Annotated in this window: 49 protein-coding genes, 3 pseudogenes and 1 riboswitch (2 of these 53 running past the window's edge); of the genes and pseudogenes, 27 read left to right on the forward strand and 25 right to left on the reverse strand. The window is 52.1% G+C overall.

From position 1 onward, the window contains the following. From tssI (F384_RS11170) to F384_RS29865, 13 genes and pseudogenes are all read left to right on the forward strand, one after another. On the forward strand, positions 1-1,560 hold the 3' portion of the coding sequence (gene tssI / locus F384_RS11170) for a type VI secretion system tip protein VgrG (protein WP_080949927.1). The gene continues 645 nt to the left of window position 1, outside the view; only the last 1,560 of its 2,205 coding nucleotides appear in the window; its start codon lies off the left edge, out of view; it ends in the stop codon at positions 1,558-1,560. A 10-nt stretch (positions 1,561-1,570) separates the two neighbouring features. After that, positions 1,571-3,913, forward strand: a complete 2,343-nt coding sequence (locus F384_RS11175; RefSeq protein WP_046481532.1) for a glycoside hydrolase family 19 protein — start codon at positions 1,571-1,573, stop codon at positions 3,911-3,913. Beyond that, entirely contained in the window at positions 3,913-4,632 is a 720-nt protein-coding gene (locus tag F384_RS11180; protein ID WP_046481533.1) for a hypothetical protein, read from the forward strand. The genes F384_RS11175 and F384_RS11180 overlap by 1 nt, the downstream gene beginning before the upstream one ends. 768 nt (positions 4,633-5,400) lie before the next feature. Further along, positions 5,401-7,572 (forward strand): type VI secretion system tip protein VgrG, encoded by a 2,172-nt coding sequence (tssI, locus tag F384_RS11185; protein ID WP_046481535.1) that lies wholly within the window; start codon positions 5,401-5,403, stop codon positions 7,570-7,572. Positions 7,573-7,681: 109 nt separating this feature from the next. Beyond that, positions 7,682-8,479: a DUF4123 domain-containing protein gene (locus F384_RS11190; protein ID WP_226991645.1), complete on the forward strand. Its 798-nt coding sequence runs from the start codon at positions 7,682-7,684 to the stop codon at positions 8,477-8,479. Between the two features lie 54 nt (positions 8,480-8,533). Then, entirely contained in the window at positions 8,534-9,061 is a 528-nt protein-coding gene (locus F384_RS11195; RefSeq protein WP_046481538.1) for a DUF3304 domain-containing protein, read from the forward strand. Then, positions 9,058-10,926 carry a phospholipase effector Tle1 domain-containing protein gene (locus F384_RS11200; protein ID WP_046481540.1) on the forward strand — a complete coding sequence of 623 codons (1,869 nt, stop codon included), beginning with the start codon at positions 9,058-9,060 and terminating at the stop codon, positions 10,924-10,926. The genes F384_RS11195 and F384_RS11200 overlap by 4 nt, the downstream gene beginning before the upstream one ends. A 163-nt stretch (positions 10,927-11,089) precedes the next feature. Further along, a pseudogene (locus tag F384_RS30765) lies at positions 11,090-11,300 on the forward strand (transposase); the annotation flags it as partial. Then, a pseudogene (locus tag F384_RS30770) lies at positions 11,289-11,513 on the forward strand (transposase); the annotation flags it as partial. The pseudogenes F384_RS30765 and F384_RS30770, both read left to right, overlap by 12 nt. Positions 11,514-11,738: 225 nt before the next feature. Further along, positions 11,739-13,859: a type VI secretion system tip protein VgrG gene (tssI, locus tag F384_RS11210; protein ID WP_080949928.1), complete on the forward strand. Its 2,121-nt coding sequence runs from the start codon at positions 11,739-11,741 to the stop codon at positions 13,857-13,859. 53 nt (positions 13,860-13,912) lie between these two features. Further along, positions 13,913-16,273 carry a hypothetical protein gene (locus tag F384_RS11215; protein ID WP_162200242.1) on the forward strand — a complete coding sequence of 787 codons (2,361 nt, stop codon included), beginning with the start codon at positions 13,913-13,915 and terminating at the stop codon, positions 16,271-16,273. Between the two features lies 1 nt (position 16,274). Further along, a complete protein-coding gene (locus F384_RS11225) occupies positions 16,275-17,198 on the forward strand; it encodes a hypothetical protein (protein WP_046481542.1) in 924 nt (307 codons plus the stop codon). A 225-nt stretch (positions 17,199-17,423) separates the two neighbouring features. Then, a pseudogene (locus F384_RS29865) lies at positions 17,424-17,519 on the forward strand (lipid kinase YegS); the annotation flags it as partial. A 39-nt stretch (positions 17,520-17,558) separates the two neighbouring features. Here F384_RS29865 and fbaB read toward each other — a convergent pair. After that, the gene (gene fbaB / locus F384_RS11230; RefSeq protein WP_046498076.1) at positions 17,559-18,611 is read right to left on the reverse strand and encodes a class I fructose-bisphosphate aldolase; all 1,053 of its coding nucleotides are present in this window, start codon (positions 18,609-18,611) and stop codon (positions 17,559-17,561) included. Between the two features lie 250 nt (positions 18,612-18,861). On the opposite strand from fbaB, the gene F384_RS11235 reads away from it, so the two are divergent. The 3 genes from F384_RS11235 to F384_RS11245 are packed head-to-tail and all read left to right on the forward strand — an operon-like array spanning position 18,862 to position 22,096. After that, the gene (locus F384_RS11235) at positions 18,862-20,133 is read left to right on the forward strand and encodes a nucleoside permease (RefSeq protein WP_046481544.1); all 1,272 of its coding nucleotides are present in this window, start codon (positions 18,862-18,864) and stop codon (positions 20,131-20,133) included. Then, positions 20,130-21,134, forward strand: coding sequence for an ADP-ribosylglycohydrolase family protein (locus F384_RS11240; RefSeq protein WP_046481546.1), 1,005 nt, complete (start codon positions 20,130-20,132; stop codon positions 21,132-21,134). The genes F384_RS11235 and F384_RS11240 overlap by 4 nt, the downstream gene beginning before the upstream one ends. Further along, positions 21,131-22,096, forward strand: coding sequence for a PfkB family carbohydrate kinase (locus F384_RS11245; RefSeq protein ID WP_046481549.1), 966 nt, complete (start codon positions 21,131-21,133; stop codon positions 22,094-22,096). Before F384_RS11240 ends, F384_RS11245 begins: the two co-directional genes overlap by 4 nt. On the opposite strand, the gene F384_RS11250 is transcribed toward F384_RS11245, so the two are convergent. Genes F384_RS11250 through thiM form a run of 3 tightly spaced genes read right to left on the reverse strand, consistent with a single transcriptional unit; the run spans position 22,070 to position 24,443 of the window. Beyond that, on the reverse strand, positions 22,070-22,816 hold the full coding sequence (locus F384_RS11250; RefSeq protein ID WP_042318035.1) for a GntR family transcriptional regulator: 747 nt from the start codon (positions 22,814-22,816) through the stop codon (positions 22,070-22,072). The genes F384_RS11245 and F384_RS11250 overlap by 27 nt on opposite strands. Positions 22,817-22,857: 41 nt before the next feature. After that, positions 22,858-23,658, reverse strand: coding sequence for a bifunctional hydroxymethylpyrimidine kinase/phosphomethylpyrimidine kinase (thiD, locus tag F384_RS11255; protein WP_046481551.1), 801 nt, complete (start codon positions 23,656-23,658; stop codon positions 22,858-22,860). Then, positions 23,655-24,443: a hydroxyethylthiazole kinase gene (gene thiM, locus F384_RS11260; protein ID WP_046481552.1), complete on the reverse strand. Its 789-nt coding sequence runs from the start codon at positions 24,441-24,443 to the stop codon at positions 23,655-23,657. The genes thiD and thiM overlap by 4 nt, the downstream gene beginning before the upstream one ends. Positions 24,444-24,474: 31 nt before the next feature. Next, a riboswitch (TPP riboswitch) is annotated at positions 24,475-24,572 on the reverse strand. Between the two features lie 191 nt (positions 24,573-24,763). On the opposite strand from thiM, the gene F384_RS11265 reads away from it, so the two are divergent. Further along, a complete protein-coding gene (locus F384_RS11265) occupies positions 24,764-25,240 on the forward strand; it encodes a tyrosine-type recombinase/integrase (RefSeq protein WP_264371201.1) in 477 nt (158 codons plus the stop codon). A 10-nt stretch (positions 25,241-25,250) separates the two neighbouring features. Here F384_RS11265 and F384_RS11270 read toward each other — a convergent pair whose 3' ends face one another. Together F384_RS11270 and F384_RS11275 are read right to left on the reverse strand one after the other, a co-directional pair. Then, positions 25,251-25,700: a hypothetical protein gene (locus tag F384_RS11270; protein WP_046481554.1), complete on the reverse strand. Its 450-nt coding sequence runs from the start codon at positions 25,698-25,700 to the stop codon at positions 25,251-25,253. Beyond that, a complete protein-coding gene (locus F384_RS11275) occupies positions 25,697-25,957 on the reverse strand; it encodes a hypothetical protein (protein ID WP_046481558.1) in 261 nt (86 codons plus the stop codon). The genes F384_RS11270 and F384_RS11275 overlap by 4 nt, the downstream gene beginning before the upstream one ends. A 294-nt stretch (positions 25,958-26,251) precedes the next feature. Between F384_RS11275 and F384_RS11280 the strand changes: the two genes are divergently transcribed. After that, a protein-coding gene (locus F384_RS11280; protein ID WP_226991646.1) for an IS5-like element IS5 family transposase occupies positions 26,252-27,231 on the forward strand; the annotation gives its coding sequence in 2 pieces (ribosomal slippage) (positions 26,252-26,606 and positions 26,606-27,231; 981 coding nt in all). 160 nt (positions 27,232-27,391) lie between these two features. Further along, positions 27,392-28,129: a YadA C-terminal domain-containing protein gene (locus tag F384_RS11285; protein WP_046481559.1), complete on the forward strand. Its 738-nt coding sequence runs from the start codon at positions 27,392-27,394 to the stop codon at positions 28,127-28,129. Between the two features lie 168 nt (positions 28,130-28,297). Here the strand turns inward: F384_RS11285 and F384_RS11290 are convergent, their stop codons facing one another. Next, a complete protein-coding gene (locus F384_RS11290) occupies positions 28,298-28,732 on the reverse strand; it encodes a hypothetical protein (RefSeq protein WP_046481561.1) in 435 nt (144 codons plus the stop codon). A gap of 745 nt (positions 28,733-29,477) precedes the next feature. Between F384_RS11290 and rcnB the strand changes: the two genes are divergently transcribed. Further along, positions 29,478-29,804: a Ni(II)/Co(II) efflux transporter accessory subunit RcnB gene (gene rcnB, locus F384_RS11295; RefSeq protein WP_046481563.1), complete on the forward strand. Its 327-nt coding sequence runs from the start codon at positions 29,478-29,480 to the stop codon at positions 29,802-29,804. Positions 29,805-29,881: 77 nt separating this feature from the next. Here the strand turns inward: rcnB and F384_RS11300 are convergent, their stop codons facing one another. From F384_RS11300 to apbC, 6 genes are all read right to left on the reverse strand, one after another. Further along, positions 29,882-30,913, reverse strand: a complete 1,032-nt coding sequence (locus tag F384_RS11300) for a putative fimbrial-like adhesin protein (protein WP_046498078.1) — start codon at positions 30,911-30,913, stop codon at positions 29,882-29,884. Between the two features lie 14 nt (positions 30,914-30,927). Next, positions 30,928-33,417, reverse strand: coding sequence for a fimbrial biogenesis outer membrane usher protein (locus F384_RS11305; RefSeq protein ID WP_046481564.1), 2,490 nt, complete (start codon positions 33,415-33,417; stop codon positions 30,928-30,930). Between the two features lie 13 nt (positions 33,418-33,430). After that, on the reverse strand, positions 33,431-34,114 hold the full coding sequence (locus tag F384_RS11310) for a fimbria/pilus periplasmic chaperone (protein ID WP_046481566.1): 684 nt from the start codon (positions 34,112-34,114) through the stop codon (positions 33,431-33,433). 59 nt (positions 34,115-34,173) lie between these two features. Beyond that, positions 34,174-34,722, reverse strand: coding sequence for a fimbrial protein YehD (yehD, locus tag F384_RS11315; RefSeq protein ID WP_046481568.1), 549 nt, complete (start codon positions 34,720-34,722; stop codon positions 34,174-34,176). A 295-nt stretch (positions 34,723-35,017) separates the two neighbouring features. Beyond that, positions 35,018-35,302 carry a DUF2574 family protein gene (locus tag F384_RS11320; protein ID WP_046498080.1) on the reverse strand — a complete coding sequence of 95 codons (285 nt, stop codon included), beginning with the start codon at positions 35,300-35,302 and terminating at the stop codon, positions 35,018-35,020. Positions 35,303-35,576: 274 nt separating this feature from the next. Next, positions 35,577-36,686 (reverse strand): iron-sulfur cluster carrier protein ApbC, encoded by a 1,110-nt coding sequence (gene apbC, locus F384_RS11325; protein ID WP_046481569.1) that lies wholly within the window; start codon positions 36,684-36,686, stop codon positions 35,577-35,579. A gap of 165 nt (positions 36,687-36,851) precedes the next feature. On the opposite strand from apbC, the gene metG reads away from it, so the two are divergent. Together metG and F384_RS11335 are read left to right on the forward strand one after the other, a co-directional pair. After that, positions 36,852-38,885 carry a methionine--tRNA ligase gene (metG, locus tag F384_RS11330; protein ID WP_046481571.1) on the forward strand — a complete coding sequence of 678 codons (2,034 nt, stop codon included), beginning with the start codon at positions 36,852-36,854 and terminating at the stop codon, positions 38,883-38,885. A gap of 199 nt (positions 38,886-39,084) precedes the next feature. After that, a complete protein-coding gene (locus F384_RS11335) occupies positions 39,085-39,543 on the forward strand; it encodes a YehR family lipoprotein (protein WP_046481573.1) in 459 nt (152 codons plus the stop codon). 45 nt (positions 39,544-39,588) lie between these two features. Here F384_RS11335 and F384_RS11340 read toward each other — a convergent pair whose 3' ends face one another. The 3 genes from F384_RS11340 to F384_RS11350 are packed head-to-tail and all read right to left on the reverse strand — an operon-like array spanning position 39,589 to position 42,506. Next, positions 39,589-40,059, reverse strand: a complete 471-nt coding sequence (locus F384_RS11340) for a DUF1456 family protein (protein ID WP_046481574.1) — start codon at positions 40,057-40,059, stop codon at positions 39,589-39,591. A gap of 46 nt (positions 40,060-40,105) precedes the next feature. Continuing rightward, positions 40,106-40,825 (reverse strand): two-component system response regulator BtsR, encoded by a 720-nt coding sequence (gene btsR / locus F384_RS11345; protein ID WP_046481576.1) that lies wholly within the window; start codon positions 40,823-40,825, stop codon positions 40,106-40,108. Beyond that, positions 40,818-42,506: a sensor histidine kinase gene (locus F384_RS11350; RefSeq protein ID WP_046481577.1), complete on the reverse strand. Its 1,689-nt coding sequence runs from the start codon at positions 42,504-42,506 to the stop codon at positions 40,818-40,820. The genes btsR and F384_RS11350 overlap by 8 nt, the downstream gene beginning before the upstream one ends. 222 nt (positions 42,507-42,728) lie before the next feature. On the opposite strand from F384_RS11350, the gene mlrA reads away from it, so the two are divergent. Together mlrA and F384_RS28795 are read left to right on the forward strand one after the other, a co-directional pair. Further along, the gene (gene mlrA, locus F384_RS11355) at positions 42,729-43,460 is read left to right on the forward strand and encodes an HTH-type transcriptional regulator MlrA (protein WP_046481579.1); all 732 of its coding nucleotides are present in this window, start codon (positions 42,729-42,731) and stop codon (positions 43,458-43,460) included. Between the two features lie 59 nt (positions 43,461-43,519). Beyond that, the gene (locus F384_RS28795) at positions 43,520-43,627 is read left to right on the forward strand and encodes a protein YohO (RefSeq protein WP_042318015.1); all 108 of its coding nucleotides are present in this window, start codon (positions 43,520-43,522) and stop codon (positions 43,625-43,627) included. Here F384_RS28795 and F384_RS11360 read toward each other — a convergent pair. From F384_RS11360 to bglX, 5 genes are all read right to left on the reverse strand, one after another. Then, positions 43,608-44,339 (reverse strand): ABC transporter permease, encoded by a 732-nt coding sequence (locus F384_RS11360; RefSeq protein WP_046481580.1) that lies wholly within the window; start codon positions 44,337-44,339, stop codon positions 43,608-43,610. The genes F384_RS28795 and F384_RS11360 overlap by 20 nt on opposite strands. Then, on the reverse strand, positions 44,323-45,270 hold the full coding sequence (locus F384_RS11365; RefSeq protein ID WP_046481582.1) for an ABC transporter ATP-binding protein: 948 nt from the start codon (positions 45,268-45,270) through the stop codon (positions 44,323-44,325). Before F384_RS11365 ends, F384_RS11360 begins: the two co-directional genes overlap by 17 nt. Continuing rightward, on the reverse strand, positions 45,263-46,429 hold the full coding sequence (locus F384_RS11370; RefSeq protein ID WP_046481584.1) for an ABC transporter permease: 1,167 nt from the start codon (positions 46,427-46,429) through the stop codon (positions 45,263-45,265). Before F384_RS11370 ends, F384_RS11365 begins: the two co-directional genes overlap by 8 nt. A gap of 15 nt (positions 46,430-46,444) precedes the next feature. Beyond that, on the reverse strand, positions 46,445-47,362 hold the full coding sequence (locus F384_RS11375; protein ID WP_046481586.1) for an ABC transporter substrate-binding protein: 918 nt from the start codon (positions 47,360-47,362) through the stop codon (positions 46,445-46,447). A gap of 626 nt (positions 47,363-47,988) precedes the next feature. Beyond that, positions 47,989-50,286 (reverse strand): beta-glucosidase BglX, encoded by a 2,298-nt coding sequence (gene bglX, locus F384_RS11380; protein WP_046481588.1) that lies wholly within the window; start codon positions 50,284-50,286, stop codon positions 47,989-47,991. Positions 50,287-50,502: 216 nt separating this feature from the next. On the opposite strand from bglX, the gene dld reads away from it, so the two are divergent. Further along, the gene (gene dld, locus F384_RS11385) at positions 50,503-52,224 is read left to right on the forward strand and encodes a D-lactate dehydrogenase (RefSeq protein WP_046481590.1); all 1,722 of its coding nucleotides are present in this window, start codon (positions 50,503-50,505) and stop codon (positions 52,222-52,224) included. A 113-nt stretch (positions 52,225-52,337) separates the two neighbouring features. Then, positions 52,338-52,892, forward strand: coding sequence for a GNAT family N-acetyltransferase (locus tag F384_RS11390; RefSeq protein WP_046481591.1), 555 nt, complete (start codon positions 52,338-52,340; stop codon positions 52,890-52,892). Positions 52,893-53,158: 266 nt separating this feature from the next. Here F384_RS11390 and pbpG read toward each other — a convergent pair whose 3' ends face one another. Together pbpG and F384_RS11400 are read right to left on the reverse strand one after the other, a co-directional pair. After that, positions 53,159-54,106, reverse strand: coding sequence for a D-alanyl-D-alanine endopeptidase (gene pbpG / locus F384_RS11395; RefSeq protein WP_046481593.1), 948 nt, complete (start codon positions 54,104-54,106; stop codon positions 53,159-53,161). A 165-nt stretch (positions 54,107-54,271) separates the two neighbouring features. Continuing rightward, positions 54,272-54,859 carry a Yip1 family protein gene (locus tag F384_RS11400; RefSeq protein ID WP_046481595.1) on the reverse strand — a complete coding sequence of 196 codons (588 nt, stop codon included), beginning with the start codon at positions 54,857-54,859 and terminating at the stop codon, positions 54,272-54,274. 163 nt (positions 54,860-55,022) lie between these two features. On the opposite strand from F384_RS11400, the gene F384_RS11405 reads away from it, so the two are divergent. Next, positions 55,023-55,598 carry a DedA family protein gene (locus F384_RS11405; RefSeq protein WP_046481597.1) on the forward strand — a complete coding sequence of 192 codons (576 nt, stop codon included), beginning with the start codon at positions 55,023-55,025 and terminating at the stop codon, positions 55,596-55,598. Here F384_RS11405 and mdtQ read toward each other — a convergent pair. After that, positions 55,589-57,028, reverse strand: coding sequence for a multidrug resistance outer membrane protein MdtQ (gene mdtQ / locus F384_RS11410; RefSeq protein ID WP_046481598.1), 1,440 nt, complete (start codon positions 57,026-57,028; stop codon positions 55,589-55,591). The genes F384_RS11405 and mdtQ overlap by 10 nt on opposite strands. 145 nt (positions 57,029-57,173) lie before the next feature. Next, positions 57,174-57,671: the 3' portion of a tRNA dihydrouridine(16) synthase DusC gene (gene dusC, locus F384_RS11415; protein WP_046481600.1), read on the reverse strand. 441 nt of this gene lie beyond the right edge of the window; 498 of the gene's 939 nt are visible here — the last part of the coding sequence; its start codon lies beyond the right edge, outside the window — the gene reads right to left on this strand; its stop codon occupies positions 57,174-57,176.

The following is a 57,671-nucleotide window of genomic DNA, read 5'->3' on the forward strand; positions in this document are numbered from 1 at the left end:
TATCAGGCGCAGATACGACCGTCTTCCGTCGAGACTCAGGACTACACCTTCAAAACACCGGGCTGGCCCGGCTATTACAACCGCGACGGCGAAAACCTGAACGGCCAGCTCACGCAGTATGAAATCTTCGATTATCCGGGACGCTTCAAGGACGAGCAGCACGGGCAGGCTTTTGCCCGCTATCAGATGGATGGATGGCGGAATAATGCAGAGACCGCGACCGGTTGCAGCAACTCACCGAAGCTGTGGCCGGGAAAACGTTTCACCCTGACCACACATCCTTCTGACACGCTGAACCGGGAATGGCAGGTGGTGAACAGCGTCCTGACGGGTGAGCAACCGCAGGCACTGCACGGCAGTCAGGGCAAAGGCACCACGCTGTCTAACCACTTTAGCGTCATTCCGGCAGACAGAACCTGGCGCGTCCCTCCCCTGCCCAAACCCTGCGTGGACGGCCCGCAGAGCGCCATTGTCACCGGCCCGGCGGGCGAGGAAATCTTCTGCGACGAGCATGGCCGGGTGCGGGTACGCTTTCACTGGGACCGTTACTGTCCGGGCAACGAGGACAGCTCCTGCTGGGTGCGGGTGTCGCAGGCGTGGGCGGGAACCGGCTTCGGCAATCTCGCCATTCCGCGCGTCGGCCAGGAGGTGATAGTCGACTTCCTCAACGGCGACCCGGACCAGCCGATAGTCATGGGCCGCACCTACCACCAGGATAACCGCTCACCGGGAAGTCTGCCGGGCACGAAGACGCAGATGACCATCCGGTCGAAGACCTACAAGGGTAGCGGGTTTAATGAACTGCGTTTTGACGATGCGACCGGGAAAGAGCAGGTCTATATCCATGCGCAGAAGAACATGGATACGGAGGTACTGAACAACCGCACCACCGATGTGAAAGTGGACCATACCGAAACCATCGGCAACAACCAGACGATAACGGTGGGGCTGGGCCAGACGGTGACGGTGGGTAAGAAGAATGCCGGCGGGCATGACCAGACCATTACGGTGGCCCATGACCGGAGCATCACGGTGCGTAACGACCAGACGCTGAAGGTGACGAATGACCGGCGGGTGGACGTCAGCCACGATGACGGTCTGTACGTGGCGAATGACCGTAAGGTGACGGTGGACGGCAGGCAGGAGCACAAAACCACCGGCGACCATATCAGCCTGGTGGCGGGTAAACACAGCCTTGAGGTGAAGGGCGACCTGGCGAGGAAAATTACGGGGGAGCTGGGGATAAAAGCACGGGATACCGTCGTACTGGAGGGCGGCGGTAAAATCACCCTGAAAGTGGGCGCTTCATTTGTAGTGATACACGCGGGAGGCGTGGATATCACCGGCCCCAGAATCAACCTTAACGGCGGGGGAAGTCCGGGGACGCCGGTAGGGACGCTGCAACCGGCGGTGCTGAAAGCGCTGATGGATGAGGATAATGGTAGTTCTGGAACCGAAAGTACGGAGCCACCACGGAAAAACGTCCAGGACACCTTTAGTTCTCCTCCCCCCCGTAAAGACATGGTACCGCCACAACGGCGCGGAAGATTTTCACGATAAAGGACTGAACATGAAAATAAGTTACCCCATCAGGGATACAGACGGAAAAGACTTCGCCACACTGGATGAGCTAATGCGTCTGGTTGACGGAGAAGCACACGGAACCTGGCTGCTGGGCGTTAACGGACTGTGGCACGGTGCTATACATATCAGTGACGTCTCTAATCCTTTCTCCGCCCTGAACCCGGATGCTTCCAGTACCGGAGACCCGGTTCCCCTTCAGTTTATGGCCGACGGCACCATTGCCGCGTACCGGATAAACAATGATTACCTGGCAGCACCTTACAACGGGCAGTCGCTCCGCTACAGCAGCACGTTTATCCTGGTGAAATCGCAGTGTCAGCCTGACCCGCAAAAAGAAGAAAGCTGGCTGACATTTTACAACCTGTATATGCATCTCGCTCCGGTAAAAGATTACCCACTTTCCCCCTGTTATAAAATCAAAGCCGGACACAGCGGCATCGGGCTGCGCAAATACGTCAACGGGCAAAATGGTCTTCCCGACGGTCAGGAAAGCGGGGATCCTGTCACGTATCAGGCACCACCGAAAACCAGCAAAAGCCTTAACGCGGGAGATCGTTTTGTCTCATCACGCACCGGACGTTTTTATGTGACGAAAAACCATCAGACGACTCTGATGACGTTCGGGCTGGTTCATCTGCTTAAAGAGGACTCAGTGGAAAATGACCCATACTGGGTCACGCTGGACCTGGCACTGGTGGAGCAGGATGGCGATATACAGGCTCTGATGCCCGCGTGGATGCAGAAGGCGAAAGCAAAAGGCGTTTTTGACACGGTGGTGCCGGGTGGCGACACGGAAGAATGGAAGGTCAGCGCCGGAACGCCGGTCGGATTTATGGGATGTATGGAATCTCCCGGCGAGGGAAGCGGTCAGGTGGACCGTGAATGGTTTGTCCATCTTGAGGTACTGAGTGCCGACCCGAATATGCCGGTGTTTTTATCCAACCCGGGAGGGGTAAAGGGAGAAAAACGGACGGTTCTGGCATCCAAAGGCACAGCGCTGTACACCCGTCAGGCGTCACCGGAACATCCGACATTCACCGCCACGTCGGCCACGCTGAACGCCCGCTGTGCGCTTGCGCGGGAAACCACAACGCCGGTCGCGGATGAATCAGAACAGTGGTGGTATAACATCACTGCGGGCGGCTGGCTGCCACAACGTGACGTTGAAGAGGTGAACCAGTACGATTTACTGAAACTGGGATTTCAGCCGCTGGAGGAGAACAGCAGCGGCGATATGGTCTACAGCCCGTATGAGGGCTGGGTGCCGGAAGCCTTTGGTTCGATAAGCCGTTCTGCGGAGCAGGGAGATGACTGGCTGTATGAACAGGTTCCCCCCTTTTACCATGAGCTGATGGCCGCGATGGACAGCAACAATGACGGAAACGTGACAGAAGAAGAAATCCGGCAGGCACTGGTGGTGCGCGACCCGCTGGTAAGGGATGTGGTGAACCGGCTGACAGTGAAACATCACAGCGAGTGGTTCGGCGGTCGTTCTACAGGACGGTGGGAAGGATTTTACAAAGATATGGACCCGGAAGAAGTGAAATACTGCGAGAAATGGCAGGCAGATCTGGAGTGGATGAGTCAGGTGCCGCCGTTTGATAAGGATGAGGCCGTATGGCATTTTCATCCGGTGGTATTTTTGGATGCAATCAAAGAGGGTGGAGAGTATGAAATCACCGTTGAATTGATTGAAAAATTATTAGGGCATACCAATCCTTGGTTTACCGGAAAAAGAGGTGGGAGAGAATTTTCCGAACACTTTAAAAATAATTATCCAGACGTTTATGAGTTTGATAAAAATAATTTCGTGAGCCAGTTCAATGAGCAATTAATAGAATATGGCATTACTGGCGCCTACCACAAGGCTCATTTTCTTTCTCAATGTTTACATGAATCCGCTCATTTCGATACAACCTTAGAGTTTGGATCAGGCCATAACTATGATCCGGGACAGCATCCGGATGCAATTAAAAATGGAAACACGGTTATAGGCGATGGGCCTCGTTATAAAGGTCGAGGGTTAATTCAGTTGACATGGAAAAAGAATTATCAGCGTTTCTCTAACCATTCAGGCGTTGATTGTGTTAATAACTCTGACTTGGTGGCAACCATAATGAATAACGCAATTAAAGCATCTTGCTGGTTTTGGCGAAATAATGGTGGTATCCATAAGAAGTATGATGCCAAAGGAGATATCAATATTTTAATTGACAATGAAAATAATAATGTTGAATTGGTTACGCTAGCAGTCAATGGTGGGCAAAGAGGTTTGTCTGAAAGAAAAGTTTATTTTAATGCAATTAAAAAAGAATGGGGATTAGATTGATGGCACTTACAAAAGTCATGATACTAATCACACTTAGTGTGATTAGTATCAGTGTAAATAGCTATGCAGGTGAATGCACTATAAAGTCATGCAATGGTCTAATGTTGCCAGCATCCACTCAAAAATTTATATCGAAAGGTTATGAAGATATTGAAATTAAAGAAATCAACAATAATAGATATCTTTTTCTTAGCAGCAGAAATGATGTGAATAAATGTTCTGTAGTTTTTAAGATCGATGATAATAAAATAGAAAGCGCCCCCTCTGCTGGCGAGTCTGGGAGCGTATGCAATGTGTCTGAAATCAATGGTAATGTTGTAAGTTCCTATAGAGATCAAGGAATGTGGTTTGATGATGTTTACCTGGTTTCGTCAGGTAAACACTGGACATTACTGTTTTCTGATTCTTGTACGGATTGTCAGCAAATAAAAAGAAAATATTATAAAAATGGCATTGAAAATCACACAGAATTATTGTCAGGAGGTGATAACTACTCCTCAAGAAAACCTTTGAAAGGCGTGATTACAGTTCAAAAATCCTCTTTATATTCTCAATCAGATGAGCATAAAAAAATCAAGTCATATTTAATTAAAGGTGATACCTTTATACTTACAGATATGTCAGAAGATGGAGATTTTTATCAAATAAATTATACATCACAATCTGGCAAAAGTTCTTTATATTGGATTAAGCCTGATAGCTTTGACCTTAAAAAATAGACATAAGTATCTAATCTGTAGAATCTCCCGACGAGGGAAACGGTCAGATCGACCATGAATGGTTTGTCCATCTTGAGGTATTGAGTGCCGACTCGAATATGCCGGTGTTTTTATTCAACCCGGAAGGAGTGAAAGGTGAAAAACGGACCGTTCTGGTGCCAAAAAGGAAAACGAATGAGACGGTGAACCGCTCAGCGGTCAACAATGTCACATTAAGCTCCTGTCCAACGCGTTACGCTGCCGCCAAACTGCCCTTTATTTCGTTGAAGTCGTAATAGTCATTCCTCTTCCGCAGCGAGAGAGGAATGAATGACATCAGGCAATCGTCACTTTGCTATTGAGATAGACATCCTGCACGGCGTTGATCAGTTTCACGCCGCCCAGCGCAACAGCGTATGGCAGAGAAAGCAACCCTGCCCCTACCTGAAATAGATTTTAAAGTGATGGTGACGTGGTAAAAAAATAACAGAACATGAGATTTTAAAAATGCGGGATGTCGTTAAACTCAATCGCAAAGTGAATATCAAAAGCAAAAGCATCCAGACAGAAAATATATTGAACAATATGCAATCAGTGCTTAATAAATATTCTGCCTGTTGACTCGCCCCATTGATATCAGTCAAAAAAAATAATGCAAAAAGGGAGTATTTCGTTTCATGCAGTAATCATGCTTATCATTTTTCCGGAATTACGCGATCGGCCTGCTTTCTCCTCCGTCACATTACCGGTTCCCATAAGATAAGTTTTATCTGTACCAGGGAGGTACCCGTGTCTTTAAAAGGACTGCGTTTTACACTGGAAGTTGACGGACTGATGGAAATGACCACCGCGGTGGTGGGCTTCCGTCTGGCTCAGCACTACTCAGCCCCCTTCCTGCTTAAGGTGGATATCGCCAGCGGCCTTCCTGACCTGGTGGCGACCGACTTTCTCGAAAAAAATGCCGTACTGACCATCTGGCAGGGCTCCGTGGCACAGCGTTACGTCAGCGGTATCATCAGTGAAGTCACCCCCGGTGAAAATAACCACTGGCAGATGCGCTACCACCTCACCATTGTCCCTCCCCTCTGGCGCGGTGCCCTGCGGCAGAACTTCCGCATCTTCCAGCAGCAGGATATCCGCGCCATTTCTGCCACCCTGTTGAACGAAAATGGCGTCACTGAATGGGCTCCGGTGTTTTATGAGCCGCATCCGGCACGCGAGTTCTGCGTCCAGTACGGTGAAACCGACCTCGCATTTCTGACGCGATTATGGTCAGAGGAAGGTATCTTCTTCTTTGACTGGCACGCGCCGGAAGGGCCGGAGCAAAAACTCGTGCTGTGCGACGATGTCGCCGGAGTGTCTCCGGCAGGAGAGATGCCGTTCAACCCGAACACCACAACAGAGGTCTCCACAGAATGCATCAGCCAGTTCCGCTATCAGGCGCAGATACGACCGTCTTCTGTAGAGACTCAGGACTACACCTTCAAGACTCCGGGCTGGCCGGGCTATTACAACCGCGACGGTGAGAGCCTGAACGGTCAGCTCACGCAGTATGAAATCTTCGATTATCCGGGACGCTTCAAGGACGAGCAGCACGGGCAGGCTTTTGCCCGCTATCAGATGGATGGATGGCGGAATAATGCAGAGACCGCGACAGGTTGCAGCAACTCACCGAAGCTGTGGCCGGGAAAACGCTTCACCCTGACCGCGCATCCTTCTGACACGCTGAACCGGGAATGGCAGGTGGTGAGCAGTGTCCTGACGGGCGGGCAGCCGCAGGCGCTGCACGGCAGTCAGGGCAAAGGCACCACAATGGACAATAATTTTCAGGTGATACCGGCGGACAGAACCTGGCGCGTCCCTCCCCTGCCCAAACCCTGCGTGGATGGTCCCCAGAGCGCCATCGTCACCGGCCCGGCGGGCGAGGAAATCTTCTGCGACGAGCATGGCCGGGTGCGGGTACGTTTTCACTGGGACCGTTACTGTCCGGGAAACGAGGACAGTTCGTGCTGGGTGCGGGTGTCGCAGGCATGGGCGGGAACCGGCTTCGGTAACCTGGCGATACCGCGCGTGGGCCAGGAGGTCATCGTGGACTTCCTCAACGGCGACCCGGACCAGCCGATAGTGATGGGCCGCACCTACCACCAGGATAACCGTTCACCGGGAAGTCTGCCGGGTACGAAGACGCAGATGACCATCCGGTCAAAAACCTACAAGGGCAGCGGGTTTAATGAACTGAAATTTGACGATGCGACCGGGAAAGAGCAGGTTTATCTCCATGCACAGAAGAACATGGATACGGAGGTGCTAAACAACCGCACCACCGATGTGAAAGTGGACCACACGGAAACCATCAGCAACAACCAGACGATAACGGTGGGACATGACCAGACCAGTACGGTGGCCCATGACCGGAGCATCACGGTGCGTCACGACCAGACGCTGAAGGTGACAAATAACCGGCGGGTGAACGTCAGTCACGATGACGGGCTGTACGTGGCGAATGACCGTAAGGTGACGGTGGACGGCAGACAGGAGCACAAAACCACTGGCGACCATATCAGCCTGGTGCAGGGCAAACACAGCCTTGAGGTGAAGGGCGACCTGGCGAGAAAAATTACGGGGGCGCTGGGGATAAAAGCACGGGATACCGTGGTACTGGAGAGCGGCGATAAAATCACTCTGAAAGTGGGCGCTTCATTTGTGGTGATACACGCGGGAGGCGTGGATATCACCGGCCCCAGAATCAACCTTAACGGCGGGGGAAGTCCGGGGACGCCGGTAGGGACGCTGCAACCGGCGGTGCTGAAGGCGTTGGTGGATGATGGCGATAGCGATGGTGGTAAGCCTGAACAGAATGATACGACGGGTGGGGAGCAGGAAAATCCGCTCGGGAAAATCTGTGTTGAGTGCTTACTGAATGCCATAAGCGCTGACGATGCTGTAGTAGAGGAAGTTTAACTAATGGGCATAGCAATATTACTTCAGATGGTTTCTGAAATAGCCGGGCATCCTGTCTGTGTATTGGTCGGAGATGAGGGGGTGCTGCGCTATGTCGTCAGAACTACAGTTGGTTAAACACTGGTTAAATCGCAATAAAAAACACAACGTTTTTGTTTTGTTTGAATCCGGCGCGCTCACTGACGAAATGCGCCAGTTGGTGATGAAGCATTATGAAGACAGATGTACTCCCTTGTATCACTTGCCGGAACTGAAGGCGGTGGCACCTTATGGCCCGTGGCTGGCGTGTATTGAAGAAGAAAAAGAACTGACCGACATACTCATCAAAAAGTTACCTGTGGCAGGCATTATTTTTTCTGAACTGCCGCTGTTGCATCTGGCTCCCCGACTTGCTATCGGATGCACGGCGAAAACACCGGACAAGCGTAAAGTCCTGCTGCGTTTTTATACCCCTCGCGTACTGAAAAAGCTGGCTGCCCGGTCTGACATGGGGTGGCACTCGTTGCTGTTCTCGCCGATTGAATCATGGTGGGTGCAGGAGGATTCACAATGGCAACGGTTGACTATACCGTTTTCAGAGGTAAGAGACTTTGTCGGCAGAGCGCTTACCCTTGACGAACCGTTGTGGCGAGAAATAGCGGGGAGAGAGGATGTATCGGTACTTTTAAGGGAGTGGCGGACGATGAAAGTCAGCAATCACTTTCCACCCTGCGCACAGCGGCACATGGTGGAAAAAGCATTGAGTAAGGCGCGGCAGGTTGGGCTGACGAATCCGCTGGACCAGAAAATTTATGCAATAAGCTATCTGAACGGCAAGAAAGACTATCTTGGGTCGGCAGAGTTTCAGACGGTGCTGGAAAGGGTAAAAAGAAATGAAATATCGCTGTCTGACCTCGGTTCGGAGTGATGTTCCTCGCTGATGTGTCTTTATCAACGAACTGGCAATAGGGAACTACGAATAATGGGATTTTTTAGCCGACTGGAACAGTTTGATCAAAAGCTCACGCGCGGGTACGCCCGCTGGGGCCGCTGGGTGTGGGGCGGTGTGATAGCGCTGCCGGTGCTCTGGTTTCTGTGGAGTGTGGGGATGTCGCTCTGGGGGCCGCCGTCAGGCGGAGTGATACTGGAGATCCACAGCGAGATTGACCGGCCTATTCGCGGATTTAGCGTTAACGGGATGGCGGGGGCGAATGCGTTTGCGCACGGCGGCGGGAAAACAACCTGCTGCGGTGATATCCGGGGTGAGGAAGCGGAGGTTATCTGGACGGTCGATTATACGCGAGCACAGTATGAAGCAGGCATCAGAACTGAAATACATCGTACCGTGATGCCTCTGCCAAAAAGAGAGCGCGGGCAGGACTTTCTGCATGTGCATTTTCTGCCTGGCGATAAGGTCCTGTTGGGCTGGAGTGAGGGGGCAGGGTCGCCGTATGAGGAACGTAAAGACTATTCGAAAAACAATGAGACTGGGCAGGAGGCGCAGCCATGATCGATGAATCGGCCATTTCGGCGGCCACGCGGGCGCAGCAGGCAGAAGACCATCATGTTGGTAACTGTGGACGGGTCTGGCATGTTGCTTTCTTTTTTGACGGCGTTGGACGCAATATTGATCAGGATGCGCCGGATCACCGCCTGAGCAATATCGCCCGTCTGTTCCGGGCATACCCGGATAAAGATAAAAACACATCTACAGTTTGTTTTAATGCTTTTTATTTCTCAGGAATGGGCACGCCTTATCATGATGATGCTGCTGAGAAAATTTATTCAGTAATGGATATCAGCCTGGGTAACCTTCTGGAGGATGTCAAAAAACTGCCAAAAGATACCGTATCGGATGCGGGAATGGATATTGCCAGAGGGAAAAAGTGGACGGATGTTTTGGGCAATGCCCTTGAATATCTCAATAATCCGCTGGAGTGGGCCAGGGGGGTGGGCAAGATGGCGCTTAGCGCGCTGGGGAAAGCCGGCATTGAATCCACGCCCTGGCTGCGGGATAACGAAGTCATGAGCGCCCATTTTATGACCGGCGAGCCTACCCGCCTTACAGCCGCGAAGCGACAGTTTAAGAAGTTTTATAAGGAAAATACGAAAGACAGCAATGTAACAATCAAAACCATTTCAGTTTCACTCTATGGTTTTGATCTGGGGGCCACGCTGGCGCGTAAATTTCTGGATCAATTTCTTAAGGAGATCTGCCAGAAGAATAAAGCGGGAAAATACCAGTATAAAAATGTGCCGGTTGACATCGTTTTTACCGGTCTTTTTGATTGCTCGCGCCATTCGCCTGCCAGCAGTAACAATGGACTGGACTATTTTTTTATGTGGCTGGGGATGCCCGGGAAAATGATCGGTTTGGTACTGGGCGATAAAGCTATCGATCAGGATTCACCGTTGCCGGATGCGGTGTGTAAAGCGCTGCATCTGGCGGCGGCTCATGAACGGCGTCCCTGGCGTGGTTTGTATCTGTTGGGCAATACGGCTGCAAAAAAAGCGGAAAGACATCAGGAGTTGCTGCTGCCTGGCTGTAGTGAAGATATCGGCGGAGGCCTGAAGCCAGACGAACAGAAGCCCAGCGCAGAGCTATGCCGGGTGGCGTTATACAATATGTACCACGCCGCGTGTCAGGCTGGCGTGCCGTTTCCTGATTTTGAAGATTTGCCGGTATTGTCAAAAACTATTGCCAGCTATTTTCTAATGAATGATGCCGTGCAGGGAATGCCGGTCACGGATTGGGTTAGCCGTTATCAAAAAGAGGTGAAGGAAAACACGTTCAGCGATACCGCACAGGAAAAACATCTGGATAATTACTTTCTCTGGCTGGGCGAACAGTACTACATGTACCAGTATGAGCGGGAGCGGCTGGATAAAGAATTGTCGCTGGCTCAGCGTGAACAGATCAGTGGCTACGGCCCGCTTGCCGGAACAGGGATTAATCCCAATACAAAAGCGGATGCGATAAAAGCGCAAATTTCCGAACTGGATTCACTCTGGGGCTGGCTGGATGAGGTAAAGCGTGTGGCGGTTGGTTTGCACAATGATTTCAGGGTAAGTCCGCGACCGAATGACCGGCGAATGGAACTACAGGAGGTGGCTTACAATGCGGCGGTTAATCGGGCAGAAACGTTTCTTACGTTTGCGCATGCCGCATATCATGACGAAAATATGCCGATGTCGTCGTCTTCTACGGCAAATACCCTGTATTCCTATTTTGTGCATGATATACAGAAAGTTGATTATGCTTCTTCTGTCTCCGAGGATTTTTTCCTCCGTCGCTCGGCGGAGCTGCCAGATGTGGATTCTGAATCATCGAACAATAAAAACGATGGCAAGAAACACAGCCGCAGGGATGATTGAAGGTTCTGAAATATACGGAGAACAACATTGCGGATCACTTTACGCGACCCGCAATGTTGTTCTCCGGAGTGATATCAGGAACGCTTTTTTTGAGCCTGTACACGAGATTGTGTAATTGCCTGATTTTGATATGTTCAATCCAACATCAAATGAAGGTTAATTTGTGGATGAAAAACAGTTGCAGGCTCTGGCCAATGAACTGGCCAAAAAATCTCAAAACCCCTGAAGATCTCAGCCAGTTCGATCGCCTGCTGAAGAAAATCAGCGTTGAGGCTGCTCTCAACGCTGAAATGACTCACTATCTCGGCTATGAGAAAAATCAGCCCAAATCCGGCACGAATTCCCGCAACGGTTACTCCGCCAAAACCGTTATCTACATCACAAACGCCATCGAGTCGCTGAACAGAGTGATCCGTGCGGCTGTCAAAAAGCGCAAAGTGTTCCCGACGGATGACCCGGTACGTAAAGTGGTCTATCTGGCAATACAGGCAGCATCGAAAAAATGGAGTATGCTGATCCAGAACTGGCGGCAGGCGATGAGTCGTTTTATTATCGAGTTCGGTGACCGCCTGAGCGATCTCCTTTAGCACGGTGGCAGTTACACAGAATTATTTACAGGCTCTCCCCTCTTTAGCTTTAACTGATTTCCCCCTTTCCTTGCACTCTCTCCTGGTGAAAATCGCATCATAACGATGCTTCATATCCTTTCTAAACGTTTTCCTATTTTTCAGTTAAACCAGGTTATCTCTCTCCGCATCCATCCTGAGCAGGCGTATGGTACTTTTCGGATGATATGTCACGGAGATAACTTCATGTCACTGCAGGGACTGCGTTTTACGCTGGAAGTTGACGGACTGATGGAAATGGCCACCGCGGTGGTGGGCTTTCGTCTGGCTCAGCATTACTCAGCCCCCTTTCTGCTTAAGGTGGATATCGCCAGCGGCCTTCCTGACCTGGTGGCGACCGACTTTCTCGAAAAAAATGCCGTACTGACCATCTGGCAGGGCTCCGTGGCACAGCGTTACGTCAGCGGTATCATCAGTGAAGTCACCCCCGGTGAAAATAACCACTGGCAGATGCGCTACCACCTCACCATTGTCCCTCCCCTCTGGCGCGGTGCCCTGCGGCAGAACTTCCGCATCTTCCAGCAGCAGGATATCCGGACTATCTCCTCCACCCTGCTCACTGAAAACGGCATCACTGAATGGACCCCGGTGTTTTATGAGCCGCATCCGGCACGCGAGTTCTGCGTCCAGTACGGTGAAACCGACCTCGCGTTCCTGACGCGCCTGTGGTCAGAGGAAGGTATCTTCTTTTTTGACTGGCACCCGCAGGAAGGGCCGGAGCAAAAACTCGTGCTGTGCGACGATGTCGCCGGGGTGCCGCGTTCGGGAGAGATGCCGTTTAACCCGAACACCACAACAGAGGTCTCCACAGAATGCATCAGCCAGTTCCGCTATCAGGCGCAGATACGACCGTCTTCCGTCGAGACTCAGGACTACACCTTCAAAACACCGGGCTGGCCGGGCTATTACAACCGCGACGGCGAAAACCTGAACGGTCAGCTCACGCAGTATGAAATCTTCGATTATCCGGGACGTTTCAAGGATGAGCAGCACGGGCAGGCTTTTGCCCGCTATCAGATGGACGGCTGGCGGCATAATGCAGAGACCGCGACAGGTTGCAGCAACTCCCCCCAGTTATGGCCGGGAAAACGTTTCACCCTGACCGGGCATCCTTCTGACACGCTGAACCGGGAATGGCAGGTGGTGAACAGCGTCCTGACGGGTGAGCAACCGCAGGCGCTGCACGGCAGTCAGGGCAAAGGCACCACGCTGTCTAACCGGTTCAGCGTCATTCCGGCAGACAGAACCTGGCGCGTCCCTCCCCTGCCCAAATCCTGCGTGGATGGTCCCCAGAGCGCCATCGTCACCGGCCCGGCGGGCGAGGAAATCTTCTGCGACGAGCATGGCCGGGTGCGGGTACGTTTTCACTGGGACCGTTACTGTCCGGGAAACGAGGACAGTTCGTGCTGGGTGCGGGTGTCGCAGGCATGGGCGGGAACCGGCTTCGGTAACCTGGCGATACCGCGCGTGGGCCAGGAGGTCATCGTGGACTTCCTCAACGGCGACCCGGACCAGCCGATAGTGATGGGCCGCACCTACCACCAGGATAACCGTTCACCGGGAAGTCTGCCGGGTACGAAGACGCAGATGACCATCCGGTCAAAAACCTACAAGGGCAGCGGGTTTAATGAACTGAAATTTGACGATGCGACCGGCAAGGAGCAGGTCTATATCCATGCACAGAAGAACATGGATACGGAGGTGCTGAACAACCGCTCCACCGGTGTGAAAGTGGACCATACCGAAACCATCGGCAATAACCAGGCGATAACGGTGGGACATGACCAGACCAGTACGGTGGCCCATGACCGGAGCATCACGGTACGTCACGACCAGACGCTGAAGGTGACGAATGACCGGCGGGTGAACGTCAGCCACGATGACGGTCTGTACGTGGCGAATGACCGTAAGGTGACGGTGGACGGCAGACAGGAGCACAAAACCACCGGCGACCATATCAGCCTGGTGCAGGGCAAACACAGCCTTGAGGTGAAGGGCGACCTGGCGAGAAAAATTACGGGGGCGCTGGGGATAAAAGCACGGGATACCGTGGTACTGGAGAGCGGCGATAAAATCACTCTGAAAGTGGGCGCTTCATTTGTGGTGATACACGCGGGAGGCGTGGATATCACCGGCCCCAGAATCAACCTTAACGGCGGGGGAAGTCCGGGGACGCCGGTAGGGACGCTGCAACCGGCGGTGCTGAAAGCGCTGATGGATGAGGATAATGGTAGTTCTGGAACCGAAAGTACGGAGCCACCACGAAAAAGCGTCCAGGACACCTTTAGTTCTCCTCCCCCCCCGTAAAGACATGGTACCGCCACAACGGCGCGGAAGATTTTCACGATAAAGGACTGAACATGAAAATAAGTTACCCCATCAGGGATACAGACGGAAAAGACTTCGCCACACTGGATGAGCTAATGCGTCTGGTTGACGGAGAAGCACACGGAACCTGGCTGCTGGGCGTTAACGGACTGTGGCACGGTGCTATACATATCAGTGACGTCTCTAATCCTTTCTCCGCCCTGAACCCGGATGCTTCCAGTACCGGAGACCCGGTTCCCCTTCAGTTTATGGCCGACGGCACCATTGCAGCTTACCGGATTAACAATGATTACCTGACCGCACCTTACAACGGGCAGTCGCTCCGCTACAGCAGCACGTTTATCCTGGTGAAATCGCAGTGTCAGCCTGACCCGCAAAAAGAAAAAAGCTGGCTGGAGTTTTACAGCCTGTATATGCATCTGGCTCCGGTAAAAGATTACCCCCTTTCCCCCTGTTATAAAATCAAAGCCGGACACAGCGGCATCGGGCTGCGCAAATATGTCAACGGGCAAAATGGTCTTCCCGACGGTCAGGAAAGCGGGGATCCTGTCACGTATCAGGCACCGCCGATAACCAGCAAAAGCCTTAACGCGGGAGATCGTTTTGTCTCATCACGCACCGGACGTTTTTATGTGACGAAAAACCATCAGACGACCCTGATGACGTTCGGGCTGGTTCATCTGCTTAAAGAGGACTCGGTGGAAAATGACCCGTACTGGGTCACGCTGGACCTGGCACTGGTGGAATCTGATGGCGATATACAGGCTCTGATGCCCGTGTGGATGCAGAAGGCGAAAGCAAAAGGCGTTTTTGATTCAGTGGTTCCGGGGGGCGAAACGGAGGAATGGAAGGTCAGCGCCGGAACACCGGTCGGATTTATGGGGTGCATGGAATCTCCCGGTGAGGGAAGCGGTCAGGTCGACCGTGAATGGTTTGTCCATCTTGAGGTACTGAGCGCCGACCCGAATATGCCGGTGTTTTTATCCAACCCGGAAGGGGTAAAAGGAGAACAACGGACCATTCTGGCGCCAAAAGGAAAAATGTTATACACCCGTCAGGCCTCACCGGAATACCCGGCATTCACTGCCACTTCGGCCACGCTGAACGCCCGCTGTGTGCTTGCGCGGGAAACCACAACACCGGTCACCGATGAATCAGAACAGTGGTGGTATAACATCACAGGGAACGGCTGGTTACCACAGAGTGACGTTGAAGAGGTGAATCAGTACGATTTACTGAAACTGGGTTTTCAGCCGCTGGAGGAGAACAGCAGCGGCGATATGGTCTACAGCCCGTATGAAAGCTGGGTGCCGGAAGCGTTTGGCTCAATAAGCCGCTCAGCGGAACAGGGAGATGACTGGCTGTACGAACAGGTGCCGCCCTTTTACCGGGAGCTGATGGCCGAAATGGACAGTGACGGGGACGGAAAAGTCACGGAAGAAGAAATCCGGCAGGCACTGGTGGTGCGTGACCCGCTGGTAAGGGATGTGGTAAACCGGCTGACAGTGAAACATCACAGCGAGTGGTTCGGCGGTCGTTCGACGGGGCGGTGGGAAGGATTTTACGAAGATATGGACCCGGAAGAAGTGAAATACTGCGAGAAATGGCAGGCGGACCTGGAGTGGATGAGTCAGGTACCGCCGTTTGATAAGGATGAGGCCGTGTGGCATTTTCATCCGGTGGTGTTTTTGGATGTATTCAGGGAGATTGAAGAATTAATTAACGTTGAATATTTCCTTACAATATACACTGAAGAACATATGTCATTCGGACCTGTAACCTCTGCAAGACTATCTATAAAATCAAAAGAAAATTTAAAAAAACTATTAGAAAACATAAATATATATTTTAGGGACATTAAAGATTACAAACCCAACTTATACAAGCTTGCTTATATGCTTGCTACTGCAAGACATGAAAGTTATGATTTTACCGCTGGGGAATATTTTAGCGAAGGGGCTGAAATTGGGAGCGTTAGCTATTTCAATAAATATGATCCTGTGCTAGCCAACACTCAAAATAAAAGAGATAAAGCCATAGCCAATGGAAATACAAATCAAGGCGATGGTTATAAATATCGTGGCCGAGGATGCGTTCATCTGACATGGAAAATAAACTACCAGAAAGCATCAGACAAATTTGGAGATGATTTTGTAAATCAACCAGATCTGGCTGGTGATTTTCAATACGCAGTGCCAATTATGGTATGGGGAATGGAGGAAGGGGTTTTTACAGGAAATAAAATATCCTCGTACATCAATAATAGTGAAGTGCAATATAGAGATGCCAGAAAGGTTATTAACGGAAGCGACCAAAAAGAACTAATAGCTTCTTACGCCGAAAAATTTCAGCATATTTTAGAAAAAACATCATCCGCTCCTAAGGATTTTTAACATGATAAGATATTCATTCATACTCTCAATTATGTTCTCCTTCACTTTCTCCACTTATGGTAATGGCATTATTTATGGTTATGATGATGTCAATAATGAAATATACGCTAAAATTGGTGGTGACATAAAAAAAATGAAATTCGAGACTAATTACACAAATAACCCCTCCTATTCCTTTGATTTTTTTTCAGATGTACCAGCAATTGTTACAGATGGACGATCGTTACATGATTTTACTTCTTACGCAACACTTATTTACAGAAATGAAAAATTCTATATTGATTGCTTCTATTATAATATTAAAAGTAAACAAAATGGCATATTAGCTAAAGAAGGTAAGTGTGGATTAAATTACCCAGCACCTCAAAATTATGCTGAGTATATAGAAATGGAAATAACCAGCATTGAAACAAACATGGACTCACTGGACACGTCATTAGTCATTAATGGAAAAATGAAATATCTCCCCGTAATAATTCGTCACAATGCAGATGGGTTATTTTATAAGCTATATGATACTAAACAATCATTTTTAAATGACAACTACGCTATTTTGCACATGAAAAAAAATGGTGACTGCGACGTATATAATGATAGTCCATGGGTGGTAGGCAATAATACAACATCATCGCAATTTGACATCATGACTGAAAAATATAAAGATGGGAAAATTATCTTAACCAAAGCATCACCGAAAAGTTCAGATATCAACATGTGTCTTTTATACCCCGCAATCAGTGTTAAATCAGAAAAGTCATTTTTTTATGATGAATCATTCAAAATGAAAAAATCATATTTAATTAAAGGTGATAAAATTAATTTGCATTCAATTAGTAGCAATGGTAAATGGTGTAGAGTTGACTATATTAACAGCAAAAATAAAATCATTAATGGAAATGTACCATGCGTCGACTTAACTATATGAACATCACTGGTAATCAGCAAAAATAACACAGAGGCATATCATCACGACAACATCGATTAAATACAGTTGAAATATAAGGGAGTATATTTATTATATGGGTTTAAATCATTTATCCGCCCTGAACCCAGATGCGTCCGACTCCGGATAGCCGGTGTTTTTATTCAACCCGGAAGGAGTGAAAGGTGAAAAACGGACCGTTCTGGTGCCAAAAAGGAAAACGAATGAGACGGTGAACCGCTCAGCGGTCAACAATGTCACATTGAACTCCTGTCCAACGCGTTGCGCTGCCGCCTGCCGCCAGATTACCCTTTATTTCGTTGAAGTCATTCCTCTCCCGCAGCGAGAGAGGAATGAGTGACATCAGGCAATCGTCACTTTGCTGTCGAGATAGACGTCCTGCACAGCGTTGATCAGTTTCACGCCGTCAGCCATCGATTTCTTGAAGGCTTTGCGACCGAGGATCAGCCCCATGCCGCCCGCGCGTTTGTTGATAACCGCGGTTCGCACTGCGTCGCTCAGATCGGTCTCTCCGCCCGCCGCGCCGCCGGAGTTAATCAACCCCGCGCGCCCCATATAGCAATTTGCTAGTTGGTAACGGACCAGATCGATCGGGTTCTCCGTGGTCAGTTTGCTGTAGACGCGATCGTCGGTATAGCCATAGTTCACGGCTTTGTATCCGCCGTTATTTTCCGCCATTTTCTGTTTGACGATATCCGCGCCAATGGTTGCCGCCAGATGGTTTGCCTGCCCGGTTAAATCGGCGGAGACGTGGTAGTCGACGCCATCCTTTTTAAAGGCGGAGTTTCGCAGATAGGCCCACAGCACGGTGACCATACCCAGCTCATGCGCCCGTTCAAAGGCGGCGGAAATCTCTTCAATTTGCCGGCGTGACTCTTCTGAACCAAAGTAGATGGTTGCGCCTACGGCCACCGCCCCCAGATTGAACGCCTGCTCCACGCTGGCGTACAGCGTCTGGTCGAAGGTATTCGGATAGCTGAGCGTTTCGTTATGGTTAAGTTTCACCAGAAACGGAATGCGATGCGCGTAACGGCGCGATACGGAAGCCAGCACGCCATAGGTCGAAGCCACGCAGTTACATCCGGCTTCGATCGCCAGTTCGACAATGTTTTTCGGGTCGAAATAGAGCGGGTTGGCGGCAAACGAGGCACCAGCCGAGTGTTCCACACCCTGATCGACCGGTAAAATCGACAGATAACCCGTTTTCCCCAGACGCCCGGTGTTATACAACGTCTGCATGTTACGCAGTACCGCAGGCGGGCGATTGTTATCCACCATCACGCGGTCGACGTAGTCATGTCCGGGCAGATAGAGTTGGTCGGAGGGTATGGTCATGCAACGATGCTGTAAGAGGCTGTCGGCGTCTTTGCCAAGCAACTGCGCAATATCAGTCATAGCTATGCTCCCGTAAGTTCCGAATGCGTCGGAATGTGAATTGTCCTGACCCGCGTTTTGCGGGCAGCCATAAGTCTGGTACTGACCGGCCATTTTTTCCATCTTTCGGGCATTTTTCAGCGTTATCCGCTGGCACGATTCACTGACAAAAAAGTGTTAAGACGGTCAAGGTTTCGCCTCAAAGGTATTTAAAAGGTATTATTAAATGGTACTGTCATGACGTACCTTACCTGTCATGAAGGATTTAAAGATGAAAACTACAGTGAAGCTGTCGTTCATGATGTTCGTTGAATGGTTTATCTGGGGAGCCTGGTTTGTTCCACTCTGGCTCTGGTTGAGTAAAAGTGGTTTTACCGCCGGTGAGATTGGCTGGTCTTATGCCTGTACCGCAATCGCCGCGATCCTGTCGCCGATCCTCGTGGGCTCGTTGACTGACCGATTTTTCTCGGCGCAAAAGGTGCTGGCAGTACTGATGTTCGCCGGTGCGGTGCTGATGTATTTTGCCGCTCAGCAGACGACGTTCGGTGGATTCTTCCCGCTGCTGCTGGCCTACTCGCTGACCTATATGCCGACCATCGCGCTGACCAACAGCATCGCGTTTGCCAACGTGCCGGACGTGGAGCGCGACTTCCCGCGCATCCGCGTGATGGGCACCATCGGCTGGATTGCCTCCGGTCTCGCCTGTGGATTCCTGCCGCAAATGCTGGGTTATAACGACATCTCGCCAACCAACATCCCGCTGCTGGTGACGGCTGCAAGCTCAGCGCTCCTGGGCGTGTTTGCCTTCTTCCTGCCGGATACGCCGCCGAAAAGCACCGGCAAGATGGACTTCAAGGTCATGCTGGGTCTGGATGCGATTACCCTGCTGCGTGATAAAAACTTCCTCGTCTTTTTCTTCTGCTCGTTCCTGTTCGCGATGCCGCTGGCGTTCTATTACATCTTCGCCAATGGATATCTGACGGAAGTGGGGATGAAAAATGCCACCGGCTGGATGACCCTCGGTCAGTTCTCCGAAATCTTCTTTATGCTGGCACTGCCCTTCTTTACCAAGCGCTTTGGTATTAAAAAGGTATTGTTACTTGGTCTTATCACTGCCGCGATCCGCTATGGCTTCTTTATCTATGGCAGCGCAGACGAATACTTCACCTATGCCCTGCTGTTCCTCGGTATTTTGCTGCACGGCGTGAGCTATGACTTCTACTACGTGACGGCGTATATCTACGTCGATAAAAAAGCGCCGGTGCACATGCGTACCGCCGCACAAGGGTTGATTACACTCTGCTGTCAGGGATTCGGCAGCCTGCTGGGCTACCGTCTCGGTGGCGTAATGATGGAAAAAATGTTTGCCTATCCGGAACCGGTCAACGGTCTCACCTTCAACTGGGCAGGCATGTGGACATTCGGCGCAGTGATGATCGCCGTGATTGCCGTACTGTTTATGATTTTCTTTCGCGAATCGGACAAAGAAATTACCGCTATTGAGGTTCGCGAGACTGCGTTGACACAAGGGGAAGTAAAATGAAAGCAGAACGTATTCTCGGTGCTCTTTACGGGCAGGCGTTAGGGGATGCGATGGGTATGCCGTCAGAACTGTGGCCCAGAGCCCGCGTTAAAGCGCACTTTGGCTGGATTGACCGCTTTCTGCCGGGCCCGCAAGAGAACAATGCGGCCTGCTATTTTGGCCGCGCAGAATTTACCGACGATACGTCAATGGCGCTCTGTCTGGCGGATGCCCTGCTGGCGCGCGACGGCGAGATAGACCCGGACCTGATTGGCCGTAACATTCTCGACTGGGCGCTGCGCTTTGACGCCTTCAACAAAAACGTCCTCGGCCCGACGTCGAAAATCGCCCTGAACGCCATTCGCGACGGGAAACCGGTGGCGGAACTGGAGAACAACGGCGTCACCAACGGTGCAGCCATGCGCGTGTCGCCGTTGGGATGCCTGCTGCCAGCGCGCGATCTGGATGCGTTTATCGACGATGTCGCGCTGGCCTCCAGCCCGACGCACAAATCGGATCTGGCTATCGCCGGTGCGGTCGTGGTGGCATGGGCGATTTCACGGGCGATCGAGGGCGAGTCCTGGGCGGCGATCGTTGACTCACTTCCCGCCATCGCGTTGCACGCGCAACAGAAGCGGATCACCACCTTTAGCGCGTCGCTCTGTGCACGTCTGGAGATGGCGCTAAAAATTGTGCGTAATGCAGACGGTGCCGAAGCGGCCAGCGAACAGCTGTATCAGGTGATCGGTGCGGGAACCAGCACGATCGAATCGGTGGCCTGCGCCATTGCGATGGTCGAACTGGCGAAAACGGATCCCAATAGTTGCGCTATCCTGTGCGCGAATCTCGGTGGCGACACCGATACCATTGGAGCAATGGCGACGGCCATTTGCGGCGCGTTGCAGGGCGTCAGCGCCATTAATCCGGCATGGAAACAGGAGCTGGATACGGTCAATCAGCTCGATTTCAACCGCTATGCTACGGCGCTTGCACGTCTGCGCCAACGTCGGGAGGCGTCATGAACGCATCACGTTTAGCCGACCTGCTGCCAGGTTTAACGACTCACCAGCCGGTCACGGTCATCGGCGCGGCGGTTATCGATGTCATTGCCGATGCGTATGCCCTTCCCTGGCGCGGCTGCGACATTGAACTGAAGCAGCAAGGCGTTAACGTTGGCGGTTGCGCACTGAACATCGCCGTCGCGCTGAAACGGCTGGGTATTGATGCCGGTAACGCCCTGCCGCTGGGCCAGGGCGTGTGGGCAGATATCATTCGTAACCGGATGGCGAAAGAAGGGTTACACAGCCTCATCGAGACCACAGAAGGTGACAACGGCTGGTGCCTGGCGCTGGTCGAGCCGGATGGCGAACGCACGTTCATGTCATTCAGCGGCGTTGAGAACCAGTGGAATGCCGACTGGCTGGCTCAGCTCACCGTCCCGCGTAATAGCCTGATTTATCTCTCGGGCTATCAGTTGGCCTCACCCTGCGGCGAACTGCTGGTGCAGTGGCTGGAAAGTCTGGATCAGATGATGCCGTTTATCGATTTTGGTCCGCGCATTGGCGATATCCCAGATGCGCTAATGGCGCGCATTCTGGCTTGTCGTCCGTTGGTGTCGCTCAATCGTCAGGAAGCTGAAATCGCGGCCCAACGATTTGGTCTGAGCCAGGATGTGGAAGTTCTGGGCGCGCAATGGGTGACGCGATTTGCGGCACCGTTGATCGTTCGCCATGACAAAGAGGGTGCCTGGTTTTTCAGCGCGCAATCCTCCGGATGTGTACCTGCCTTCCCGACAACGGTCGTTGATACGATTGGCGCGGGCGACAGTCACGCGGGGGGAATGCTGGCCGGGTTGGCGTCGGACTGGTCGCTGGCGGACGCGGTGCTGCTCGGCAACGCCGTGGCCTCCTGGGTGGTTGGACATCGCGGCGGTGACTGTGCGCCGTTTCGCGAGGAGTTACTCCTCGCACACAAAAACGTATAGATCGCTTCGACAGTAGCTGATGCTGTACTCGATGGGGCGCTGCTGTTGGTCAAGCGCCACTTGCTTTATCACCAGCACCGGCACTTTGCTGTCCATCTGGATATGCGACTGGAACTCGGCATCCGGCATCTTTGCGCTCACCCGCGAGCGGGTACGCTGCGGGTGGATGTGCTGACTACGGAAATAGTCGTACAGCGAGATACCAATCTCATCGGCATCATGAATGAGATGCGCGGGCACCCACGACTCTTCGATAGACACGGCATCTTCATCAACGTAGCGAATGCGCTTAAGCAGGAACACATCACTGCCGGCGGCAATCGCCAGCTGTTGCGCCACCTCTTCCGGACACTTCACAACTCGCTTGTTGACCCATAAGGTGTCCGGTTTTTTCCCCCGCAGGACAACCTGCTGAGAAAAACCGCGCGCCTCTTTCAGCGAATACTCAAAGATATTGTTGATCTGCGTACCATAGCCGCGCGCACGCGTCACCACGCCCTCTTCTTCCAGCGCCTGCATCGCTTTACGCACCGTGATGCGTGAGACGCCGGTCAACTGGCTGAGATCTCGCTCGCCGGGCAAAATATTGCCATGCTCAAGCACTCCACTACGCACAGCATTTTTTACCGTCTCGGCAAACTTAATATACAGCGGCGTATTATCCACCGCTGAAATACGTTCGTTCAGTTGCGCGATAAGTTGAGTATGCGCTTGTTCCATGAGTCTTTTTCCTGACAACCAGTCTGCTGCCAGTATATACGCTACCAGTACGCGTGGAAATGATGAACAGGTCCAATACCGTGCCCGACCTCCAGCGTATCCGCCTGCGCCAGCGCTGCCGACAGCCAGACTTTCGCCTCCTGCACCGTCCCGGCCCAGTCAGCATGTCGAGGACGCAGCGCCGCCAGCGCCGCAGAGAGCGTGCAACCGGTGCCGTGCGTGTTTTTGGTCATCACCCGCGGTGCGGTAAAGCGCTGCTCACCGGCAGCCGTAAACAGCCAGTCGGGGCTTTGCGCATCATCCAGATGACCACCTTTCATTAACACCGCGCCACAGCCCATCGCCAACAGCGCCCGTCCCTGTTCCAGCATCTCCTTTTCCACACGCGCATGCGGACAATCCAGCAACGCCGCCGCTTCAGGCAGGTTAGGCGTAATCAGCGAAACCTGCGGCAGCAGTCGCTTGCGCAATGTCTCAACGGCGGAAGGCGACAGCAACGGATCGCCGCTTTTCGCCAGCATGACCGTGTCGAGCACTACATTCCGCACCTGATGGCGCTGCAACCGCTCCGCCACCGCCTCGATAATGTCGGTTTCCGCCAGCATGCCGATTTTGGTGGTATCAATGCGCACATCGCTGAACACCGAATCGAGCTGCGCGGCGACAAAATCCGGTTCAATGCGATAGACCGACTGTACGCCACGCGTATTCTGCGCCACCAGCGCGGTAATCACTGAACAGCCGTAGGCACCGAGCGCCGAAAAGGTTTTCAGATCGGCCTGAATGCCTGCGCCACCGCTGGGATCGGTGCCGGCAATGGTCAGGGCGTTAATCCGCTTCATGCTGCGACCTCCGTATCCAGGGTGTAGAGCGCGTCGAGAAACGCCGGAATGAAACTGCCGGGTCCGCGACAGGTTTTGCGGGCAATCTGCCCCGCCAGCTTCATCCATCCACAGGCAGAAGCGATATTTTCGATTCGGTTTCCAGGCAGCGCACAACTGGCAGCCACTACGGCGGAAAGCGCACAGCCGGTGCCTACGACCTTCGTCATCAACGGGTCGCCGCCGGTGACGCCCAGCGTGCGCTCGCCGTCCGTGACGTAGTCCACTTCACCAGTGACCACCACAATCGCGCCAGTCTGACGTGCCAGAATCTGCGCCGCCGGCAGGGCCGTTGCGACCGCATCGGTGGCATCCACACCGCGTCCCCCGGCGCTTTCACCGGCTAACGCCAGGATCTCAGAGGCATTACCGCGCACGGCGGCGGGTTTTATGGCAAGAAGCTCAAGGCAGAAACGACGACGATACTCGAGCGCGCCCACGGCAACGGGGTCCAGTGTCCAGGGGGTTTTTGCGCTGTTCGCCTGCTCAACCGCCGCTCGCATTGCCCGCGCGCGCGACTGCGTCAGCGTACCCACGTTAATCAGCAAGGCGCTGGCAATGGCGGCAAACTGGCGAGCCTCTTCCGGCTCGATCACCATCGCAGGAGAAGCGCCCAGCGCCAGTAGCGTATTGGCGGTAAAACTCTGCACGACGTCATTGGTCATACAGTGGGTTAACGGAGAAAGGGTGCGAAATTGTTTTAAGGTACAAACCGCGTGTTCGCGGCTGTGCAGGTCAGGCTGCATGATTACGCTCCTGCCCGCGCGAAGAAGGGACACGAGCAGTGTCTGACTTCCCTACGCTGGCATTATCCAGATCAGGTGGTACGGGTATTTCTCAGCCCTTCGTGAAAAGGGGCACCCCGAGTCATTTGAATCAAAATCAAAAACTTGCGATTAATGCTCCACATTAATCCCTGATCAGGATCATGCCAGCGGGAAGCCAAAGACACAACCCCCTAGAATCGACCTTTTTGATTGAAAAATAGCCATGTGTCCCAGCTTGTATCCCAAAGGCACCTATTTATGGGGATCTCTGGGTATTCCTGAACCAGACAGCGGCCCGCATAAGTGACACCTTCTCGCTACGTTTTGTTGATTTTCAAAACCTGGATGGGAACATGTTGCACCTGAAGGAAAAGAAAACCGGAAAGACACGCACTATATTATTGACTGCCAGAGCGCTGGAAATCGTTGCAGAACGTCAGGCGGCAAATTCTGGTCATGAATATCTGTTTCAGGTTGAAAGCAACCGTGCAAAGGGAAAGCCGATCAGTCGGGTGACGGTCTCAACCAAATTTAAGGAAGCGGGTGATCGTCTGGGGCTGCATGTCGCGGCACATACACCACGTAAAAACCTGGGATATCGCTCTGAAGCGTGGTGTGTCATTGCCCACACTCACAAAGTTATACGGTCATTCAAGTCAGTCAATCACGCTGGCCTATGTGGGGATCATGGAAAGCGATATTCAGGACGTATTCACGGGGATCGATTACTGAAGCTCGTTAACGAGTTTGGTTTACCAAATCACGTAGTAACCTAGCAAGGAGAAGCTACTTCGAAAAAGTTGGAATGATTTCTAAAACTACGGTTTGAGTATCTTTTATTTTTACTTCAAGCTCTCTTGCTTCCCTAATAGCTGATGCTGCAATACCTTCGCCCGAAACAATATTAGTAGCAAAATAATTATCTGAAAAACATAGAGTTCCTGATTTAAAAGGCGCTAAAGATTTCAAAAAATAAAAATCAGAAGTCGTCAGAATGTTAATAGCACTATCCCCTTTCCAGAGTTCTATTTTGATTTGCGCACGAGCAAAATTGCGGAAAGTGTTGTTAGCTACCTTCACCATTAAAGGATGTGATAGCGGGCAAATATTCTTCTCTTCTGGTTCATGGGAAGCAGTAGCACTTACCTGAATCCCATAACACCAGTAAAGAATAATCATACCAGTCACTAAGATCGCAAATAGCCCCACTATATGACGAGGTTTGAATCTCATCATGTGTTAGCTACCGCGTAAAGCACATCAACAAGTTTCACCGCATCCACATCATTCCAGACCCAATAAGACGGTAACTGATGATAGTTGTCACCATCAGGCTTACCTAAAACGCCTTGTACTATTGCCTGATGATCCTGAGAGGCAGTTACGCGAACACTGTTTGCCATTTGTATAAAGTAGGTCAACCCCTTCAGATCATCACGTTCTATCTTCTTCTTATGTCGGTCTACGTTCTGAGATGTAACAGTGATACGCATGTTTTTTTACCCCTTAATGTTGTGTAATAAAGTTTAAGAACATGTCACCTAAATCAGAGGTTCTTCTTTCTGTCAATCCCTGTCGGGACATTGTCCCGCTAAGAGAATCGCTGCTGACCAAGCCGTGATCATAAAGCTCCTTCCAAATTTGTCTTACTAGAGGCTCCTGTTGACGCAAGTTAGGATAAGCATCAAATAATACAGTACTTAACCCTCCCATACTTAGGGAAGGTGCGAACAAGTCCCTGATATGAGATCATGTTTGTCATCTGGAGCCATGGAACAGGGTTCATCATGAGTCATCAACTCACCTTCGCCGACAGTGAATTCAGCAGTAAGCGCCGTCAGACCAGAAAAGAGATTTTCTTGTCCCGCATGGAGCAGATTCTGCCATGGCAAAACATGGTGGAAGTCATCGAGCCGTTTTACCCCAAGGCTGGTAATGGCCGGCGACCTTATCCGCTGGAAACCATGCTACGCATTCACTGCATGCAGCATTGGTACAACCTGAGCGATGGCGCGATGGAAGATGCTCTGTACGAAATCGCCTCCATGCGTCTGTTTGCCCGGTTATCCCTGGATAGCGCCCTGCCGGACCGCACCACCATCATGAATTTCCGCCACCTGCTGGAGCAGCATCAACTGGCCGCCAATTGTTCAAGACCATCAATCGCTGGCTGGCCGAAGCAGGCGTCATGATGACCCAAGGCACCTTGGTCGATGCCACCATCATTGAGGCACCCAGCTCGACCAAGAACAAAGAGCAGCAACGCGATCCGGAGATGCATCAGACCAAGAAAGGCAATCAGTGGCACTTTGGCATGAAGGCCCACATTGGTGTCGATGCCAAGAGTGGCCTGACCCACAGCCTAGTCACCACCGCGGCCAACGAGCATGACCTCAATCAGCTGGGTAATCTGCTGCATGGAGAGGAGCAATTTGTCTCAGCCGATGCCGGCTACCAAGGGGCGCCACAGCGCGAGGAGCTGGCCGAGGTGGATGTGGACTGGCTGATCGCCGAGCGCCCCGGCAAGGTAAGAACCTTGAAACAGCATCCACGCAAGAACAAAACGGCCATCAACATCGAATACATGAAAGCCAGCATCCGGGCCAAGGTGGAGCACCCATTTCGCATCATCAAGCGACAGTTCGGCTTCGTGAAAGCCAGATACAAGGGGTTGCTGAAAAACGATAACCAACTGGCGATGTTATTCACGCTGGCCAACCTGTTTCGGGCGGACCAAATGATACGTCAGTGGGAGAGATCTCACTAAAAACTGGGGATAACGCCTTAAATGGCGAAGAAACGGTCTAAATAGGCTGATTCAAGGCATTTACGGGAGAAAAAATCGGCTCAAACATGAAGAAATGAAATGACTGAGTCAGCCGAGAAGAATTTCCCCGCTTATTCGCACCTTCCCTAACGTGGAGGCAGTGGTCACGGATCCCACGACCAATGGGGCTTTTTTTGTCTCTGGTATTGATGGTGCTACGTATGATTTACAAAAGCATGAAGGGCAAATATCTGCCCTGGAAGCGGGTAAAGCGGATGTGACTCAGGTGAATAATGTTGCCACTTATGCACAACAAATTCGTACCGATCATGATAACCTGGTGCAGCGTGTCACTCTGGATGAACAATATGACGGCCAGGCCATCATTAAGAATCGCGATGATATTGCTACTAACAAAACAAACCAGCAAATTGTCGATAACGATCAAAACGTGTTAATTAGCACTAATGGTGGTAAGGCTGACGCTGCGTTACAGCGTGCAGCAACTAACCAGGTCGCTGTAGCTAACGTGCAAACTAAACAAAAAGTGCAAGATGGCGCCATTCAGACTCACACCAGACAGTTAGCTAACCATGAAACGCGTATTACGACCCTGGAAAATCAAAATAATTCGCGCTTCTCTTCAATGGAAAAACAGCAAAACGACGATCGTAAAGAATATCGTAGTGGTATTGCAGGCGCCGCGTCTATCGCCGGACTTCACTATGTAGATACTGATAATGCTATTGCTGTTGGCGCTGCTGATTTTAAAAATGAACAAGGTTATGCCATGGGCTATCGTCATAAATTCGCAGAGAATGTCGCCGCAACGGTTAGCTATGCCGGAACGTCTGATGGTGATTCCGTCGTAGCGGCTTCTGCTTCATTAGGCTGGTAAGAACATGGTGAAACGACACTAAGGTGTCGGTTAAAACAGTGGCGCTTCAATCTGAAGCGCCACATGAATCATTGATACCGTCAGCGTTTATTATCTTATTCCTGACGTGACAGAAATCAACTTTTCCTGACCCGCGGCAAGAACCGCAGATTTGCAGGCGATATTTTTTTATTTTGCCCAGCCCAACATCTGACGCTGGTCATTAAGTACCGCTAACCGTCCCGTGCTGTACACGATAAAATAATGTAAACCTTGCTGATAAACGGTGGCGCTTTCCTCTTTCTCCACGAGAGATGCTGGCAAGCCATTAATATTCAAACCGGTACTCACCTTTTTGATTTCCATTCCTTCATAGTAATAGACACTTTTTTTCTTCGCGGCCTGCGCATGCTGTTTTACCGCAGCACGGGCATTGGCATAAGCGTTTTGCTGCGCGTTACTATCGATCATTTGCTGATTAGCGCGATCGACCTGATAACAAACATCGCGGCTTACACCTTTAGCTTCACAGCGCGCGAGACGTTCTTCTTCCGAAACGCAACCAGACAATACGCTGGCAATAACCAGAACATAAACGGTCTTTTTTATGCTTAACGTTTTCATCACTACCATCACCATTATTATTTAACAAAAAGAATGACGCAACTGGCTAGCCGCGAATTTTATATCAACAGATCATGTGCAGGATATTTTTGTCATTCTGTACTGTCAATATAATTCATGTAGTGTTGATATAGACAAGCTCTCCCGACATGAAGAATAAGAGTACTCCTGGCTGTTTTTTTCATTCTGATTTATTAATTAGCAATTAATTAACCAAGAAGGTACAAGAATACAATGTCATCAAATATCATTCTGTCCATAACATTAAATACCTTTAATATTATGATATTTATCAAAATCAAAAAACGCTCACTACGCCATAGTATCGCGTAAGGTAATTTATATGTTGACATTGATTAATTGTTATTTTTCGAAGATATTTTAAGCGTCTCTATTTATGAAGCCTATTTCAATATGAAACCCAGTGCGTTAACGTTGATAGTCCTTTATCTTTTTCTGTATTTACTTCTGATCTCTATGGGCTTCATCGCTGGTGTGATGTATGCCGAACGCCTGCATTTCTGCATCTGGGGATCGTGGCATTGGTAGTCAGTGGTCCGAAAACGCTACCTGCCACCATCATTTTTGGCCGAATTCTTCTATAGTGCAGTTGTCAGACGAAGAATGTATTTACATTTTTTACGAAATTTCCGGGAATCTAACAAACCAGCGCTTGTCAGTCATCATGAAGGCCGGGAAAGATACATGACTGATTTTGAAGGTTCTAACAGTGGAGCGTAGAAGTATGAAGAATAAATTGGTGATGGGCGCGCTGCTGCTCGCATCCAGCGCGGTCTGGGCCGCACCCGCGACAACCGTCGCCGCGAAGGGGATTGATCAGTACGAACTCAGCGGCTTCATCGCGGACTTCACCCATTTCAAACCAGGCGATACGGTGCCAGAGATGTATCGCACTGACGAGTACACCATCAAGCAATGGAATCTGCGTAATTTACCTGCACCGGATGCCGGGACTCACTGGACCTATATGGGCGGTGCGTATGTGTTGATCAATGACGCTGACGGTAAAATTATTAAAGCCTACGATGGCGAGATTTTTTATCACCGCTAAAAATGCCCCCTCGTGGAGAGGGGGATTTGAATGCTTATTTTGCTGTCAGCCTCGTTTGGCGGAGGGTCCCTGTGAGGTCAGTCGTACTTCACGTAAATTAACGCGGTTGCGCTGAGGTTGCCCGGTTTCACTTTACTTTTGTCATAAACGTAATAACTGGCAACGATGGGAATGATCACTGTGTTGCTGTTCACTACGTCCCCTGGTTTATCCACTTTCCATAATGTGGTTGCGCCACCTTGTCCGGTCACACTGGATATATTGACGACTTGATTATTATTCTCCAGGACAAATCCAACACCATTATCTGAACTCCCCCGAAGAATAAAACTGCTTCCCGCGACTAAATCACTGCTGGAAAGATACGCAACCATTTTGCGTGACGTCTGTTTGCGGTCACCAAAAAGATTATCGCACTGCAATCGAATATTTTCGGAAACATTTTTGCTGACAATCTTTCCGTTTACAGCAAGTTCCGAGAGAGCAATATCAGGCAGTACAATATTCAAATCTTCAGGTTTGCAGGTCGTTTGCTTTCTGTTGTAGGTTAAACGCAAATTCGAAGAGTAAAATCCGCCGTCCTTTGCCAGCGCGTTATGATAACTTGTGATGCAAGGTTCCCACGCTTTCCCCGACAGTAAGCAAACCACTAAGGTAAAGAGTGCTGAACTCTGAGAAGTAGCCGTTGCGCTGGAAAGCGAAGTCACATCTTTGATATAGACGCTGTTCCCTGCCCCCGCAGAGATGTTCACAGATGCACTACTGCTTGCAGGCGAAACATCGACTCGATAGCTCGCTGAAAAATCACCTTTCCCACTTGCCAGACCGATATCAGAACTATTTACCCACGTAAATTTCAACGCTAGCTTGACGGTATCATCATATAATCCAACAATAACATCCGATGTTTTTAATGGACTAATAGTATTCGTCCCTGCGCAAGTGAGATCGTTAAACTGGTGAGTATAAGATTCTGACTGCGAGGAATTAATGGAAAAATCTTCACGTATGATTAGATTATCCTCGTAAGAGATATTTCCTTTACACCCCGCGTAAGATGCGGGCAACACCACCATCAGAATCAGTAAAAGTAAAAAATTGAGTTTCATAGCGGTATCCGACACTATTGGCAAATATAGACTTTACTTTCATCAATCGTCTTATCGAAAGTAATCGAACATGAAAGTCCCTTTTCTTTATCAACCGCCACGCTGACTTCAGATGGAATGTCATTTGTACGGATAAAAAGCTGGCTTCCCTGCCCCACGACCCCCACGTTATCCCCGTGGATATCATTCACTTCGTAGCCAAAGGTTAAGGGCGCGCCATCCGGGCGTTGGGCTTTAATAAACCACGGTTTACGCCTATCGGTATCAAAGCGCACAAGCAACACCGCACCACGGTATGGGGATGCGTTTTTACGGTTTCCGCGCAGTTCGGTTTCGCTGTCGCTTTGCGATACATCGAGCAACAGGTGATTCTCACGGTAAGGCGTCAGATTATCGTAGACAACCGTCCCGTTAGCATTTGTCGTCCGATATTTTTGTCCATTTACGTAAGCGCCTTCCAGCCCCGGTGCCTGCATAATGGCAAACGTATCCGAAAGTCGATTCGATAAATTCACACCGCCAGACCACACCACCACGCCGCCGGAAAGACTCCCACCGGACTGATGATAGTGTGTCGACTGACTGTAGTTGCCGTTAATGGCTGCTATCGGGGTATTCCAGGTGGCGTTTCCACCTACGGCCGTTTCATTATCCTGCCGTTGATGGTTCAGGTTAACACCATAAATAAATTGGTCGCGATCGCCCGTCGTTCCGTTTAAACCGATATTATTTGACGCCAGACCATTCTCATCAAAGGTGGTTGAATTTGACATGCTCAGGTAACGATGCGGCGTGGTAATACCATCCCCCCAGTCAAGCGGAACAGAAATAAACAAGTTAAAACGTTTATCTTCCCGATGATCTTCATCGTAGGTCTGGCTCGCTGAGAATGTATAGCTAATCCGCTGCCAGCTATTCGAATAACTGAGTTGATAATCTTCGCTATTTCCCCCTCGTCCCCAATAATCTCGCCATAGTGAACTCAATGAAACGGCGCCCCATCCCTCCGGCAACGTCTGACTGATGTTTGCCGAGAAGGTATTTTTACGGCCAAAATCGCTTTGATAATAATCAACGACATCGTAAACGTCGCTTTCATCCTGATGATAGCTGTTTTTGTTATTAGCCCAGACATGATCGTTGAATGTCCGATAGCCGCGCGATGAATAACGATATGCCGAAAGTCCAAAACGGGTCGCGGTTTGCGCCACATATTTGTTATAAGCGACCTGGTAACTCTGACCATCAAATACGTCGCCACTGTCCTGCTTGCTGTGTGACCGGGTGGCATCTATAGAAATCGCACCCATGCGCGTATTCCATCCCGTACCAAAAGTGAACGCCTGGTAGTGGTTAGAAAACATGGTGCCGCCAAAAAGCGTCAGTAAATTGTTTAATCCGTACTGATAATTGGCCTGCGCAAAATCGGACTGGTTACTCGCCCCTTCGATATGGCTACGCCCGGCTGCAAAATCATATTTTGAAACCCCGGGCTGTAGCATATTGGGGACTGAAGCATACGGCACCAGGTAGGTTGTGACTGAACCGTCTGCTTCGCGTACTGTGACATCCAGATCTGTCCCGCCACCTGCCAGTTGCAAATCAGCAATTGAGAAGGGTCCCGGCGGAACTTCTTTTTGATAAACAATAAAACCATTCTGCTCAATGGTAACCAAAGCATTACTCTGCGCGATCCCCTGTACCCGCGGCGTAAAATTTTGCTTTGAGTTCGGTAACATTTGCATATCGCGAAACAGGCGAACGCCGCTAAAGCGTACAGACGAAAATATATCGGGCGACGTATACATATCCCCGGTACGCAATATACCAAGGATTGGCGCAAAACCGCGCTCCAGATACAGCGTATTACTTTTCCACTCCCCCTGACTGGCTTCTGCTTTGCTAAAGCTTGTATCCGCATGTACCTGCCACCCCAGTAAGTTCAATCCGCTATTAAACCGGACATAAGTGCTCTTGTTACTTCCTGAGCGTTGATCATCGCTGTAATACTGACTCACATAATATGACGTATAGAAAGCATTGATTCCGCGTTCCCAATTCTCAGGTAAAACGTAACCCGACTCCACTTGTGTAATATAGGCCTGCGGAACACTCAGATCCAAACGAAAAATACCTATATCAAACGTATAGCTTCCACTTCTGATCGCACGCTTTAATGTAATACACCGATCGGGTACCTGTGGTTTCAGATCGTCGGTTATTACGCCGAGGTGATGCAACATATCATCAGTCAGACAAACATCATCAGGTTCCTCACCAACGTTGATCTCATATCTGCCACGCCATTGTTTGTTGACATAAATATCCAGTTCATACTGGCCAGGAAGTGGTTTGCTTTCATCCAGACTAAAATTTGACACTTTCTGATCTTTTGCTCCCCCGATCATGAAATGGGTGTCGAATGTTTCTGTCGCGGTAGCGTGAACCTGATGAGAAAATAAAATGAATAATATAACCGATGCAACAGGGGTCATCCGCGGCATAATCAACTCCTGCTTATTTCACATTCACTTTGCTACTAATATAATTACCGCTATCGTCAATAATCGTTAATTCATATTTTTTTTCGACAGCATACTTCGTATTTACGGTCTGCGTTGAGAACGGTTCCAGCATGATGGCTTTATCATTTATTTTTACCGTTCCTGTATGAATATCGGCAATAGTAATCCAGTTCGCGGTGTCATTCTTCAAAACCAGAGTTCGACCAGAGGCGGATAAGCCTAACTTACGAAAGCTCTCCTCGTTGACGGCAGTGATTCCTTTTGGACGCCAGATAAGTTTAATCCTGTTTTGCATAGCAAACTTGAGCGTGTTCTTACCTGTCGATTCGGCGTTATTCGGCGGAATATCCAGGACATTCAAGTAAAACAGACTTTCTCTATTTTCTGGTAATCCATTGGTCATTTTTTTAATTTTGAGCTGCTGCCCGGAACTGGCCGGGACACGCACCACCGGTGGCGTTAACATGAAAGGCACATGGATTTTCTCCGGCGGTAATGAGGTGTCACCCTCATCAATCCACGATTGTACAAGCGAAGCGCTACTGCCCTCATTCATCAATTGTACAGCCACTTCTTTTTTTTCTGCCGGGTAAATGACCCGAGTGCCATAGATAACAATGCCTGCATGAGCAGGTAACATCATGGCAGATAATAATACTACAACCAGTTTTTTCATCTTTAGTTGCGCGGCCTTACTCACCAGGAACCGGCGGTAAATACCGCCGGTATCATATATCAGTCTGTCACAACCGTCAGCGTCAGTGTTGAACTTACGCTACCGGCTTTAACTGCATCACTATTATTCAAACGAGCATAGCGGGCGAAGAAATTGAGTTCATATTCGCCATTTGCATTTTTTTCGAGCGCGAGGTCCATTTTCCCGGCAGGGTCAATCTGTTTGTTGTCATTACCGTAGTAAACCGCAAACCCTACCCCTTTGGCATCGCCGTTATTAAACGTAACTTTTTTATCATCAAATTGGCTGGCAGAAAATGTTACCCGCGGGGTTTTATTCCCTTCACACTTAATTCTCAACGGTTGTTGAGTCCCATTGACCACCGGGGTATAAGCCTGGCCGACGGGAAGCGTACTCAGTTTATCCATACCCACTTCATTCAGACTGATTTCAGCAGTATTTGAGTCAATAAATTGGCACGTCGTCCCAACCACTTTACCGTTAATCTTTAATACGCCGGAATCGTAAGTTTCACCGGTTGCAGCAACTGCACCAGCACTGATAAAAACAGATGAAAGAACAGCGATGGTAATAATTGTACGCTTCATAATATTTTCCTTAATTGAATAATTTCTATTTGTTAAGAAACAGCTTATCTCGGAGCGTAAATTCTCACAGACAGTAGGTTACCGCAATGTAAAGACATTGTTTTATTGATTTAACGCAAATTAAATTATGAAACATAGTTTCAATAAATAAAGAAGAGAATAACTATTTTCAGTGGCAATTAATTTAAGCTAATTATTGTACAGTCATATATGAGAAGGGAATAAAAATACCGAAATCATTCACAGTGATGATTTCGGATAAAAAGAAAGTTTGCTTACAGAGATAACCGTCCGATTAATCGTAGCGGTTAAGTACAATCTGTCGTGCCGTATCTCCGGGAAGATGGGTCATTTCAGTCACCACGCCCCTTGCTGAAGAGGTTTCTTTGGCATCCTGTGCAGTAAACTGAAAAAGCGTATTACCACAACGTTGTTGCAATTGACTGTTAACGACGTCGGTACTGCAAGTCGGTATCGTCACTCTACCCTTGATGGTTAACGTTGCTGTATCGGAGGGAAAAGCAGGGGTACTCATTGCGTAAGTCAAAACTATGATTCCTGACAGCAGATAGTTCTTCATGTCGAGTGTAATCCCTGTAGTAAAAATAGTTACAGCGCAATACGTCTGCCTGTAAAGTATGGTCATGACTCCATTGCCATACCAATAGAAATAATAAATTAATCGTGCGGAAATGAGCAATTTAAAGGGTGGATTACGCTTCTTTTTTAAGAAAAATGCCTATACAGTTCAGTGACACTACATAAATCAGACAGCAATATTTAAATTAAATATTCACCGCATCACTATTTAACGAATACGGTGAATGGGGATAATTAAAAAAGTTCAGCAGAAATCAGACGGCCCGAAAGGCAATCTCGCCAGGAATGACTTCACCCTGCCAGTAAAGCTGCGCGGCAACACGTCCCGCCAGTTCGCGATACATTACGGTGAAATCACTGTCCGGACGACTGATAACGGTCGGCGTCCCGCGATCGAGATCTTCACGCAGGCTGATATGCAGCGGCATCTGCCCCAGTAGTTGCGTGTGATACTGCTCAGCCAGTTTCTGCGCGCCGCCGGTGCCAAAGATCGGTTCATGATGGCCGCAGTTGCTGCAGATATGCATGCTCATGTTTTCGACGATGCCCAGAACCGGCACTTCAACTTTTTCAAACATGACGATGCCTTTTTTGGCGTCGATCAGCGCGATGTCCTGCGGCGTGGTGACCACCACAGCCCCTGTGACGGGAATGTTCTGCGCCAGGGTCAATTGAATGTCACCGGTGCCTGGCGGCATATCCAGCACGAGGTAATCCAGATCCGGCCACAGCGTCTCCTGCAGCATCTGCATCAGCGCTTTGCTGGCCATCGGCCCACGCCAGACCATCGCGTTATCATCAGTGACCAGATAGCCGATGGAGTTCGTCGCCAGCCCGTGGGACATGATCGGTGCCATATGGGTGCCATCCGGCGAGGTTGGGCGCTGGTTTTCCGCACCCAGCATGGTCGGGATCGATGGCCCATAAATATCGGCGTCCAGAATCCCCACTTTCGCCCCTTCTGCCGCCAGCGCCAGCGCCAGGTTTACCGCAGTCGACGATTTACCAACGCCGCCTTTGCCAGAACTGACAGCGATAATGTTCTTCACGCCATTCACGCCCGGCTGATTTTTCACGCGTTTCAGGGTGGCGATATTGTGAGAAAGCTTCCAGTCGATAGCCTTCGCCTCGGTGATACGCAGCAGATCGGCGCTACATTGCTCTTTTAACACCTCAAATGCACTGTGCCAGACGAACGGCATGACCAGTTCAACGTGCAACGTGTCATCCATCCAGGCGACGTGATGCAACGCCTTCAGCGTCGTCAGATTATGCTTCAGGGTGGGGTGCTGAAAATTCGCCAGCGTCCCGGCGACCATCGCGCGCAGGGTTTCTGGTGATTTGGCCTGGGATTGTACGTTCATCCCGACTCCTTTTTGTTGTTCTGAAAAGATCAATTGTAGCGAGGTAGTGTACTCCAGCGGTAACAATTATTCATTTGTGGTTTGATGCCCTTAACTCTTGGCGCAGTATTGACCCTTTTGGTACTATCAAAGCCCTTTTCACTACAAAAGAAGTAATTGCCCACTATGACTCAAGTCGCGAAGAAAATTCTGGTAACGTGCGCACTGCCGTACGCCAACGGCTCAATCCACCTCGGCCATATGCTGGAGCACATCCAGGCTGATGTCTGGGTCCGTTACCAGCGAATGCGCGGCCACGAGGTCAACTTCATCTGCGCCGACGACGCCCACGGCACGCCGATCATGCTGAAAGCACAGCAGCTTGGCATCACCCCGGAGCAGATGATTGGTGAAATGAGTCAGGAACACCAGACGGATTTCGCCGGGTTCAACATCAGCTATGACAACTACCACTCCACGCACAGCGATGAGAACCGGGAACTGTCTGAGCTTATCTATACCCGTCTGAAAGAGAACGGTTTTATTAAGAACCGCACCATCTCTCAGCTCTACGATCCGGAAAAAGGCATGTTCCTGCCGGACCGTTTTGTGAAAGGCACCTGTCCGAAATGTAAATCTCCGGATCAATACGGCGACAACTGTGAAGTGTGCGGCGCGACCTACAGCCCGACTGAGCTGATCGAGCCGAAATCCGTGGTGTCTGGCGCAACGCCGGTGATGCGTGACTCCGAACACTTCTTCTTTGACCTGCCCTCTTTCAGCGAAATGCTGCAGGCATGGACCCGTAGCGGCGCGCTGCAGGAGCAGGTCGCGAACAAAATGCAGGAATGGTTTGAATCTGGCCTGCAACAGTGGGATATCTCCCGCGATGCGCCTTACTTTGGTTTTGAAATCCCGAATGCGCCAGGCAAATACTTCTATGTCTGGCTGGATGCGCCAATCGGCTATATGGGCTCTTTCAAAAACCTGTGCGACAAGCGCGGCGATACCGTCAGCTTTGACGAATACTGGAAGAAAGATTCAACGGCCGAGCTGTATCATTTCATCGGTAAAGATATTGTCTACTTCCACAGCCTGTTCTGGCCGGCCATGCTGGAGGGCAGCAACTTCCGCAAGCCGACTAACCTGTTCGTGCATGGTTATGTCACGGTCAACGGCGCGAAGATGTCCAAATCCCGCGGCACCTTTATTAAGGCCAGCACCTGGCTGAACCATTTTGACGCCGACAGCCTGCGCTACTACTACACCGCGAAACTCTCTTCGCGCATTGATGATATCGACCTGAACCTGGAAGATTTCGTCCAACGCGTGAACACCGATATCGTCAACAAGGTGGTGAACCTCGCCTCCCGTAATGCTGGCTTTATCAGCAAGCGTTTTGATGGTGTGCTGGCGACTGAACTGGCCGATCCTGCGCTTTATAAAACTTTTACCGACGCGGCGACGATGATTGGCGACGCGTGGGAAAGCCGTGAATTCGGCAAAGCGATTCGTGAAATCATGGCGCTGGCGGATGTCGCGAACCGCTATGTGGACGAGCAGGCTCCGTGGGTCGTGGCGAAACAGGAAGGCCGCGACGCCGATCTGCAGGCGATTTGCTCAATGGGCATCAACCTGTTCCGCGTGCTGATGACTTACCTGAAGCCGGTGCTGCCGACCCTGAGCGAGCGCGTCGAAGCGTTCCTCAATACGGAGCTGAGCTGGGATACTGTCCAGCAACCGCTGCTGGGCCACAAGGTGAACACCTTCAAAGCGCTGTATAACCGTATCGACATGAAGCAGGTTGACGCGCTGGTTGAAGCGTCTAAGGAAGAGGTCAAAGCCATGACCGCTCCGGTGACTGGCCCGCTGGCGGACTTCCCGATTCAGGAAACCATTAACTTTGATGATTTCGCCAAAGTCGATCTGCGCGTGGCGCTAATTGAAAACGCCGAATTTGTTGACGGTTCCGACAAACTGCTGCGCCTGACGCTGGACCTGGGCGGCGAGAAGCGCAACGTTTTCTCCGGTATTCGCTCTGCTTATCCGGATCCGCAGGTGCTGATTGGTCGTCATACCATCATGGTGGCGAACCTGGCGCCGCGTAAAATGCGCTTCGGCATCTCTGAAGGGATGGTGATGGCGGCGGGTCCTGGCGGGAAAGATATCTTCCTGCTGACCCCGGATGAAGGCGCGAAGCCTGGACATCAGGTTAAATAAGTTCTTTCTCAAGCGCCGCTCTCGCGGCGCTTTTTTATGTGATACGTTCGCCAGATACGACATCGCGTAGTTTTCAGATTTTTCAGACTTCATTTTCAGACATATTAAGTCGTTTATTCCTTCTATATTATTTCTCTTCTGGTATACATACCAGGTACCACCTTTTTGAGTACCAGACGTTTAATAAAATGGAGTTTACATGAAAGCATTAAATACGTTTTTTTCGGTAGTATTCGCGTCAGTTCTCGTTTTCTCTCTGGCAGGATGTGGCGACAAGGAAGAAAGCAAAACATTCAAAGCGGATGTCAATGGTACTGAGATCGTAATGACCTATACCTACAAGGGTGACAAAGTCATTAAGCAGACCTCACAGAACAAAATCAACTTTGCGTCTATCGGGGCAAAAACCAAAGAAGACGCGGCGAAGATCCTTGATCCGATCAGTGCAAAATATCAAAACATTCCGGGCGTAGAAGAGAAGCTGAACTATAAGGATGGCTACGCGGAAGAAACCGTCTCTGTTGACATGGAGAAAGTTGACTTTAAAAAGCTGCAAGGCGTGATGGGTGCTCAATTCTCTGGTGACCCAAGCAATGGTATCAGCATGAAGCAGAGCCAGAAAATGCTGGAAGCCTCTGGCTTTAAAGAAGTGAAATAATCAAACGACGACGACCAGGTATCATGCCGGGTCGTCGCTTTTCTTTCAGTCTTTATTACCGTGCAGGCGCACTGCCAATCCGCGCAGGAAATAACGCATAAACTGGTCACCGCACTCGCGGTAGTTTTTATGATCCACAGAACGCATCATGGCGGTGATTTCCGGCATTGAAACGCGAACGTTCTGCTGAGTCATGATCGCCTGAATATCATCCGTTTTCAGCGAAAAGGCGATACGCAGCTTTTTCAGCACTGTGTTATTGTTCACCCGACGCTCAAGCGCCAGTTCAGGCGCTGAATCATCTTTGCCGCGCTTCTCGTAGATCAGGCCATTCAGAAATCCGGAGAGGATAATATCCGGGCAGCGGACAAACCCCTCTTCGTCTTCTTTGGTCATCCAGGTGTCGAAATTCGCAGAGGTGGATTCCATGTCGGCCAGCGCAAGAATGCGCACCATGTGGTTATTATTCACTTTCAGGATGTAGCGCAGGCTACGAAGAATATCGTTACTAAGCATAGAGCCTTCAACTGTCGATGATGCAATGGCGCGCAGTGTACCAGTTTTACAGGCCAATCGCCTCTTTCAAACTTTTCAGATAGCGGCGGCTGACCGGCACGGTTAATCCGTTGCGTAATATCAGCTCTGCCTGACCGTTATCTTCCAGGCGAATTTCCTGTAACTGCGCCATGTTAACCAGATACTGTCGATGGCAGCGCAGCAACGGCGTGCGGCTTTCCAGCGTTCTGAGCGTCAGTTCCGTAAAGCCTTCTTTGCCTTCGCTACTGGTCACGAACACGCCGCTCATGCGGCTGCTGACAAAAGCGACATCATCCATTTGCAGCAGATAGATCCTGCTATGCCCGCTACAGGGGATAAACTTCAGCGACTGCTGGTTTTCCGGCAGCACCGACACGTCCTGTTTGCTTCGCTCCTGGCGCAGGCGGCTGAGGGTTTTCTCCAGTCTCGCCTCTTCTATCGGTTTCAGAAGATAATCAAAGGCATGCTCTTCAAAGGCCTTAATCGCGTATTCGTCATACGCGGTCAGAAAAACAATATACGGACGATGCTCCGGGTCAAGCATACCGACCATTTCCAGCCCGCTGATACGCGGCATTTGAATATCCAGAAACAGCACGTCCGGATGCAGTCTATGCACCGCGCCAATCGCTTCAACGGCGTTGGCGCACTCGCCCACTATCTCAATATCACTTTGTTCCTGTAACAAGATCCGCAGATTTTCCCGCGCTAACGGCTCATCATCCACAATCAGCACCTTAATCATGCGTCTCCTCCAGGGGCAGTCGTAGGGTTATTCGGGTAAAGCAATCCGGTTCGCAGACCACGCTAATGCCATAGTCATCGCCAAACCGTTCGCGCAGGCGTTTATCGACCAGATTCATGCCCAGACCGCTGACATTCGTAGTGGGCTGATACAACCCGGCGTTATCTTCAATATCCAGCATCAGGTACTGTCCTTCCTGCCGGGCGGTGATGGACACCTCCCCCGTGCCCATCAGTTGTGACGTCCCGTGCTTAATGGCGTTTTCGACGATGGGTTGCAGGGTGAAGGCCGGCAACTGCTGATGCGCCAGCGCATCCGGCACGTTTAAACTCACCTGCAGCCGCGCCTGGAATCGCGCTTTCTCAATTTGCAGATAGGCATTCACGTGCTCAATTTCGTCGGCAAGCGTGACGATCTCCGACGGGCGCTTTAAGTTCTTGCGAAAGAAGGTGGAAAGATCCTGCACCAGTTGGCTCGCCTGTTCACTGTCGCGGCGCACCACCGCTTTAATGGTGTTGAGCGCATTAAACAGGAAATGCGGATTGACCTGCGCATGCAGCAGCTTGATTTCTGACTGCGTCAGCATCGCTTTCTGACGTTCATATTGCCCGGCAAGGATCTGCGCGGAGAGTAGCTGAGCAATCCCCTCGCCCAGCGTTCGGTTAATGGAACTGAAGAGTCGGTTTTTTGCTTCGTACAGCTTGATGGTCCCCATCACCCGTTGGTTTTCACCGCGTAATGGGATAACCAACGTAGAGCCAAGTTTGCACTGCGGATGCAGCGAACAGCGGTACGGCACTTCGTTGCCGTCAGCATAAACCACCTCGCCCGTCTCGATGGCCCGTAGCGTGTAGCTGGAAGAGATAGGCCTGCCCGGTAAATGATGATCGTCGCCAATCCCGGTAAAGGCCAACAGCCTCTCGCGGTCAGTAATCGCCACTGCGCCGATATCGAGTTCCTGATACAGCACCTGCGCCACCTTCATACTGTTCACTTCGTTGAATCCCTGGCGCAGGATCCCCTCGGTGGAGGCCGCCACTTTCAGCGCGGTGGAGGAAAACGCAGAGGTATATTTTTCAAACATCGCGCGCTTGTCGAGCAGAATGCGCATAAACAGCGCCGCGCCAACGGTGTTGGTGACCATCATGGGGGCGGCGATATTGCTGACCAGTCGGTAAGCATCGTCAAACGGTCGGGCGATCAGCAAGATGATCAGCATCTGTACCATTTCAGCGACAAACGTAATGGCCCCTGCCGTCAGCGGATTGAAGACTTTATCGGTGCGTCCCCGGCGCGTCAGCACGCTGTGCACCAGCCCGCCCAGCAGTCCTTCAACGATGGTGGAGATCATACAACTGAGCGCGGTCATGCCGCCCATCGAATAGCGGTGCAGCCCCCCGGTTAGCCCCACCAGGCCACCGACGACCGGTCCGCCGAGCAGACCACCCATCACTGCGCCAATCGCACGCGTGTTGGCGATGGAATCGTCAATGTGCAGGCCGAAATAGGTGCCGAGGATACAGAAAATAGAGAAGGTGACGTAGCACAGTAACTTATGGGGTAAGCGAACGGTAACCTGCATCAACGGTATGAATAAGCGTGTTTTGCTCATCAACCATGCAATAACCAGGAACACACACATCTGCTGAAGCAGCAGCAACACCAGATTAAAATCGTACATACCCGCAAACCACACTGCGTTTAAAACCGCGTAACATACATCGACTACGTTGATCTTTCTTTGAACTGTTGCAAAAAAAGATGAATTCGTGAGAACGATCACTCAAAAGTGTTCGTGCGATTACAATATCACCCCTTTGTTGATTAAAAAACAGACAAAACTACCTGGTTCGAAAAAGAGCGACTAAAGTTAGACTGGGACCTCGCGAGCAAGGATAAAATGATGGCGCTTTACACTATAGGTGAAGTGGCTTTGCTTTGTGATATTAACCCCGTTACGCTCCGCGCGTGGCAACGGCGTTATGGATTATTGAAACCGCAGCGGACCGACGGCGGACATCGCCTGTTCAATGATTCAGATATCGACAGGATCCGCGAAATTAAGCGCTGGATAGATAACGGGGTGCAGGTCGGCAAGGTCAAAATGCTGTTGAGCAATGAGAATGTGGATCTGCAAAACGGCTGGCGTGAACAGCAGGAAACCCTGCTGCACTATCTGCAAAATAACAATCTGCACAGCCTGCGGATCTGGCTAAAAGAGCGTGGGCAGGATTACCCCGCGCAGACGCTAACCACCCACCTTTTTCTTCCGCTGCGTCGGCGGTTGCAGTGCCAACAGCCCACGCTACTGGCACTATTGGGGATCCTTGACGGCGTGTTGATCAACTACATCGCCATTTGCCTCGCCTCGGCCAGAAAAAAACAGGGGAAAGATGCGCTGGTCGTGGGCTGGAATATTCACGATACCACGCGTCTGTGGCTGGAAGGCTGGGTCGCCAGCCAGCAGGGATGGCGGGTTGACGTACTGGCGCATTCGCTGAGCCAGTTTCGCCCGGACCTGTTCGAGGGACGAACTTTACTGGTGTGGTGCGGCGAAAATCAGACATCGGCACAGCAGCAGCAACTGAATACCTGGCGCGCGGAAGGACACGATATTTATCCACTTGGCATTTAATGATTCATTAACAGCTACGCTTCTCTGTATAATCTCTGAGTTAACATAAGGAGAACATCATGAGCGTCGCGAAAATCGGTGTCATCACCCTCTTTTTACTCATGGCCATCGGCGGTATTGGCGGGGTGATGCTCGCAGGCTATACCTTCATTTTGCGTGCCGGCTAAGGTGCAGCACTAACCGCTCGAACAGGCGGTCTACGATGATCGCCGCCAGCGCGACCAGCAGCGCGCCCTGAATGACATACGCCGTATTGAATCCGCTCAGCCCGATGATAATCGGCGTACCGAGCGTGCTGGCCCCCACCGTCGACGCGATAGTTGCCGTGCCAATATTGATAATCACCGACGTGCGAACGCCTGCCAGAATCACCGGCGCCGCCAGCGGCAGCTCAACCTTACGCAACTGTTGTCCCGGACTCATCCCCATTCCGCTGGCAATGCTGCGCACGCTGTCCGCAATCGACCCCAGTCCCGCCAGCGTCGCCTGCAGGATGGGTAACACACCGTACAGGATCAGCGCGAGAATGGCTGGTTGCTGGCCAAACCCCATCACCGGCACTGCAATCGCCAGCACCGCGACGGGCGGAAAGGTTTGTCCAACGGCAGCAATGGTCTCCACCAGCGGACGAAACTCTCGTCCCCAGGGACGTGTCACCACCATTCCGGCACCCACGCCAATCACCACGGCAAACAGGCTCGACACCGCGACCAGCCAGAAATGGGCCAGCGCCAGCGCGAGAAAGCTCTCCTGCTGGTAAACCGGGCGCGGAAGTTCAGGAAACAGACTGGCGAAAATCGTCTGGCTGTGCGGTAAACCCAACAGCATCAGCAGGAAGAGCGCAATCAACCAGATCAGCGGGTCACACAGCCGTTTCATGCGTCAGCGTCTCCAGTAGCAGATCGCGAAAATGCAGCGTCCCACAGACACCACCCTGCTGATTGACCACCGGTAACACGTCGCACCCGCGCGCGACAAACGCGGAAAGCGCATCGCGCAGCGTCATCTCTTCCGTCAGCGCCTCCCCGGCGATCTGTTCATCCCGGCGAACATAGTCGGCCACGGTTCGCAGTGACAGCAACCGTACCCCCAGTTCACTGCGACCGAAAAACTGTTGCACAAAGTCATTTGCTGGCGCCGTCAGCATCGCCAGCGGCGTCCCTTGCTGAACAACGTTTCCGCCGTCCATCAGCACCAGATGCTCCGCCAGGCGCAGCGCTTCATCAATATCATGCGTGACCAGCACAATGGTTCGCCCCAACAGACGGTGGATGCGGGTCATCTCCTGCTGCAACGCCCCGCGTGTGACCGGATCCAGTGCGCCGAAAGGTTCATCCATCAGCAGCACCTGCGGATCGGCAGCCAGCGCCCGCGCCACGCCCACACGTTGCTGCTGCCCACCGGAAAGCTGATGCGGATAACGCTCGCGCAGCCCAGTTTCCAGGCCGAGCAGCGCCATTAATTCTTCCACCCGCTCATCAATTTTTCTGCGCGGCCACTTCAGCAATTGCGGCACGGTGGCGATGTTCTGCGCCACCGTCCAGTGCGGGAACAGGCCAATCGACTGAATTGCGTAGCCCATCCGCCGACGCAGTTCCAGCACCGGCAGACGGCGAATTTCCTCACCCGCAAAGCGAATTATGCCGCTGTCATGCTCCACCAGCCGGTTAATCATTTTCAGGGTAGTGGACTTCCCTGAACCTGAGGTGCCAATCAGCACCGAGAAACTGCCTTCCTTAACGTGCAGATTCAGGTCGCTAACCGCGTTGTGCTCGCCAAAGGCTTTATTCACGTGGCTAAATTCAATCATGGTGGGTTACCTTCAGCAGAGCGATCCCTAAGTCAAACAGCGCATCAATCAGGACTGCCAGCGCAATGACCGGGATCACGCCCAGCAGCACCAGATCCACGGCACTGCTCAGCAGTCCCTGAAACACCAGCGCGCCAAAACCACCGGCACCAATCAGCGCGGCGATGACGGCCATCCCGACGGTCTGCACCATCACCACCCGCAGGCTACGCAAAAAAACCGGCAGCGCCAGCGGAAGCTGAACGTGCAGAAAGCGCTGCGCGGTGCTCATCCCCATCGCGCGGGCGCTTTCCTGGACATCGCGGGGAACCTGATTCAGCCCGGCCACCACGCCGCGAACCAGCGGCAAGAGCGCATACAGCACTAACGCGATCAGCGCCGGAGTCAGACCGGTTCCCGCCACGCCCACCGTCGCAAGCCAGGGGAACGCGTTCACCAGTCCGGCAAGCGGTGCAATCAACAGACCAAACAGCGCGACGGAAGGAACGGTCTGGATAACATTGAGAACGGTAAACACCAGTCCCTGGCGGGCGGTGGAAAAATAACACCAGATACCGAGGGGAATGCCAATCGCCAGCGCGGGCAGCACGGTACCCAACAACAACGTCAGATGCTGGGTCAGCGCATCATCAAAGACATCCTGGCGATTCGCGTACTCTTTGAGTAAAGAGAGATCATCGAACGTCCCCGTCAGCAAGAGCGCGACGGGAATAATCGCCATCTGCGCATGTAAAACCCAGCGCCAGAGTGGCTGTACGGTAATACGTCGGATGGCATCGCTGCAGGCCAGTAATCCCAGCGCGAGTCCCAGCCAGAGACCGCTTCCCACGCTGGTTCGCGCCAGCGGCGTCCCCGTTGCTGCCAGATGCGTCGCCGCCTTGCCTACGCTCCACAGCATCAGGATCACCAGCAGTTGTGTCACCACCAGCGTACACCACGCCCCTTTTCTTCCTGGCACAAAGCACAATGCCAGCAAGACGCAGCCTGCGCCGGTGAGCATCGACAGCGAACCGGGCCAGAGCGTCCAGAGCTGTCGTCCCTCTCCCGACACCAGGCGATTCGGGGCATAGTTCACAAACGGCAGCGCAACGGCGGCGGCTGAAAGAACAACCAGCAGCAACAGTACGCGCTGAATACTGACTTTTGACACGTCACCCAACCTTTTTCAGTCCTTTTACTTCACCCATCCCTTTTGCTTCAGATAGTCCGCCGCCACTTTTTTGGCGTCTAATCCTTCAACGGCAATGCTGGCATTGAGCTGTTGCAGCGTTTTTTCATCCAGGCTGGCAAACACGGGTTGCAGCCATTCCGCCATCTGCGGGTACGCCTTCAACACCGCCTCACGCACCACAGGGGCTGGCGCATAAATGGGCTGAACGCCTTTGGGATCGCTTAACGTCTGCAGGCCCAACGCGGCGACCGGGCCATCCGTACCGTAGGCCATCGCAGCATTGACGCCGGACGTTTGCTGCGCGGCCGCTTTGATGGTCACTGCCGTGTCACCGCCCGCCAGTGAAAGCAGTTGTGCCTGACCGAGCGTAAAACCGTAGGCTTTTTCGAACGCGGGCAGCGCGTCGGCACGCTCGATAAATTCGGCGGAGGCGGCCAGTTTGAACGTACCGCCCTCTTTCAGATAGCGGCTGAGATCGGCCAGTGAGGTGAGTTTATTCTTTTCGGCGACATCGCTACGCACCGCGATGGTCCAGGTATTGTTGGCAGGAGCGGGCGTTAACCAGACCAGCTTATTCTGCTCTGCATCGAGTTTTTTGACTTTCTCAAAGCCTTCTTTCGCATTTTTCCATGCCGGATCGTTTTCATCTTTGAAGAAGAACGCGCCGTTACCGGTGTATTCGGGATAGATATCCAGTTCGCCCGAGGTGATTGCGCCGCGCACGACCGGCGTGGTACCTAACTGAACTTTATTGACCGTTTTAACGCCGTGGCTTTCCAGCACCTGCAAAATGATGTTGCCTAGTAGCGCGCCTTCGGTATCAATTTTCGACCCAACCTTCACCGGCGACGCCGCCTGCAAGGGTAAGCTCACTGCCGCTAACAGCGCCAGCGAACCGGCCCAAATCTTTGAGATTGTCATGATGCTTTCCTCATCTTTTTGTCGACTTTTTCAGCGACTTGAGGAAAAAGCATAGTCGAAAAGTGTTCTGTTAACCCGACATTTCGGTTTTTTCGGACAGTCGTAGAACTTATTTATCTTAACGCCAGGCATTAGTTATATTTTATCTCCTCACATTTTCCGTTCACGCTATGTCCATAGCGCCTCTGAAACCCCATTACCTGTGAACGTGTTAAGGAGGCTCGTCGCCGCCTCCTTAACAATCCAGGCTCCCGGCGGAGAAATTGTCGCTTCGCGATACCCTCCGCTTATTCCTCCAGGCTATCGGGTCGGTTGCGACTCAGCATCCCTGCTTCGCGCGCCCTGAACCCGCGTCCCTGCGGGTTCCCCCGGCCTTACGGAAAAACGTCGGCAATTTTCAGCCGGACCCATCCACACCTGACCATCATTGCGGTTTGCCTTTTTAACAGCGAAAAGAGTTTGTTTGTAGAGCCGAGAATCGAAGCGATTTTCCTGGTCGGGAACCAGGGATGTAAGGGAGGCGGGGAGCCTCCCTTGCCGTTCACGGAAATCGGACTGTCAGGGAAGCCATACTGCCAGGGTGAACGGAAAAGCGCACCACAGCGACATACTCCCCCTTACGCCGATCACAGCAATTCAAACGATCCCTGTTTCACACGGGCAGAATCGACGCCGATAAAGACGTTGAACTTGCCGGGTTCGGCATCAAACGTCATCTGCTGATTCCAGAACTTCAGCGCGTTGATATCAATCGGGAAGCTGACGGTCTGCGTTTCGCCGGGTTTCAGGTTCACTTTCTTAAAGCCTTTCAGCTCTTTCACCGGACGACTCAGGGAAGCCGTGACGTCCTGCACATACAGCTGGATAACCGTTTCACCTTCACGCTTGCCGGTGTTGGTCACCTTCACACTTGCCGTCACGCTGCCGTCACGTTTCATGGTCGGCGCAGAAAGCGTCACATCAGAGACGTTAAAGGTGGTGTAGCTCAGACCATACCCAAACGGATAGAGCGGGCCATTAGCTTCGTCAAAGTAGCGAGAGGTGTACTTGTTCGGCTTGTCGGCGTTATACGGACGACCGGTGTTGAGGTGGCTGTAATAGGTCGGGATCTGCCCCACCGAGCGCGGGAAGGACATCGGCAGTTTGCCTGACGGGTTGTAGTCGCCAAACAGAACGTCGGCAATCGCGTTACCCCCTTCCGTACCGGCAAACCAGGTTTCCAGAATCGCATCGGCCTGTTGATCTTCTTTCACCAGCGCCAGCGGACGACCGTTCATCAGCACCAGTATCAGCGGTTTGCCGGTCGCTTTCAGCGCCGCGATCAGGTCACGCTGGCTCTGCGGCAGGGTGATATCGGTACGGCTGGACGCTTCATGCGCCATGCCCTGCGCCTCACCCACCACGGCAACCACCACATCAGACTGCTTCGCCGCCGCGACGGCTTCATCAATCATCTCCTGAGGAGAACGCGAGTCCACCTTCACCGCCTCTTCGTACTGATTGAGGAAGGTGACAATGTCTTTATCGTTGGTAACGTTGGCCCCATGGGCGTACACCACTTTACCGTTCGCGCCGAGGGCATTCTTAATGCCGGTCAGTACCGTGATGGACTGGTCAGCCACGCCTGCGGCAGACCAACTGCCCATCACGTCGCGTTTGCTGTCAGCCAGCGGACCGACGACCGCAATCGTCCCTGATTTTTTCAGCGGCAGCGTGTCGAGACGGTTTTTCAGCAGTACCAGGCTTTCACGCGCGACTTCACGCGCTTCTTTACGGTGCAGTCGGCTTTCGGCGTTGGTATCCACCGGATCGGTTTCTTTCGCGCCCAGGTGGCTGTACGGATCGTTAAACAGCCCCATGTCATATTTCACGTTGAGTACGTGACGCGCCGCGTCATCCAACTCCGCCATCGTCACTTTGCCGGATTTGATCAATCCCGGCAGGTATTTGCTGTAATACTCGTCGCTCATACTCATGTTAATGCCGGACTTGAGCGCCACGCGTACCGCATCTTCCGGATCGGCGGCGGTGCCGTGTTTAATCAGCTCTTTGATGGCCCCGTGGTCAGACACGGTAATGCCTTTAAAGCCCCACTTGTCGCGCAGAATATCTTTCAGCAGCCAGGAATCAGAGGTCGCAGGCGTACCGTTCAGCGAGTTCAGCGCCACCATCACCGCGCCGCTACCCGCATCCAGACCGGCTTTGTACGGCGGCATATAGTCGTTAAACAGGCGCTGCGGACTCATGTCCACGGTGTTGTACTCTTTACCACCCTCCACGGCGCCGTAGGCGGCGAAGTGCTTCACGCTGGTCATCACCGAATAGCGATCCGCCGGGCTTTTGCCCTGCATCGCTTCCACCATCGTTTTGCCCATGATGGAGGTCAGATACGTATCCTCGCCAAAGCCTTCCGAGGCGCGTCCCCAGCGCGGGTCGCGGGAGACATCGACCATCGGCGCCCAGGTCATGTTCAGGCCGTCGTCGGCGGCTTCATACGCCGAGATACGTCCGACGGTTTTCACCGCGTCGAGGTTAAAAGAGGACGCCAGTCCGAGGCTAATCGGGAAGACGGTACGCTGGCCGTGCAGCACGTCGTAGGCAAAAAAGAGAGGGATTTTCAGGCGGCTCAGTTCCATCACCTGATCCTGCATTTTACGGATGTCCTGACGGGTGACGGTGTTAAAAATCGCCCCAACCTGACCGTCTTTGATCATCTCGCGGATGGCTTCTTTCGGGTTATCCGGGCCGACGCTGATTAAACGTAGCTGACCAATCTTTTCATCGACGGTCATTTTCGTCAGCAACTGGGTGACAAACGCATCCCGCGCTTCCGGCGTCAGCGGATGGTTACCGAACAGCTCCTCCGCCAGCGCTGGTTGCAACGCCAGACTGACTGCGACACCTACAGAACATAGCCATTTCATGTTGATTCTCTCTTTCTCTAAAGCCCGACGTGGCAGCGAAAATATAACAAAAACCGCATTTTGCCATAAGCCTAAACGGCAGCGCGGCAGAAAGCTAAGGTTATTCTCTTAATTTTCAACGCCGCCAATTCAAAGACAGTGTGAATGAGAAAGCGTATTGTCATACAAAGCGCTATGCTTGAACCTGATATTTTGTCCCACCACAAGGAGTGGAGAATGTCTTCCATTACAACAACTGATAATAAAACCTTCCTGAATGAGCTCGCCCGCCTGGTGGGACATTCACACCTGCTAACCGATCCCGCTAAAACCGCCCGCTATCGCAAGGGCTTCCGTTCCGGTCAGGGCGACGCCCTGGCGGTCGTCTTTCCCGGATCGCTACTGGAACTCTGGCGCGTGCTGAACGCCTGCGTCAACGCCGATAAAATTATCCTGATGCAGGCCGCCAATACCGGCCTGACCGAAGGCTCCACGCCGAACGGTAATGACTATGATCGCGAGGTTGTCATCATCAGCACTCTGCGCCTCGACAAGCTCCACGTGCTGGGCAAAGGCGAGCAGGTGCTGGCCTATCCCGGCACCACGTTGTATTCGCTGGAAAAGGCGCTGAAACCGCTGGGACGAGAGCCGCACTCGGTGATTGGTTCGTCGTGCATCGGTGCATCGGTCATTGGCGGGATCTGTAATAACTCCGGTGGTTCGCTGGTGCAAAGAGGCCCGGCGTATACCGAAATGTCCCTGTTTGCCCGCATTGATGAAAACGGCAAACTGCAACTGGTTAACCATCTGGGGATCGATCTGGGACAAACGCCAGAGCAGATCCTGAGTCAACTGGACGATGAGCGGATCAAAGAGGAAAATGTGCGCCACGACGGGCGACACGCCCACGATCACGACTACGTCACCCGCGTCAGAGACATCGACGCCGACACGCCCGCACGCTATAACGCCGATCCGGATCGCCTGTTTGAATCTTCTGGCTGTGCCGGGAAGCTGGCGGTCTTTGCGGTGCGTCTCGACACCTTCGAAGCGGAAAAAAACCAGCAGGTGTTTTACATTGGCACCAATCAACCCGAAGTGCTGACGGAGATCCGCCGCCATATTCTGGCGACGTTCGACAATCTGCCGGTGGCGGGTGAATACATGCACCGCGACATCTACGACATTGCCGAACAGTACGGCAAAGACACCTTCCTGATGATTGATAAGCTCGGCACCGACAAAATGCCGTTCTTCTTCACTCTGAAGGGGCGTACCGACGCGATGCTGGAAAAGGTCAAATTCTTCCGTCCGCACTTTACCGATCGCGCAATGCAGAAGTTTGGTCATCTGTTCCCGAGTCATCTGCCGCCGCGGATGAAAAGCTGGCGCGATAAATATGAACATCATCTGCTGTTAAAAATGGCGGGCGATGGCGTCGCGGAAGCGCAAAGCTGGCTCACCGAATTCTTTAAAACCGCAGAAGGCGATTTCTTTGCCTGCACGCCGGAAGAAGGTAGCAAAGCCTTCCTGCACCGCTTCGCAGCAGCTGGCGCCGCCATTCGCTATCAGGCGGTTCATGCTGACGAGGTGGAAGATATTCTGGCGCTGGACATTGCGCTGCGCCGCAATGACACCGAATGGTACGAACATCTGCCGGCAGAAATGGATAACCAACTGGTGCATAAACTCTATTACGGTCACTTTATGTGCTACGTCTTCCATCAGGATTACATCGTGAAGAAAGGCGTGGATGCGCACGCGCTAAAAGCGCAAATGCTGGAACTGCTGCAACAGCGCGGCGCGCAATACCCGGCAGAGCATAACGTCGGGCATCTGTATGAAGCACCAGCGACGCTGACCCGTTTTTATCGCGAAAATGACCCAACCAACAGTATGAATCCCGGAATTGGCAAGACCAGTAAGCAAAAATTCTGGAAAGTACCCTCTTCTGATTAACGCCAGTTACTGTGCCTGAGGCACAGGCTGGATTTGCACGAAATATCGCGCAAAAGTAATGAGATGTGCCGGAGTCGTGATGACTCCGGTTTTTCCTCGCAAAGGTGAGAACCATGTCTGTTGCCGATACGCTTTCTGATAACGACATCAAGGTGCGCGACGCGCTGCCTGACGACGTAGAGGCGATCTCCTCGTTATATGCGTGGCATGTGTTGAATGGCCGCGCCTCTTTTGAAGAAACGCCTCCAACGGTCGATGAAATGCGCCGACGTATGCGCACGGTGGCGCAGTATGGCCTGCCGTGGCTGGTGGCGCTCTACCGCGGCGTGATCGTCGGTTATTGTTATGCCACGCAGTATCGCCCTCGCCCGGCCTATCGTTTTACCCTGGAAGAGTCGATTTATGTCGATGCCAGCATGACCGGACGCGGCGTCGGCAGCCTGCTAATGCACACGTTAATCACCCGCTGTGAGGAAGGTCCATGGCGGCAGATGGTGGCGGTGATTGGCGACGGGCATAACAATCCGGGGTCGCTGCGACTGCATAAAAAGCACGGTTTCGAGATTGCCGGACAGTTGCGTAGCGTCGGGTATAAAAAAGGGGACTGGCGGGATACGTTGATTATGCAGCGCCCACTCAACGAAGGTGACTGGACGCTGCCGGAGTAAGATTTTGTTATCCATGCCGGATGACGGCATAAATGCCTTATTCGGCCTACGGGTGAGATGTTTTCGTAGGCCTGATAAGCGAAGCGCCATCAGGCTATTTCCCCGTGCCGGATGACGGCATTCGGGGTCTGGCTTTGTAGGCCTGATAAGCAAAGCGCCATCAGGCTATTTTCCAGTGCCGGATGACGGCATAAATGCCTTATCCGGCCTACGTAGGCCCAGGCTATTTTCCAGGACGACCTCGCCTTATTTGGCTTATAGCGACATCAGTCGTTTTGCGCGGTCTGTTCGCCCGCATTGCCACCCGCAGCAGCCATCTGTGCGGCTTTTTGCTTTTTATAGCTCAACGCCGCCGCCGGAACCGGCATCACTTTCCCGGTTTCGATCCACGTGCGTAAACGACTGGCGTCGGCGAAATGGGTGTACTTACCGAACGCATCCATTACCACCAGCGCCACCGGTTTATTATTGATTACCGTACGCATCACCAGACAATGGCCAGCCGCGTTGGTGAAGCCGGTTTTAGTCAGCTGAATATTCCAGTTATCGCGATACACCAGATGGTTGGTATTGCGAAACGGCAGCGTATACGCCGGGTTGGCGAAGGTCGCCATATCTTCACGCGTGGTGCTCAATTGGCCGATCAGCGGATACTGCTTGCTGGCAATCAGCATTTTGGTGAGATCGCGCGCGGTCGACACGTTATGAATCGACAAACCGGTCGGTTCCACAAAACGCGTCTGGGTCATGCCCAGCGCTTTCGCCTTCGCGTTCATCGCCTTAATAAATGCGTTATAGCCGCCAGGATAATGGTGCGCCAGGCTTGCCGCCGCCCGGTTTTCCGAGGACATCAGCGCCAGCAGCAGCATATCTTTCCGGCTGATTTCACTGTTCAGCCGCACGCGAGAGTAGATCCCTTTCATCTCCGGCGTCTGGCTGATATCCACTTTCAGTTTTTCGTCCAGCGGCAGTCGTGCATCAAGCACCACCATCGCCGTCATTAATTTGGTAATTGACGCAATCGGACGCACCAGGTCCGGATGATTCGAATAGATCACCTTATTGGTGTTCAGATCCACGATCATCGCACTACCGGAGGCGATCTCAGGTTGAGACGCCGCGGCAGTCGCCGCCGTTTTTGCCAGCGCTTGCGGCGCAAAAGGCACAGCCAGCATCAGCGCCAGGCTCAGTATGGAAACTCGGAATTTCAGCATGATGAGATTTCAGAAAATGATTCACGCGTGATGACACGCACCGCCGAAGCCAGGGTAGCTCGGGCTAGCAGAGGAATCATAGCGAGCTAATAGCCTTGCCGCCAGAAGAGAATCGTCAGGAAATGCTGCATTGCTGGCTTTTGCACCAACAATGCAGCACGGTAATCAGAACAAGCGGTAGCCGTATCCCCAGAGGATGACGGTCAGCGCGAGCAGCACTTCCAGTACCAGTACGCCGATAGCGAGGGTCGAACTGGAGAAACTTAAGCCCTCTTCTTTATTGATATTCAGGAAGGTCGGAATGCCCAGATAGAGCAGATAGCCGGTATAAAACAGCGCTATCGTTCCGATAAATGCGCAAAGCCACACCAGCGGATACAGCGCCACCAGACCGCTAAGAAATAGCGGCGTCGCGACATAGCCGGCAAACACCATACAATGGGTCAAGGACGGACGCTGCGGATAACCCCGCGCCATCCACCAGATCACGCGCCCCATGATCGCCACGCCCGCCAGCATCACGGCATAAAACAGGATAGCCAGCGCCAGTCCCGTAAACAAAGAGAGCTTCAGGATAGTGCCGTCGCCAAAATTCCAGCCGATTTGTGTCGTACCAATAAAGGCGCAAATGACCGGGATGGCCGCCATCAAAAGCACATGGTGGGTGTAGTGATGCGAAACCGTTTCGTTCTCGCTGTTGATCACCTGCATTTCACGATTGGGATGGGAAAACAGCCCCCAGACATGGTTCATACCGCCCCCTTGTTGTCAGCTGTGGACTTAACACTTCAAGTATAATTCAGCTTTTAGATTATTTATTGTACAGACAAAGAAATGCCGCTGCGTGTGACGGCCCTTTTTGAGCATCCCGAATTCAGAGGGTGTATGCTTATATTCGTGGAGGTCATACCGACGTATGGATATAAACAGTCTTATTGCGCAATACGGTTATGCCGCGCTGGTGATCGGGAGTCTGGCGGAAGGCGAGACCATCACCCTGCTGGGGGGCGTTGCCGCACATCAGGGATTACTCAAATTTCCCCTCGTGGTGGTGGCCGTGGCCTTAGGTGGCATGATAGGCGATCAGCTACTGTATCTGCTGGGACGTCGCTATGGCGGCAGGATCCTGCGCCGCTTCGCCCGTCACCGCAACAAAATCCGCCAGGCGCAGAAGATGATCCAGCGCCGCCCGTATCTTTTCGTGATCGGCACCCGCTTTATGTACGGGTTTCGCGTCATCGGCCCGCTGCTGATTGGTGCCAGTCATCTGCCGCCAAAGATTTTTTTACCGCTGAACATCCTCGGCGCGCTGGTCTGGGCGCTAATCTTCACCACCCTGGGCTACGTGGGAGGTGAAGTGATCGCGCCGTGGTTACATCACCTCGATCAGCATCTCAAGCACTGGATCTGGCTGATTCTGGCGGTAGTGCTGGTGATCGGCGCTCGCTGGTGGCTGAAGCGCCGCAGTAAAGCGAAGATGTCTCAGGAGTGATGATAGCCACCACCGAGCGCGCTGGTAAGCTGGATCGACGCATCCAGCCACTGGCCTTGTAAAATCAGTCCGTTCGCCTGTTCGCGCAGCGCCGGTATTCTGGCCTTGCTGACAAGAGAACCCGCAATGATCCCGGCGTCAAAGCGCGCCTGCGCCAGGCTGACCACCCGCTCGGCGTCATGTTCAATCTGCTGCTGATGCTGATTTTTCTGCATCAACGTCGCTACCTGACTGGCGGTGCGCGCCACGTCGTTTACCGCATCAACCACCGCTTTGTTATAACTGGCTATCGACAAATTGTTTTGCGCCTGGGCGATATCAAGGTTTGCATTCAGCCTGCCGCTGTCGAAGATGGGGAGCGTCAGGCCAGCGGTCACGCCCATCTGCTGGGCGGAACTGCGAAACAAGTCGCTCAGATGCAGCGCATCCTGTTGTAAAAAGGCCATCAGATTGATGTCGGGATAAAACGCCGCTTTCGCCGCCTCCACGCTGCTCATGGAGGATTCAATCACCCAGTGTGCTGCCTGCAAATCCGCTCTGCGCGCCAGCAGGGCATAACCCAGTTGCGTTGGAAGCTGGCTCTCCACCTGCGGCAGGTTCACTGCGTGCAGTTTCAGCGACGTCGACTGCGTGTTGGTCAATGCGCTCAGACGCGCCTCAATCACCTTCATCTTCCCGGCGATATCATTCAACTGCTGCTGGGTTTTGCTGTCATCAATATCCGTTTCCACGCCTTCCACCGACGAGGTGATGCCGTTCTGGTACAACTGGCGATCGGTATCAATGATGTTGCGCTGTTCCTGTTCAATTTCCGTCAGCAGTTTGCTGAGCGCCGCCTCGGTCTGCCATTCCCAGTAAAGCCGCGTAACGCCGCTGGCTAACAGCTGACGCGTCTGCTCGCGCTCGGCTTCCCGCGCTTTCACCGCACCGATTCGCGCCGTCACTTCCGCGCGGTTCTTGCCCCATAAATCGAGATCCCAACCGGCGGTTAAGCCGAACGTGCCATTGGTATACCACGGCCCGGTCGTGCCCGCTGCCGGATCGGTGACCGCAAACGGCCCCATGACCCCTTCTCCTGACATTTTCTGCCGTTCGGCATCCGCAGAGAAATCAACCTGCGGCCCATCCCGGGCTTCGACCGCGTTGGCCTGCGCTTCGGCCAGCGCGATCCGCTGTTCCGCCACCTGCATATCCGGGGAACTGGCAAGCGCGTTCTTCACTAACTCGTTCAACTGTGCGTCATGATAATCCTGCCACCACTGGCTGCCAGGCCACCCGTTATTCAGCGCCGACGGCAGCGCGGAATCCACGTGAGAAGCGGGAGGTTGCTGAACCAGCGTCTGTTGGGTGTCATGCATGGGGGCACATCCCGCGAGCAGAATAGCCAGCGGAAAGCACGCGTTCAGCGCGTGAAAAGAATTACGAGTCATGAAAGGGTTCTGATAAGAAAAGGTGCGCGGAGCTTACCCGTTGTGGTGACTCGTTTTTTAGTTACGCGTGGCATAACATCTTCGGCAACGAAAAGTCACAACTGGAAAAGTATATTCCAGAAGAATATAAAAACTTCAATAAATATTAAATTTCAATCGACTGGATCGCGCGGGCAATATCCGGTGAATTATTTAACGCGCGAATATCCTGAAAGACGTCCGTGGCCTCACGGTATTCCTTACGCAAATAACCCAGCCACTGTTTAATGCGCGCGACGTGATACAGCCCGGTGTCACCCTGTTTTTCCAGGCGGGTATATTTTTTCAACAGCGCAACCACCTGCGGCCACGGCATTCGCGGCTCGTTGTACTTCACCACTCGGCTGAGGTTGGGAATGTTTAATGCCCCGCGACCAATCATGACCGCATCACAGCCGCTGACCGCCAGACATTCCTGAGCGCTTTGCCAGTCCCAGATTTCACCGTTGGCAATCACCGGGATCGACAGACGCTCGCGGATTTCGCCAATCGCCTGCCAGTTGATGTGCTCCGCCTTATAGCCCTGCTCTTTGGTGCGCCCGTGTACGACCAGTTCACTCGCCCCGGCCTGCTGGACGGCATCCGCAATCTCAAATTTCTTGTC

Origin of the sequence: Citrobacter amalonaticus Y19 (assembly GCF_000981805.1) — a bacterium.
GTDB classification, from domain to species: domain Bacteria; phylum Pseudomonadota; class Gammaproteobacteria; order Enterobacterales; family Enterobacteriaceae; genus Citrobacter_A; species Citrobacter_A amalonaticus_C.

Excerpts from the sequence above, each read along its gene's own strand:
- F384_RS11175 (WP_046481532.1), top strand. The coding sequence starts at position 1,571 with ATGAAAATAAGTTACCCCATCAGGGATACAGACGGAAAAGACTTCGCC.
- F384_RS11180 (WP_046481533.1), top strand. The coding sequence starts at position 3,913 with ATGGCACTTACAAAAGTCATGATACTAATCACACTTAGTGTGATTAGT.
- F384_RS11195 (WP_046481538.1), top strand. The coding sequence starts at position 8,534 with ATGGGATTTTTTAGCCGACTGGAACAGTTTGATCAAAAGCTCACGCGC.
- F384_RS11200 (WP_046481540.1), top strand. The coding sequence starts at position 9,058 with ATGATCGATGAATCGGCCATTTCGGCGGCCACGCGGGCGCAGCAGGCA.
- tssI (WP_080949928.1), top strand. The coding sequence starts at position 11,739 with ATGTCACTGCAGGGACTGCGTTTTACGCTGGAAGTTGACGGACTGATG.
- F384_RS11215 (WP_162200242.1), top strand. The coding sequence starts at position 13,913 with ATGAAAATAAGTTACCCCATCAGGGATACAGACGGAAAAGACTTCGCC.
- F384_RS11225 (WP_046481542.1), top strand. The coding sequence starts at position 16,275 with ATGATAAGATATTCATTCATACTCTCAATTATGTTCTCCTTCACTTTC.
- fbaB (WP_046498076.1), bottom strand. The coding sequence starts at position 18,611 with ATGACTGATATTGCGCAGTTGCTTGGCAAAGACGCCGACAGCCTCTTA.
- F384_RS11235 (WP_046481544.1), top strand. The coding sequence starts at position 18,862 with ATGAAAACTACAGTGAAGCTGTCGTTCATGATGTTCGTTGAATGGTTT.
- F384_RS11240 (WP_046481546.1), top strand. The coding sequence starts at position 20,130 with ATGAAAGCAGAACGTATTCTCGGTGCTCTTTACGGGCAGGCGTTAGGG.
- F384_RS11245 (WP_046481549.1), top strand. The coding sequence starts at position 21,131 with ATGAACGCATCACGTTTAGCCGACCTGCTGCCAGGTTTAACGACTCAC.
- F384_RS11250 (WP_042318035.1), bottom strand. The coding sequence starts at position 22,816 with ATGGAACAAGCGCATACTCAACTTATCGCGCAACTGAACGAACGTATT.
- thiD (WP_046481551.1), bottom strand. The coding sequence starts at position 23,658 with ATGAAGCGGATTAACGCCCTGACCATTGCCGGCACCGATCCCAGCGGT.
- thiM (WP_046481552.1), bottom strand. The coding sequence starts at position 24,443 with ATGCAGCCTGACCTGCACAGCCGCGAACACGCGGTTTGTACCTTAAAA.
- F384_RS11270 (WP_046481554.1), bottom strand. The coding sequence starts at position 25,700 with ATGATGAGATTCAAACCTCGTCATATAGTGGGGCTATTTGCGATCTTA.
- F384_RS11275 (WP_046481558.1), bottom strand. The coding sequence starts at position 25,957 with ATGCGTATCACTGTTACATCTCAGAACGTAGACCGACATAAGAAGAAG.
- F384_RS11290 (WP_046481561.1), bottom strand. The coding sequence starts at position 28,732 with ATGAAAACGTTAAGCATAAAAAAGACCGTTTATGTTCTGGTTATTGCC.
- rcnB (WP_046481563.1), top strand. The coding sequence starts at position 29,478 with ATGAAGAATAAATTGGTGATGGGCGCGCTGCTGCTCGCATCCAGCGCG.
- F384_RS11300 (WP_046498078.1), bottom strand. The coding sequence starts at position 30,913 with ATGAAACTCAATTTTTTACTTTTACTGATTCTGATGGTGGTGTTGCCC.
- F384_RS11305 (WP_046481564.1), bottom strand. The coding sequence starts at position 33,417 with ATGCCGCGGATGACCCCTGTTGCATCGGTTATATTATTCATTTTATTT.
- F384_RS11310 (WP_046481566.1), bottom strand. The coding sequence starts at position 34,114 with ATGAAAAAACTGGTTGTAGTATTATTATCTGCCATGATGTTACCTGCT.
- yehD (WP_046481568.1), bottom strand. The coding sequence starts at position 34,722 with ATGAAGCGTACAATTATTACCATCGCTGTTCTTTCATCTGTTTTTATC.
- F384_RS11320 (WP_046498080.1), bottom strand. The coding sequence starts at position 35,302 with ATGAAGAACTATCTGCTGTCAGGAATCATAGTTTTGACTTACGCAATG.
- apbC (WP_046481569.1), bottom strand. The coding sequence starts at position 36,686 with ATGAACGTACAATCCCAGGCCAAATCACCAGAAACCCTGCGCGCGATG.
- metG (WP_046481571.1), top strand. The coding sequence starts at position 36,852 with ATGACTCAAGTCGCGAAGAAAATTCTGGTAACGTGCGCACTGCCGTAC.
- F384_RS11335 (WP_046481573.1), top strand. The coding sequence starts at position 39,085 with ATGAAAGCATTAAATACGTTTTTTTCGGTAGTATTCGCGTCAGTTCTC.
- F384_RS11340 (WP_046481574.1), bottom strand. The coding sequence starts at position 40,059 with ATGCTTAGTAACGATATTCTTCGTAGCCTGCGCTACATCCTGAAAGTG.
- btsR (WP_046481576.1), bottom strand. The coding sequence starts at position 40,825 with ATGATTAAGGTGCTGATTGTGGATGATGAGCCGTTAGCGCGGGAAAAT.
- F384_RS11350 (WP_046481577.1), bottom strand. The coding sequence starts at position 42,506 with ATGTACGATTTTAATCTGGTGTTGCTGCTGCTTCAGCAGATGTGTGTG.
- mlrA (WP_046481579.1), top strand. The coding sequence starts at position 42,729 with ATGGCGCTTTACACTATAGGTGAAGTGGCTTTGCTTTGTGATATTAAC.
- F384_RS28795 (WP_042318015.1), top strand. The coding sequence starts at position 43,520 with ATGAGCGTCGCGAAAATCGGTGTCATCACCCTCTTTTTACTCATGGCC.
- F384_RS11360 (WP_046481580.1), bottom strand. The coding sequence starts at position 44,339 with ATGAAACGGCTGTGTGACCCGCTGATCTGGTTGATTGCGCTCTTCCTG.
- F384_RS11365 (WP_046481582.1), bottom strand. The coding sequence starts at position 45,270 with ATGATTGAATTTAGCCACGTGAATAAAGCCTTTGGCGAGCACAACGCG.
- F384_RS11375 (WP_046481586.1), bottom strand. The coding sequence starts at position 47,362 with ATGACAATCTCAAAGATTTGGGCCGGTTCGCTGGCGCTGTTAGCGGCA.
- bglX (WP_046481588.1), bottom strand. The coding sequence starts at position 50,286 with ATGAAATGGCTATGTTCTGTAGGTGTCGCAGTCAGTCTGGCGTTGCAA.
- dld (WP_046481590.1), top strand. The coding sequence starts at position 50,503 with ATGTCTTCCATTACAACAACTGATAATAAAACCTTCCTGAATGAGCTC.
- F384_RS11390 (WP_046481591.1), top strand. The coding sequence starts at position 52,338 with ATGTCTGTTGCCGATACGCTTTCTGATAACGACATCAAGGTGCGCGAC.
- pbpG (WP_046481593.1), bottom strand. The coding sequence starts at position 54,106 with ATGCTGAAATTCCGAGTTTCCATACTGAGCCTGGCGCTGATGCTGGCT.
- F384_RS11400 (WP_046481595.1), bottom strand. The coding sequence starts at position 54,859 with ATGAACCATGTCTGGGGGCTGTTTTCCCATCCCAATCGTGAAATGCAG.
- F384_RS11405 (WP_046481597.1), top strand. The coding sequence starts at position 55,023 with ATGGATATAAACAGTCTTATTGCGCAATACGGTTATGCCGCGCTGGTG.
- mdtQ (WP_046481598.1), bottom strand. The coding sequence starts at position 57,028 with ATGACTCGTAATTCTTTTCACGCGCTGAACGCGTGCTTTCCGCTGGCT.